The sequence below is a fragment of the Pseudomonas sp. PDM02 genome (assembly GCF_014852285.1).
Lineage (GTDB): Bacteria > Pseudomonadota > Gammaproteobacteria > Pseudomonadales > Pseudomonadaceae > Aquipseudomonas > Aquipseudomonas migulae.
The window spans coordinates 57,672-115,342 of sequence record NZ_JACVBL010000006.1; the positions used below are offsets into that span (position 1 = coordinate 57,672).

Below are 57,671 nucleotides of genomic sequence, written 5' to 3' on the forward strand. Positions count from 1 at the left end.
AATAATTGTTTGGTCAACTTGCTTGGAATACCAGTTGGAACGCTGCGTGGTCTGGATTCCGATGGACGGTGCTTTTTGAGCTCCGCCCCCCAAAACTAATCGGGGCTGAATCTATCAAGCCAATGGTCGAGCTGTTGATTGTTGCCCCTGCGCTCGCAGGTACAGGGGCTCCTAGCAAACGATACCGTCAATGATTGCTGTGTTGGCTAAGCCGACTCTCGAAGTATTGCGCAGTCTCTTTGTCGGTGCAGTACAGGTAGCAACCCTTCATTCCGCGTGTCATCAGGGTTCGGTATGTATTCTTGATGATCAGGTCTGTTTCATTCTTCGCGAGGGTAGGTTGCTCTTTCATCATTTTTTTCCAGCCGCGAATCGATTTATCGTGCTTGTCGCGCTCATCCGGGGATGTCACTACCTTACCGTCACGTACGACTAGGTCTGGCCCGATGATCACCCCGATGTAGTCGACTTCCAAACCTTGGCAGGTATGAATGCAGCCAACCTGCTCGATGGAGTTCTCAGCGATGATCCATAGGCTGCCATCCTGATCCAGGTTCCATTGGCGTTTGTAGTCACCAATGACGATATCAGCAGCGGTGGGGTCTTTCTTGCTCAACCAAGGCCAACAATAGCCCGCGACCAGAGTCGGTCGTACTTTTTGCTGTTGCTTCTGGCTTTATCCACGGGGTACTTCTGGCCATTGCAGGCGAGCTTCCGTGTCACCGCGTCGTTGAGGTCAATGCCGAGTACGCTGCTCAGGCGAACCAGGTACATCAATACGTCCGCCAATTCGTCTTTAACTGCTTGGCCGATTTCGGGATCTGTTGCGGCGGAAATCGAATCGGCATCACTCATCCATTGGAAAATCTCGCACAGCTCTCCTACCTCGCCAGTGAGAGCCAGGATGAGATTTTTGGGGGAGTGGAACTGCTGCCAGTCGCGATCATCTGCAAACCGCTGGAGGGATGCGGCAAGCTTCACTACGTCAACCATTGGCGCGGATGAGTTGTCTGAGTCGCTCACGGGGTTATCTCTTGGGCATCGGTGGTGAAAATGTGTAGGAAATCCGGCCTTGGATTGTAAGAGTTTTTGCTGTGTCCGCAGATTTTTTTGTTTTTTTTTTACCTGTTGGCTGCCGGCCGGATTGCTCACCAGTGTTCGCTATCTGCATTGAGCGTGGGAGCGATTAGTGCTTGCAAGATAGGTGGGCGGTCCAATTATGTTGATCGACAACAAACGACCCAACACTATGGTTAGTAGAGGGCTTCTTTCGACCCGACGCTACCCCCTCACGAATGGCAGAAACCGGCCAATAGCAGGCGGTCAAGAAGGTCAGATATAGACCTAAAGCGGCCCCTCGCGTTGGTCGGTCGATTCCGTCCAGGGGATCGGCTCACATCCTTGGAGGCCATCACAAATCTCACTCGGGAACAGAATATGTGGGGCTATGAGACCTGAAAATTACAATTGACAATGCTGGCGTTCTGCCCTAGAAAGGAGGTCTCTTTACGCGTTTAAAGCCAGATACTAGTCGTTGAAGGCTTAGTCAGGCGTTTCGCCAGACTCAATTGTATTGCGTTGTTTTATTCCGCAGACAAGATCTGCGGCCCTACGCTCCTTCGTCGCTCCGGTCCACAGATCTTGTCTGCGGCTGAACCTTGGTAAAGAGCCCTTTTTCGCATGGATCCGCGACATATTCTTGCTGATGTAGACTTGGATGAGAGTAAAATTTACTTCTCCAAGAATCCGATTGTTCTACTCTGCGGGGGCTATGTCCCTGAAAAAGAACATGCAGATGCAAAGGATCCTCCCGTCCGTTCTCTTCGTGATGCTTTGAAGCGCAAAGCGCTCAGTATGATGAAGGCACCCCATATTTTTCGACCAGAAGAGATTAAGTCGTGGCATGAAGATGGGGTCTATCGAAACCTGATGGATTTCGAAGCAGATCTTGCGAGCATCTGCTCACTCATTGCAATCGCCGTTGAGAGCGACGGCTCCATTGCTGAGCTAGGTGCTTTTTCGCAATTACCAGATTTTCAAAAAAAACTCATAGTATTTGTACCTGAAGAATATGCGGACGATAAATCTTTTATCAACCTTGGAATTCTTAGGCATATAAACGAAAGGCACGGAAGCGGCGTTAAGGTTTATCCTTGGAATCCAAACTATCCGCTTGAGATTCCAGAGCATGTTGTTACAGGCGTTATGGATGACATTGTAGAAGAACTTAATGCTCTGAAAAAAACACAAAGCCTGTCTCTTGGCAATAATATTCATATTGTCGTTCTAATATACGAGTTGATTAGGCTTTTTGTTGCTCTTAAGGAAAGCGAGATTGTCGAGGCAATTAAGGGACTAGGCAAAGATATACATCGTGATGATGTGCGGCGAAAAATATTCTTATTGCAAGAGTTTGAGTTTATTAAGAAGATCGGTGGGTATGGTGATTCAAAATTTTACGCCTGTGGTAACGAATCTTTTCATACGCTCCGCTTCGCTCTTAAAACGGGAGGTACGGTTGATACATTAAGGTTGAAAGTAGAATGCGTCGATTATTACAAAGCAGCGACATCCGAACGAAATCGCAACAGGGCTATTGAACAAGCAAAGTTAGGGGTTGCGAAATGAGCGAATATAATTTTCGTGAACACCTTTCAGATGAGTTTATGATTTCTGAACACGAAGTCGTTCGATTGCTGGTCAGGGCTCCATATGCTTACAAGCGCTATACTATCCCGAAGAAAAACGGTGGTGTTAGGCCGATCGCTCAGCCTGCTAAAGAAACTAAAATCATCCAAAATTTTATGATGAATTTTTGGTTTTGCAAGTTACCGGTGCATGAGTGCGCAGCGGCGTATAAGCACGGAGCAAGCATTAAAAATAACGCTGAGCGGCATGTTGGCTGCTCATATATATCAAAATTTGATTTTGTTAATTTTTTCGGGTCAATAACTGAAGTCGATGTACAGACTTTGTTGTCCAGAGTATTTCAGGGGCAATTGTCTGAAAGAAGCATTGCCGATATGGCTAGGATGAGCTGCATTCGCGATAAAGTAACAGGGCGTTTGGCGCTTAGTATTGGTGCTCCATCTTCGCCAGTGTTGTCTAATGCAGTCATGTTTAACTTTGACTCGGTCGTAAGTCAGTGGTGCTTTGAGCGTGACATTACCTACTCACGATATGCAGATGATCTAACATTTTCCTCCAATGAAAAGGGCAAAACTTTTCTTGTAGAAGAGTTTCTTCGGGGTACTCTCAAGGAGCTACCTGAGCCTGGGCTATTGCTCAATGCAGATAAAACGGTTCACGCCTCTAAAAAGAACCAGCGACGAGTCACCGGACTAGTGCTGAGCAACGACGGTAATGTGACTATCGGTCGTGATAGAAAGCGGTTGATTAGCGCAATGATTCATCATTTTATACTAGGCCAACTTGACCGTAAGTCGATTGCACATTTGCAAGGTCTCATAGGTTTTGCCCAAGATGTCGAGCCATTGTTTGTCGCTAAGCTTAGAGGCAAGTACACTTCAAAAGTTATTACTGAACTTATGAGGTTGCGGGATGAAAAGCGTAATTGAGCCTGCTGCGTAATTGCACGGACTTACCCACCCATTTGCATTCGACGTAACGAGCCGTTTGCATCGGATTAGCAAAGTCACCCTCATGGTCGAATGTCTGCTCTTGGCCGATTTTTGCCTGTCGCCACCGTCAACTATGGGTCGACTTTTGTCTGTCGCGACCGGCGACACCCGACCCAAAGCGGCCGATCGCTGGTAGCAGCTTTGATGCTTAGTCACCGTATGCAGCAGCGAGTCCCTTGCGCGATCCAGCACCCAAGGCAGTCAAAAACGAGCCGTCGATGGTCACGCCTAGCGCATTCAAGGTTCCGGCCTGGATAGACTATGCTGAGTAGGCTTATACGTCGACGCTCATGATAAGACGGAAACGATTAGGATAACTCGCTTTAACTAAGAAAGACTGCGCATAGCTTTCAGGGATAAATTATGAAAAGCAATGGACCATGTAGCCGAACGAGAACTTTTAGCGTTAGCGGATGCTCACCATTCTGCTACAGGCAGATCGTAAAAAAACTTGATTGAACTTGTTAATTAAACTCTCTTAGTCACCGATAGGTTGAGCAGATCACCAATTATCACTCATTCGAACAATTAAGGCAGCGTTCGATACTAGACATGTCTGTCACGGCCTGGAATCCCTCGCACGCTAGACAGTTATAAACAAATTGCTTATTTTCGCAATACCCACACTTTCCAAAATGAAAGCCAGCGGTCAAATTTAATGAGTCGAAATAGACACCATCGCGATGTCCGCAATGTGCGCATTTCGTGAATCCGACAGAGTCGCTATTAATTGAAAACCCGCAACAAAAGCAGTAATAGTTTTCAGAGTCGAAATATCCTAGCGTTTCATTTTCACAGTGCCAGCACCGAAAAATGTCACTATAGTCGAGCTTGCCACTCGCAAAGTCATAGGCCTCGGCTCGATAATCTTCTGAAAAGATAAGCCTCGAATAATTATCTTCAGTAAGAAAGCGCCTGTAATCGCTCATCTCACCAGAATTCCAATGGTGTCTATCAGCGAAGAGAGTTAGAGCGCGAACTAGCAATGTCAAACAGTTTAAATTGGCCTTCTGAGGTGTAGTCTCAATAGAAAAATGGACCAGCTTATTACGAAGTTCTTGAACCTCTCTTATGATATCAAGATCATCCTCATCAAAAATCTCTACATCTTCCAATTTTTCAATGACTTTTCCGAATCCTAAAGAACGAAAAGATCCACTTTGAAAATCCGAGTACGTTGTATTGCCTAAGACAAAGGCTTCGAGTCCGCACTCAGAAACCAAGCGAAATTTGGCGAACAACTCAACAGCTGTTTGAATTGCAACGACCGCTATCTTCCATGTGTTTTTAGAGGTATTAGAAGCAAATAACAGATTCAGTCCTTCATTGAGAAAAGCCTGAGCATTATCGAACAAAGAAGCGCTAGCTTGCCCACGTACTGCTTCTTTCCAAGTTGGAGGCCCCACCATATCGAAACCGCGTTCAGTCATATTTACCCCACCATGATGTAAATTTACCCACCAATCAAGGCTGTCAGAGCAGCAAGAACTCTGTCCTGTGCCAATCCACATAAAGCACCAATTAACAATGCACTGCGCCAACTTATCGATACATCCAATCCCTTACCGATAGATGTGTGCTCATAGATATTGAAAAACACTAGAGCTACGATTGGGCCGATCATGATTTGACCAGTTGAAGCAAGGTTTGCGATTTGCGCAAATTTATCCGATGAGTCTCCGAGCGATCCACGCAAGATAGCGCCAAGCACCGCAGAAAGGATTGCCACAATGGATAAGCTCAGCGGTGATGGACTTATCTGTATGTTTGTGGCTGCTGATCCCGAACGTGGAGACTCAGACCCGGAGAGTTTATAGCGTACATTAAAACTCATCTGGTACTTTTTAGGCTCGAGTAAAGCCCTCTCAAACTTCAACACGTAAGTTGCTGAAAATGATGATTCGGGCTCTATCGTTGTCATGCTGGACCCGGCCGCTTCACTTTCTGCTAGCCTACTCTCTACGCCCTCCAACTGCCTTAGCTTAGCTTGAAAAAGAACATCTATACCTTTGTGATCGATTGCGCCATTACTAAGCCAAGTTCTCTGAGCTAAGTGCGCATCTTCACCGGAGTTTATTTTATATTGAAAGCTTTTAATTCTACTTCGAATTTGGTTTTCAAAAAATTTCCGGCGCAAAAATATCGGTGTATATAGCTTTAGCAGGTTTGACGTACTGAACAGCTCTTTAAATGCCTCCTGCTGAACTGCAATTAAATTCTCTCTAAATGACTCTGATTTAACCCAAAGATAGCTACCCAAAAGATTATTCAATTCACTAATAAGTTCAGATTTTTTTGAAAAATCTTCCGCGAATTCGTTATCCGTGATTTCCAGTAACTGAGCGCCCACTGGAACCTTTGGCTCGAGCCCTAATAATATTATTGGTTCGGCACCTAAGTTTTCGATTGTAAGCTTGTATGCTATTTGATTGGATCTTAAGTCACTAAGCTGCTCTTCCAGCTTGATAATCGGCGCAGCCATTTTTTCATCCAAAGAATTTTACGATATTGATGGCAATATGCCTTGCCTCCCGACATCTGTCCAGTATCAGTACCACGCTATGACGGTGGTTTTGGTCATCACAAGATCCTAGCCGGCTACGTGGTAATCCGGCCAGTAAATTAGGCGCTGGAGAAAACTTCCGGGATTCGTACCACAAGTTCTTGGGCGCTCAGAACTTTAGACCGGGCGCCAGTTCTAGAGCCTAAATTTACGTTGCCCTCCTAGGCAGGCGGCTTGAGGCAACCAAAAGAGGGGGGGGGCTTAGCCGCAAACTGCGCGCGATCTTTCGGAACATTTTGTTAACGAAGCCATTTCGCAAGCCGCTTTTGGCCGTTTGCTGCCCGTGGTGAGAGGCAGAAATCGGCCAAAGGCGGCCGCTGACTCTCTAATAAGTTCGGGGCGATTCAGATCGCTGTCTCGACCAGCCCTTTGTGACTGGATATTACAATGTCTGAGCCGAGGCCTTTGAAGTTATTGGGTGAGCGAGTGGCCAAGTTCAAATTCTTCGAACATCAGGGTCAGCGATAGAATCATTACCTCGGCCTGCACGAGAGGTCCACCTGCTCTCGGCGAGAGCCTTCAGCTTGCGGGACAAATCCAACGCATGCCGTAAATTAAATATCACGCCCTCTACACGGAAAAATCATCTGACAACACGCCAGACATTTGCTCTTTAATTTTCAGTCCGTACCAACCATTCTCCACCAGAGCTTGTAATGACAAAACAACTAAGTTGAAGCCGAATTGCGATATTTCAAGAAGCTTTTTGAAATCCTCGTTTAAGCTTTGATCCATGATTTCATTTTTCATAGGATGGTGCACTCTGTACCCACCGTGCACAAAAGAACTTCGGTAGTCGTACATTTCACGCAAGCGTTTCTTCAACATTCCTTTGCCCTGAGCATCTAGTTCTAAGAGTGTTGAGATCCGTTCAACTAGATTGGTGAACCCTTCTCCTACCTTTGTACCATAAATGGCCTCTAGTGCATGAAATGCCCAAATAACCCAAACTACATCTGCATCTGCCCCGCAGCAAATATGCAAAACTGAAAAAATTGCTTTCTCTACGCCAGACTCGGCTCTTTGCCTGACCCCCATATTGAGTTTCTTGTACCAATAAACAACTGATGAAAGAGGCAATATTCGAGGCGCGAAGATTGAATTCCCTGCCAGCAAACTTCTAAATCCTGACTCAAAACAATCCGCTGAAAGTCGCAATTCAGTAATTAGCCCTCTTCCAGCATCGATACGTAGACCAAGAAAATCGCATACACCTGGGCGAGCAATGTTTAGGATAAAAAAAACATCGTACAGGAACTGCTCAACAAAATAGCTGGTATACCATTGTTGTCGACCAAGATCCCCATCAATTTCCAAAGTTACCTTTACCACAAATTCCAATTCTGGAAACAAAGCAGATTCGATTTGCTCCACGGATAACGTACGACTTAGCTCCGCGACATTGAGCGATTCAGTATTGATTTTGTATGCTTCAACAAAAGGGGAAAAATCGCACTCAATATTAACTTTTACGTCGCCATGCATATAGTGCCAAGGGCCAATTACGCTGATGGCTTGCTTCAATAATTCCATATCTCCAAACTTAATCTCCTCCCGCCGCTCATGCTCATCTAAGCGTCCCCATCCCCTCCTGCGAACCGTCACCAATGAAACTGTCACGCTACCTCCCATCAAGCCAGTTATAATATCAGAAGATATAGCATCAGCTCCTGGGGAATCAATCGTGCAGAATGAGTGCGTGACTGCAAGAGAGCACTTTTCCCCTCGGTCATTTCATAGAAATGGGAAATTTGGGGCAGTCGATGACGAGTATCAGTCGTGAAAGGCATCATTCGACGTCTCCATGAGAGCTAGGGACCATTAAAAGAAAAGCTAGCGGAGAAATGAAGAAGCCCGAATTTAAAGCTTTGCTTGTGTGCGTCGGAATCGCAGCAATTGGCTCCTACGCATCAATCTACGCCTGTAGAGCATCGATAAGAGCCTAATCTTAGCTACTTAATCGCCCTGCAAAAGTTTCCGCATGCGAAACCTTTTACGGGGCTCGATCATAGAACCTTACCTTCCGCGCGGGTGTGAATCTAGCCATGGAAGACAGCTTTAGCGTGGATTGGACCCATGGATTCGCAGAGTGCTGAGACGATTTGCTGTGGACATGAATCATTCGCCCCCCCAGGCTAGAGGAGCCAACGCGCATACTTGATGGTCACATCCGTGGTAGCAGTCATTACGAGAGGCGGTTATCGGCCAGGAGCTGTCACTCTGCGCCCCCTAAACTCGCATTCACGTAATAAGCTATGCAATGTATGACTTTCAGAAAATATTTTAGGCGTCTTCTTCGCAAGGTTTCCTCTTGCGGACATACACAGTGGCAGCCTCATTGATTGTCAGGGCAGGTCCAAGGTGAAGCTGGATCATGTTCATTCTGAGTATTTTAAACTCGAAGGAAGCGAGGTCTACTTCTAACTCTTCCGTGAAACACTTTTCGTAGGTTTTTGCGTCGTATCCTTTAAACTCTATCCCCAGAAATTTGAGGGCTTTGAACACCCTGCATACGCCGGAGATAAAAATAGGCATGATATCTAGATATACTTGTTTTTCTGGATATCGTTCGGCCTGAGCTTCTGCCAAAACCTTTTTAAATTTAAGGCCTTCTGCTATAAGATTGAACCGCTTTTGGATGTCAGATGGTTTCCCGAGTCGCAGGAGTTCTGATGAATTCTTGCTAGGATCTAGGCGCGAATATATATCTTCAAGTTTGACGAAGTGATGCATACATGATCTTGCACCACCTTTGGATTTATGACCCGCCAGCAGAAATGCCGCACCCTCTAACCGCTCGGCGCCTTCGTTGAGCCACAATTCAGGAAGCAAACTGGAAAATAACGAGTGATCGCGGTGATGCAGCGCATTGCGTAAAGCAATTAGCAATGATGTATCTGGTTGCGCAAAGTAATCGAAATCATCCTTAGAAACGTCATATAATGTATGAAAAGCTTCTAGCGTCGCCTCCCACGCTCTATCCAAATTTTCTATGGCTTCCTCTTTGTCAATTGCAACCAATCCTTTGTAGCGAATATGTTCCTCTCCGTAGATACGCATAGTATTGGCAAGTCGACTGACTGCCCTCTGTACGATTTCCTTTTCCATGAGCCATTCTTCCTAGGAGTTCATTTTGAGCCAATTACCTTAGCGGTGACGGATCGTAGCGGCAATCCTCGCAAGGGTAACCTCACACCGAAGGCACTGACCGTACCACCACCGCGGCCTACCCACTGCAAACGATGTCCATATCACACCCAATCGTTTCCTTGAGATATGCCACAGCGGCGGCCAGCACGAGGTTTTGATCAGCGGTACGATTACCAGCAGATAGACCCGGCTGAACAATCAGAATTTCGGCTTCAATGGGTTTGAAGCGCGCTGTCTTGATCAACTCATTGAGCCTCAACCCATTTCCAGCAAGGTAGCGCGTTGGACGATGTAGGGAGCGCAGCCGATCCTCACGCCTTTGCATGTGCTTGCTGAGTTCAGAAAAGCGCCATTTCCACTTGGCCGACCTGACCGCTTGAGAGCAGACCTCCACGACATCCTTCACGCGTTCGCCGGGGGTATCTCCTCCGGCATATTTGCAGTGGATCAGCGCAAGTCGTATACGATTATCTTCCTCCTTGAGACAGACAAGATCCGCCGCCTCACCGGCGCCGTCGTCGTCGAAAACGATGTCAAAATCACCTTGGATGAAATGTTGGGCGGCTTTCCACTGAACAGCGTCAGCACGTGCAATGCCGTCTTTCCAGTAGGATTCTTTTGTGATGTCGACCCCTGCCCAGTCCCAAGCCTCGAAGCGCTCTTCTCCGATTTCAAGATGCCTGGGATCTTTAGGCTCGATAAGCATGTTGCCGTCCAGTTCACTCAGGTCGACGAACCGTACCAGCGGTGGGTATGAACTCAGATATTGGCTGAGCGCTCCTGACGCTCTCCCGATGGTGAGTTCGACTGCCTCACCGCTTGTCTGTGCGACGACGAAGCCGGCCTCTCCACCTACCGTTAAGGTGAACTCCGCGAACTGGCCGGCCTCGTCACAGCTTAGGGCAAACCTCACGCTGTTATCTCGCACATCAAGGTATTTCAGATCGATGAACGTGATAGGAAGGCCGTTTGGAAACGCCCGCGTGGTGAGCACGACCCTGTCCTCTGCAATACCCATGATTTCAGCCGGCCACTCGACAGCAAGCACATTCCTGTCGCTTGGAAATCCTGCCACATTCTTAGGAATGAGGACATTTGCAATGATGTCATCGACAACGATACTGTCATCGAGAAGTTTGGCGCCAGCCGCCGCGCACCAGCGAACGAACTCCGGTGTGGAGCCTTGCTCTCGCGACCAGACCCTCCCTTTGTACGAGCAGCCAACAGAAACGCGCTCTCCATTTTCCCAACCGGTACCACTGACATTGTTCTTAACGGAGCCGCTGCGCTCGGCCACACCGAGTGCTACCGCAACGTCGGCGCCCGTGTACATGGCGTAGCTCAGATTACGTCGACCGTGTTTCTTGACTCCCATGTTCTGAAACACCAAGCGGTTTATATGACCGAGTCTTTCTTGAGCTCGAACCAAGCCGTAGCCACATTCTCGAAGGTGTGTGCCGTTTCCGCACGCTTGGCTTCATTCAGCGTGTTGCGCTGCACCTTCGGATCAATACCCTGGGCGAGCAGCTCGCGTGCATCGACTGCCATCTTTCGTGCGTTCGCCAGTGACAGTTCGGGGTAGGTCCCGAAGCCGATGTTGATGCGCTTCTTGGTTACCGGCTCGCGGTAGTTGAAATTCCACAGCAACGAGCCGTTGCTGCGTACGCGGAGCTGCAAACCGTCACCGTCAGTGAGGACGTAATCCTTGGACGCGGGTTTGACTCCCTTGAGCTGTCGATCGGAGAGGCGGAGGTTTTGGGCAGGCATGAGATTGTCCTCAGGCACTGATTCGGTATTCCAAAGATTAGCACCGGATGGACTGGAATACCGTCTGGAATACCCGAATGGCTGGAACTCAAAAAATCTCAGAAGACCGCAAAAGCGCTGAAGGCCGCGTATTTACTGGATCGCCGGCACAAAAAAAGACGTCCGTGGACGTCTTTAGATGATGAAGTGGTGGAGCCGGGGGGATTTGAACCCCCGTCCGCCAGTACTCCGCTGTCGGTACTACATGCGTAGCCGTGTCTATTAAGTTAACCCGCAGCGACCCGACGGGCAGGGTGCTTTGGGCGAGTTGTGTAAGTTTTAGCCGCTTCGTCCACAACGTACTGCACGGCGATTCTGTTCTATATGACAATCACTTTGGGTTTACAGACATCCCCTGATGATTGCTGGACCCGAAGGTACCAGGAGGGAAGGGCTAAGGCTGCTTACGCAGCGAGAGCGTATTCCCCGTAGGTTTCGTCATTGGCAACTATAAGAAGTTGCAACAGTGGATTTACGAGTTCTGTTACCAACTCGGCATGCACCTAAAGTTTCGCGACCGGCGTCGAATCCTAAACGGCCCCGTGCCTGTTGCTCTGTGAATCAAAGTGAGCAGCAAGCCTGCGCAGTGTACGCCAACGTGGCTCAGAAGGCCACCCGATGCTTGGCGCGAGTGATCATGGGTTGGGATCTTTGCTCAGTTTGCCAGCGACAATCCCTGGGTGGCCTCGGTGACGCATTTTTTGTCGTCCCCGGCAGCTTTGGAAGCTTCGGCGCTGGCCAGCAGTCTTTTGATCTCCATTGTGGTGTTGTCAGGGCTCGCCGGCAGTGCATTCACTTTGGCTTTGAGCTGTTGCAGCTTGCTCGTACACAGGTCGTTGTCCGCTGCAAATACGGGAGAAGCCAACAGTGCAGCAGACATGAGCAAACCAGCGATCGCGGTACGTTTCATGGGTATTTCCTTGTACGGGTAGTCTCGGTGCTGCCATAGGGACGGGGGCTCGGCCGAGGTCGAAAAACAAGCCACGATTGATCGGCCCTACTTAAAAGACTACGACGCTGCGCAGGAATTCGCTTTTCACCCAAAGGCTATGGAAAAAAAGGTCCATGCATGCCCAAACCCCAGAAGCAACAAAACCCGCAGTTAGCGGGTTTTGGTTTGTTTCGCATTGGGTGGAGCCATCCTGAGCGCTCCCTGGCCTGTTGCTCTGTGAATCTTGATGAGCAACAAGCCTGCGAGTTGAACGCCAGGAAAGCCCACCCGAAGGTTGGCATTGTGCCGGGTTACTTCCCGCCTTTGTTCGCGTCCTTGATTTGCTTGATCGTTTGTTCTGTCTCGGCGATGCAATCGTCAGTCCCTTCCTTGGTGCCTTTTGCCTGATCGGCTTTGGCTTGCTTGACGCTGTCCATTACCTGATCAGACATTTCTGGAGGAGTCTGTGCCCTGGCATTTTCGATGGTTTTAATGTTGACCGCACAGAGGTCTTCAGCGGCAAACGAGGGGGACGCCATCAGCGAGACAGTAACGAACAGACCTAACAGTACAGAACGTTTCATGAGTATCTCCTTGAACTGAGGGTCCAGGCATTTGCTGGCCATCAGAACGGGCTGCCGAGGTTGGGTAAGGCCCGGCAATGTCCGGGCTTAACCAGTGGACTACGACGTTTCGTCAGGGTTCTATTTTTCTTCAGATGCCCCTCGGCTGTGTGACCCGATCCACCAGATAGACCAGCCCGTGGTAGTCGATTCCGCCATGTTGCGTCAGACCGATCTCACAGGTGCGGCTGGTCGAAATCCCCTCGCTGCACTGTTGCACCGCGTCCTTGAGCGTACGCAGCGAATGGGCATTCAGCTCCGGCGTGGTGAAGCCCTTGTCGCCGGCAAATCCACAGCAGTGAATGCCTTCGGGAATGACCACGTTTTTGCTGCACTTGCGCGCCAGATCAATCAGCGCCTGGCTTTCCCCGAGGTGCTGAGTGCTGCACGTGACATGCACGGCGATGGGCGCTTCCTGCGGTGTGAAGTCGAGACGATCCATCAAATGCGTACGGATGAAACGCACCGGGTCGTACAGGTCCAGTCGAACCTCTCCCAGGTCCTGAACCAGTCGCAAGGTGCAGGGGCTGGTGTCGCAGTAGATCGGATCGAGCCCGCCACGGCTGGCGTGCAGTAGTGCGCCAATCAGTTCCTGGCGCTTGTGTTCGGCCTGTTCGGCGTAGCCCTTGGAGGCAAACGGCTGGCCGCAGCAGAGACTGTCCTGATTGTCCGGAAAGACGACCTGGTAACCGGCTTTTTCCAGCAGGCCACGGGTTTTGTCGTACAGCGACATTTGCTCTTTATCACCGGCCGCAGGCCCCATGACCCGCGAGACGCAAGCCGCCAGGTACACCACGCGAGGGCGCTCGTCCGACACGATCGGGCTGAAGCGAATGGCTTTTTCCGGCTGCGGCATGGCGTTGGTCCATTGTGGGACCTGACCTTTGGACAACTTCGTCAGCGTTGCCGAAAGCTTCGCCAGACGTGGTGCCCCCAACAGCATCCGCGCGCCATTGGCCACATGCAGGGTGAAACGGGCGCCTTGCAGCGCGGTGGCGAAATTGCCTTCCAGCCAGTTGGCGGTTTTCGTATGCGTCGCCTTACGGCTGCGAAGCTTTTTCACCAGCTCGCCAGTGTTGATTCCTACAGGGCAACGCTGTGCGCACAACCCGGTGGCGGCGCAGGTGTCGATGCCCTGGTATTCGTAAGCGGCTTCGAGTTCAGTGGTGTCCACGCCGGCGCGTTTTTTTGCCTGAATGTCTCGCCAGATCACGATGCGCTGGCGCGGGCTCAGGGTCAGGCCTTTCGACGGGCAGACCGGCTCACAAAAACCGCACTCGATGCACTTATCCACAATCTCGTCGGCGGCCGGCAACGGCTTCAGGTGTTTGAGGTGAATCTGCGGATCGTCACTGAGCACCACGTCCGGGTTGAGAATGCCGTTGGGGTCGAGCAGGCGCTTGAGCTGCCACATCAACTGGTAGGCATCGCTGCCCCATTCCAGCTCCACGAACGGCGCCATGTTGCGACCGGTGCCGTGCTCGGCTTTCAGCGAACCGCCGAACTCCACCGCGACCAACTGCGCCACGTCGTCCATGAACGCCTGATAGCGTGCGACTTCTTCCGGGTTGTTGAAGCCCTGGGTGAAGACGAAGTGCAGATTACCTTCCAGCGCGTGTCCGAAAAGGATCGCTTCGTCGTAGTGATGCTTGTCGAACAACTCGATCAAGCGATTCACGCCGATGGCCAGTTGTTCTACCGGGAAGGTCACGTCTTCGATGATCACCGTGGTGCCGGTTTTGCGCACCGCGCCGACGGCGGGGAAGGTGTCCTTGCGAATGGCCCAGAGGCGGGCGTTCTCGATTGGGTCTTCGGTGAAGTCGACCTGTTTTTCCACTGGGAACGAAGTCAGCGACGCCATGATTTGCGCCAGTTGCTCGTGCAGCAAAGTCGACGACGCGGCGCGGGATTCGATCAGCAGCGCGCAGGCGTTATTCGACAGGTGCTGTACGAAATCCGGCATGCCGGGTTTGTTCTGCACTGAACGCAGACTGCGACGGTCGAGCAGTTCCACGGCCGACACCGGTTGGCTTTTCAGCACGGTGACGGCGTTGCAGCAGGTCTCCACATCCGGGAACACGATCAGCGCCGACGCCTTGTTCGGGTGGTCGATCACTGTGTCGTAGGTCACGGCACTGATGAACCCCAGCGTGCCTTCGGAACCCACCAGCAAGTGGCTCAAGATATCCACAGGCTCGTCGTAATCCACCAGGGCGTTGAGTGACAGGCCGGTGGTATTTTTCAGACGGTATTTGTGGCGGATTTTTGCAGCCAGTTCGGAATTGGCGCGGGTCTCGCGGCCCAGTGTCGCTAAACGTTCAAGCAGCGCTGCGTGGCTCTCACGAAACGCCGCGACACTCGCCGTATCTTCGGTGTCGAGGCGGCTGCCGTCGGCGAGCACCAGGCGAATACCGGCCAGCGTGTGATAGGTATTTTGCGCCGTGCCGCAGCACATGCCGCTGGCGTTATTGGCGACGATACCGCCGATTTTGCAGGCGTTGATCGAGGCCGGGTCGGGACCGATCTTGCGTCCGAACGGCGCCAGCCACGCGTTGGCCTGCGCGCCGATGACGCCCGGCTGCAGACGGATTTGCGTGCCGTGGCCGCGGATCTCGCGTCCGTTCCAGTTATCCCCAAGCACGATCAGCACCGAATCGCTGATGGCCTGGCCGGACAGGCTGGTGCCGGCGGCGCGGAAGGTCACCGAAACCTGATCCCGTTGCGCCAGTTTCAGCAGCGCCACCACTTCATCTTCAGACTCGACGCGAATCACCAGTTGCGGAATCAACCGGTAGAAACTGGCATCGGTGCCGAACGCCAATGTCGACAGCGGGTCGTCGAACCGTCGCTCTTGAGGTATCAGTTGCTGCGCATCTCGCAGGAAAGTCGCCGGTAGAGTCATTGGTCCTCCAGGATCAAAACCACCAGGTCTTTCGGGCCGTGGGCACCGTAAGCCAGGACTTGTTCGATGTCGGCCGTTTTCGATGGGCCGGACACTAACAGCGCGTTGGTCGGCATGCCGTGAGCCCAGTTGAACTCCTGCTGCACCTGATAGAAGTTGTCACGGATTTCACTGGCCTTGAGCAGGGCGAAATGTACGGGTGGCACCAGGCTCATCAAGCGTGGTTCTTCCCGCGTCGGCCAGAGAATCAGACTACCTGTGGCGGCGATTGCGCCGAGGGTGGTGGTGAGGCTGGCCGGCGTGTCGTTGAACAGCTCGGCTTTCCATTCTTCCACCGGACGCTCGTAGGCCTTGAGCGTCGGCAAGCCGGGATTTTTCGCCCAGTGCTGAGTGACACGTTGACCGTGCGGCGTCGTCGGCGCGATCAACAGACTCGGCAACTGACGATCCTGCAGTAACTGAGCAAGCAACGAAGGCCAGGCTTCGCCGGACGTCAGATGGATTTCCGTGTGCACCGCTTCCATCAGTTTGCGCAGCTGCGGAATGCGTTGTTCGGGTGCGTAGGTGTACGGCGCTGTCACCAGTTCGACGTCGAACTCGTCAGGCACGGGCGTGGTGCCGGTCAGACTTTTCCGTAACTTGGCGAGGATGTTTTGCTTGGCGCTCATCAGCGGTCTCCCTGTTTGGCCAGATGCTCGCGGGCCATATCGTGCAGTGAGCGGGCAGCCGGTTTCGGGGCGCTGTGGTTTTGCGTCCAGGGGCCGACGTTGCTCGGTGCGAGGGCGCGCAGACGCGTGGCGACAAAGCCGAACAGTCGATACAGCGTCGGCGAGCTGTTGAGTTTCGCCCAGGCATTCCAGATAAAACGCTCCTTGCGCGAATACTTGCTGCCCTGGCCGCGCATCACTTGATGCGGGCTGTCCGGGGCTTTGACGTTCTCTTCCCGCAGGCGACGCAGTAGGGAAGGGATAGGAATTTTTACCGGACAGACTTCGCCGCAAGCACCACACAGCGACGAAGCACTCGGATGATCCGGGACATTCGCCAGGCCGACCATGTGCGGCGTGATGATTTTTCCGATAGGCCCAGGGTAAACCTCCCCATAGGCGTGGCCGCCGATTCGAGTGTAGACCGGGCAATGATTCATACAGGCGCCGCAGCGAATGCAGTTCAGGGTCTGGCGTAATTCACTGTCGGCAAAGGCCTGGCTGCGACCGTTGTCCAGCAGCACAAGGTGCACTTCCTGCGGGCCATCGAGTTCATCGGCCTTGCGTGGGCCGGAGATCATATTGACGTAGGTAGTGATCGGCTGGCCGAGGGCCGAGCGGGTCAACAGTGACACCAGCGGCACCACGTCACGCAGGTTTTCCACGACTTTTTCGATGCCGGTAACGGCGATGTGTACCGGTGGCACCGTGGTGGTCATGCGGCCGTTGCCTTCGTTCTCCACCAGCAGCAAGGTGCCGGTTTCGGCCACGGCGAAGTTGACGCCGGAGACGCCGATGTCCGCTTCGAAGAATTTCTGCCGCAAGACTTTGCGACCGATCTGAATGAGTTGGTCAACGTCCTTGGTGTATTCCACGCCAAGTTTGTCATGGAACAAGGACGCGACCTGACCGGCATTCTTGTGGATCGCCGGCATAATAATGTGTGAAGGCTTCTCGTGGTCGAGCTGGACGATGTATTCGCCCATGTCCGATTCCAGGCATTCAATGCCCCGTTCAGCGAGGAAATGGTTCATCTCCATTTCTTCGCTGACCATCGATTTGCCCTTGATCACTTGCCGCCCCTCGTGAGCGCGGATGATCGAGAGGACGATGCCATTGGCTTCGTCCACCGTTTCCGCCCAGTGCACTGTCACACCGTTGCGGGTCAGGTTCTGTTCAAGTTGCTCGAGCAGGTCGGGCAGCTTCGATAACGCACGGGCGCGGACAGCATTGCCCAGCGCTCGCAAATGTTCTCTTTCATGGGCATCGCTGAAGGACGCTGCCCGTTTTGTCATCAGAGAATCCATCGCAGTGCGAAAGTTGTTTCGCAGTTGCTTGTCACCCAAAGCAGTGTGAGCACGGGTGCGGAAATCTTCTTCTACGGCAACCGTAGGAATAATCGCGGAAGCGTTCATTGAACACCTCCGGTGCGCTGCCAAAGGAAACTGGCCAGGTGTTGGCCGCGCAACGCTTCCTTCTGTTTCTCCAGCGAGCCGTTGATGTTCATCAGGCAACCGCAATCGGCACTGAGTACCTTGTGCGCACCGGATTCCTTCAACGCCCGGGTCTTGTCAGCCACCATCGCGCCGGAAATGTCTGGCATACGGACGCTGAAAGTCCCACCGAAGCCACAGCATTCACTTTCATGGCTGTGCTCGACTCGCTCCACATTCCCCAACTGCGCCAACAACTCGCGGCCGTGCAAGTGGGTGTTCATCTCTCGACGTGCCGAACACGATGTGTGCAATGCCACTTTGACCGGTTCGCCGCTGTCCTTGAGCTGCACCTTGCAGACAAACAACAGAAACTCGGCCAGCTCATACGTCCGGGCCGCCAGGGCCTGAACCTGTTTCAACGTTTGCGGCTCGTCCTTGAACAAGTCGGCATAGTGCTCGCGCAACATGCCGGCGCACGATCCCGACGGCACCACCACCGGATAATCTCCAGCGAACAGCGCCAGTTGCGCGCGCGCCACGGTCCGGGCCTGGTCGGTGTAACCGGAGGTGTAGGCCGGTTGCCCGCAGCAGCTTTGCCCTTGCGGGTACTCGACACGAATGCCTTCGCGTTCCAGCAGGTGAATCGCATCCATCCCGGCTTCCGGGTAGAACAGATCAACCACGCAGGTCCCGAACAGGTAGACCCGTGCCGGTTTTTCGCTGGGATATTGCCGAGGCTTGGGCAGTGGCGGGGCGACGCGGGTCGCGTTCGGCACGGCGTTGTAAAAAAGCTCGCTCATCAGGCGTGTCTCCGGGTGGTCCCGGTTATCCGTCCGCTGAGGCTGCTGAATATAGAGAGAGATTCTTTCAGCAGCCTTACAGACCGGGTTGTGAATAGCTGACGCCGGAATCGTGGTCCGGCGTCGATTTTTGCGTTTTTTCTTGTAGTACTTAGTGCACCAGCATGCCGGTGAACCAGTAGGCCTGAGCCAAGGTGATCAGGCCGACGATGGTTGCGAAGAACAGGCTGTGCTTGAGGGTGAAACGGAACAGGTCCGATTCCTTGCCGACCAGACCGGTCGCGGCGCAGGCCACGGCGATCGATTGTGGCGAGATCATCTTGCCGGTCACGCCGCCGCTGGTGTTTGCCGCCACCAACAAGGTGTCGTTGACGCCGATCTGGTGCGCGGTGGTGGCTTGCAACGAGCTGAACAGTGCGTTGGACGAGGTGTCGGAACCGGTCAGGAACACACCCAGCCAGCCGAGGAACGGCGAGAAGAACGGGAACGCCGCGCCGGTGCCTGCCAATACCAGCGCCATGGTCGACGACATGCCCGAGTAGTTGGTGACGAAGGCAAACGCCAACACCATGCCAATGGACAGGATCGGCCAACGCAGCTCGTAGAATGTCTCTCTAAAAGTGGTCAGACCAGTTTTTACGTTGATCTTCAACACCAGCATCGAGATCAGCGCGGAGAAGAAAATCGCCGTGCCGGTCGCGGAGATCGGATCGAGTTTGAACACGGCCGGGATGGCGGTCGGAGCGGTCACGATCGGGGCGACCTTGATCACCATTTGGTCCAGGTGCGGAATGGCGAAGTTGAACACCCAGCCGTACATCGAGCCGCCGGCGGCGAACATCGCCTTGAACGGCTTCAGGGTCCAGATGGTGACCAGCACGGTGAGGATCAGGAACGGCGACCAGGCTTTGAAAATTTCACCGAGGCTGTAAGGCGAGGCCACGGTTGTGCGCGGCTGACCGAAGCCGCCGGCGCTGGCGGTCACAACGGAGGCCGAAACGGCGCCGACGATGTGTTGGCCTGCGGCGCGTTTCGGCTGCCAGACTTTCAGGAACAGCGTCAGGGAGATCAGGCTGGCCAGGGCCGAGGTGATGTCCGGCAGTTCCGGGCCGATGAAGTTCGACGTGAAGTATTGGGTGATGGCGAAGCTCAAACCGGCCACCAGTGCTGCTGGCCAGGTTTCCCGCACGCCGCGCAGGCCGTCCATCATGAACACCAGCCAGAACGGCACGAACAGCGACAGCAGCGGCAGTTGGCGACCGGTCATGGCGCCGATCTTGAACGCGTCGATACCGGTCACTTGCCCGGCCACGATGATCGGAATCCCCAAGGCGCCGAAGGCCACTGGCGCGGTGTTGGCGATCAGGCACAGGCCTGCGGCGTACAGCGGGTTGAAGCCGAGTCCTACCAGGAGGGCGGCGGTAATCGCTACCGGTGCGCCGAAACCGGCTGCACCTTCAAGGAATGCACCGAAGCAGAAGCCGATCAGCAGCACCTGCAAACGCTGGTCGTCGGTGATCGACAGGACGGAGCTGCGAATCACCTCGAACTGACCACTCTTGACCGTCAGTTTGTAGAGGAACACGGCGGCGACAATGATCCACGCAATCGGCCACAGGCCGTAGGCGAAGCCATACCCGGCGGCGGCGAATGCCATATCGACCGGCATCTGGAACGCGAAGATGGCCACCGCAATGGACAAGGCCAGCGTGATGCTGCCGGCCACGTGCCCTTTGAGTCGGAACACGGCCAACGCCAGGAAGAAAAACACGATGGGGATAACGGCTGCGAGCGCGGAAAAGCCGAGGCTGCCGAGCGGGGTATAGAGCTGTTGCCAGGTTTGCATATGGGGTGGCCCCTAATTGTTGTTGGTCAGGCACTGATCAGCGTTCTTGGATAATTGGTAATACCAATTTACAATCGCTGTTCGCTAGGGTAAAAGCCTTGTAGGCGGCGTGTCAATTTGCCGCCCTAAAACTTTTGTCGAACAAACGCTGTGGCGCCTGTTTGAGCCGGTCGTACAAATGCCGTCTGGTAGGTGCTGGCAAAGCGCCGATAGGCCAGAATAGAGAGCCCGGCGAGCCGTCGGGATCGTGGAGAATTGAGTTATGGGGTTTGATCAAATTCGTCAGCGCCGTTTGTCTGACGATATTGTCGAGCAGCTCGAGGGGATGATCCTCGAGGGCACGCTGAAGGCAGGTGAGCGCTTGCCGGCCGAGCGCGCATTGGCCGAGCAGTTCGGCGTGTCACGCCCTTCGTTGCGCGAAGCGATTCAGAAGCTGGCGGCCAAGGGCTTGCTGGTCAGCCGCCAGGGTGGCGGCAACTATGTGGTGGAGTCACTGGGCACGACCTTTAGTGATCCGCTGCTTCATCTGCTTGAAAGCAACCCCGAGGCCCAGCGCGATCTGCTGGAGTTTCGCCATACCCTGGAAGCGTCCTGCGCCTATTACGCAGCAATGCGGGCGACAGATGTCGATCGCGAGCGGTTGACCGCGGCCTTCAATGAATTGCAGGACTGCTACACCCGTCACGATGAAGTGAGTCGGGCGGAAGAGGGGGCGGCGGATGCGAAGTTTCACCTGGCAATCGCCGAAGCCAGTCACAACGCGGTGTTGCTGCACACCATTCGCGGGCTGTTCGATCTGCTCAAACGCAACGTGGTGACCAACATTGGCGGCATGTACAAACAGCGCACGGAAACCCGCGACATGCTGATCACGCAGCATCGGGAGTTGTACATGGCGATTATCGAGGGACGGGCGGAACAGGCGCGGGAAGTTTCCAGTCGACACATTCTGTATGTACAGGAAGTGCTGGAAGAGGTGCGACAGGAAGTGCAGCGCATGGCCCGGGCGGAGCGGCGCAAGGGGATGTAGTCAGTTGGTTTTGTATCGTTCGTGCGATTGCATTCGCGGGCAAGCCTCGCTCCTACAGGGTAACGTGTAGGAGCGAGGCTTGCCCGCGAAGAGGGCCTCAAGGCGAAAAATTACTCTTCCTTGCCCTTGTTGCGCACCGCTCGCTGCAACTCGCGACCGGCGTCGCGTTCGCGTTCGGTATCACGCTTGTCGTATTCCTTCTTGCCCTTGCCCAGAGCGATCTCGCACTTGACCATGTGCTTGCTCCAGTACCAGGACAGGCACACGCAGGCGTAACCCTTTTGCTGCACGGCGGCGGCCAGCTTTTCCAGCTCGCGGCGGTTGAGCAGCAATTTGCGGGTGCGCGTCGGATCGGCGATGACGTGCGTGCTGGCGGTCGTCAGGGGCGTAATGTGGCTGCCGAGCAGCCAGGCTTCGCCATCCTTGAGCAGCACGTAACTGTCGACCAGTTGCAGCTTGCTTGCCCGCAGACTTTTTACTTCCCAGCCGGCCAGGACCAGACCAGCCTCGAACCGATGTTCGATGAAGTAATCGTGTCGCGCCTTTTTATTCTGCGCGATGGTCCCTGTTGGGTGTTTCTTCTGTTTAGCCATAGGGGCGGCATTATAGGGAGTTGCACGCGAGTCGGCTACGGTGATGCTGCGTGCTTGAGCAGGTTGATTGAATCCCGGACAATGCGCCCTCTTTTTTCAATGCTTGGACGTGGTAACGATGTCGACAGACAAGGTTTCTGTCCACGGCAGTTGGGCTAGCCGCTGGGTCTTCATACTCGCCGCGACCGGTTCGGCCGTGGGCCTGGGTAGCATCTGGAAGTTCCCGTACATGGTCGGGGTCTACGGCGGCGGTGCCTTTGTATTGATGTTCCTGGCCTGTATCGCACTGATCGGCGTACCGGTCATGCTGGCTGAAACCCTGATCGGTCGTCGCGCCCGGCAAAGTCCGGCCAATGCCTTGAAGGTGTTGGCGCTGGAGGCGGGGCATTCGGGCAAGTGGTCCTGGGGCGCATTCGCCGGGATGATCACGGCGTTGCTGATCCTGTCTTTCTATAGTGTCGTCGGCGGTTGGTCGCTGGATTACATCATCGACATGGGGCGCGGCGACTTTCAGGGGGTAACGCCGGATCAGGTCGGTGCGTACTTTGGCAAGGTGATCGCCGATCCATGGCGCCTGACACTTTGGCATACGATTTTTATGCTGTTGTCCGCTGTCGTCATCGCCAGGGGCGTAGTCGCCGGCCTTGAGCGCAGCTTGCGCATCATGATGCCGCTGCTCTTCGTGATGGTTCTGGTGCTGCTGGGTTACAGCATGACCACCGGCCATTTTATGGAGGGCGTGCATTTCATGTTCGACTTCCATCCGGAAAAAGTCCTCGACGGCTTGTTGCCGGCCATGGGGCACGCGTTCTTTTCCCTGAGCGTGGGCGTTGGTTCGATCATGATTTATGGCGCCTACATGCCGAAACACTCGTCGATCTCCGGCACCGTGGTCGGTGTCGCGCTGCTCGATACCTTTGTTTCGCTGGTTGCGGGTCTGGCATTGTTTCCGATTGTGTTCGCCGCCGGCCTGAACCCGAGCGAAGGCCCTGGCCTGATGTTCGTCAGCCTGCCATTTGCCTTTGGCAACGTAGCGTTTGGCCAGTTGATGGGGGTAGTGTTCTTCGTCCTGGTCGCGATTGCAGCCTGGAGTTCGGCGATTTCATTGCTCGAACCGATGGTGGCTTACCTGGTTGAACGCACTAAAGTCAGCCGCGCGTGGGTGACTTTCTGGCTGGCGTTCACCTGCTGGTTCGTCGGTCTGGGCACGGTGTTTTCCTTCAATATCTGGAAGGAAGCCAAGTTTTTCGTGAACGAAGGCGGGATGTTCCATCTCTATCAATGGGGTGCGGCCGGCGGTCTGGATTTCTTTGGCGTGATCGATTTCTTTACCTCGCGGATCATGTTGCCACTCGGTGGTTTGTGTTTCGTGGTGTTTGCAGGATGGGTGATGGGGCGTGAAGCGGTGCGCGACGAGTTGTCGATCCGCAACCCCATGCTGTTCAATCTGTCCCTGTTTTTGATGCGCTATGTGGCGCCCATCGGCATTCTTGTAGTGTTTGCCGCCCAGCTGTGGAAGTGACGCTGACATGACGACACACATTCAACGTTCGGCTCTGCTGCCGTACCCGGCACAAGCGCTGTATGACCTGGTCAATGACGTGGCACGCTACCCGGAGTTTTTGCCGTGGTGCTCGTCGGCCGAAGTCCTGGAAAACTCTCCCGAGTACATGCGCGCGAGCGTTGGCGTGGCCAAGGGTGGCCTCAGTCAGCATTTCGTGACGCGTAACACCTTGGTCCCCGGGCAATCGATCGAGATGAATCTCGAGGAAGGCCCATTCACGCAGTTGCATGGCATATGGGTGTTCAAGGCGTTGACCGACAAGGCCTGCAAGATCAGCCTGGACCTGTCGTTCGATTACGCCGGGCCGATTGTTCGCGCGACCCTGGGGCCATTGTTCAATCAGGCGGCCAATACGCTGGTCGATGCGTTCTGCCAGCGCGCCAAACAGATACATGGTTAAGCCCGTGATCGAAATCGAGGTGGTGTATGCCGCCGTTGATCGTCAGGTGCTTCGCTGTGTGACGGTGCCCGCAGGCACTACCGTGCGCGCAGCGCTGCTTGATTCGGGAATAGGCGAAGCGTTTCCAGAGCTGGATCTGGGCGAATGCCCTGTCGGGATTTTCGGCAAGGTGATCGCCGATCCGGACGCACACCAGGTTCGGGCGGGGGATCGTATCGAGATCTATCGGCCTTTGCTGGCCGATCCGAAAGAGGTTCGCCGGTTGCGCGCGGCCAAGGCCGTCGAGGCAAAAGCCCGAAATCAGTGACCTGATTAAATGCCAGACAATAAAAAACCCGGACATTCCGGGTTTTTTATTGCGTCGCAAATTATTGCGGCGAGGTTTCCAGCGGTTCTGGCGTCGGGACTGGAACGGTTTCTACGCCGTCCACGTCCTTCTGGATCTGATCCAGCAACGAACCTGGCTTGACCGGTTTTTCCGGTTTCGGCTTCTCGGCGTTTTCAACAGGAGCGGTCACGTTAGTGCCACTGTCCTTGCCGAGAATGGCTTCGTCCCGGCTCACGCCTGGCATGAAATCACCAGAGAGGCTGACAAGTTGGTCATTTGGGTTGAAGATAACGCTAATGCGTTCCTGTTGGCGTTCACCGCCACCGGGTTGCAGGCTGTACAGATAATCCCAGCGATCGGCATGGAACGTGTCGGTCAACAGGGGGTTGCCCATGATAAACCGTACTTGCTTACGGGTCATTCCCGGGCGTAACTGGTTTATCATGTCCTGCGTGACGACATTGCCCTGCTGGATGTCGATTTTGTAAACCCCGGGGAATGAACAACCGGCGAGTGCGAGCAGTCCCACAAAGGTGAAACTGGTTAGCAAGAGCTTGGTGTTTTGCATCGGTGGGCGACTTCCACTATCTTGGCTGGGACAACGTAAACGCCGATCATACCCGCATTAAGAGAAGCTGCGAAGCAGCATCGCGAGAAAGCTGACCATGGTTGAAAATAGCGAACTACGCAAAGCCGGTCTCAAAGTGACCCTTCCACGGGTCAAAATTCTGCAAATGCTCGATTCCGCCGAGCAACGCCACATGAGTGCCGAGGATGTTTACAAGGCGCTGATGGAGGCTGGTGAGGACGTCGGTCTGGCCACGGTTTACCGTGTACTGACTCAGTTCGAGGCAGCTGGCCTTGTGGTGCGGCACAACTTCGACGGAGGCCATGCGGTCTTCGAGCTGGATGACGGCAAGCATCACGACCATATGGTCAACGTCGAAACCAGCGAAGTGATCGAATTCTTCGACGAAGAAATCGAGCGCCTGCAGAAAGCCATCGTCGACAAGTACGGTTTCGAGATGGTCGATCACAATCTGGTGCTGTACGTGCGCAAGAAAAAGTAAGCATGTCGCGCGAATTTCACATTCGCGAAACGAACGAAGGCGACCCCAGGGTCGCCTTCGTGCTGTCTGCCGTTCTTAAATCTTTGCGGTAACGACCATTTTTTTCGCGTGCGCCAGGGATTCCTTGGTGAGGTCGATGCCGCCGAGCATCCGCGCGACTTCTTCAACGCGATCATTCTTGCTCAGCTTGGAGACGGCTGTGTGGGTCGCCTCTTCGCCACGCACCTTGTGCACAAATAGATGCTGATGCCCTTGCGCCGCCACTTGCGGCAAGTGAGTCACTGTCAGCACCTGTCCGCGCTCACCGAGGCGACGCAGTAACTGGCCGACAATCTCCGCCGTCGGGCCGCCGATGCCTACGTCCACTTCGTCGAATACCAGGGTGGGTACGCGCGAGGTCTGTGCGGTGATCACCTGAATCGCCAGGCTGATCCGCGACAGCTCACCACCCGAGGCTACTTTGGCCAAAGCTTTCAAGGGCTGGCCGGGGTTGGCGCTGACCAGCAGTTCTACCTGTTCGAGCCCGTTAGGCAGCAACTCATCGCTGCTGTTGGGGCGCAACTCGATGGTGAAGCGGCCGCCGGGCATGCCCAGTCGCTGGATTTCCTGCTCCACGGCGCTGGCCAGGCTGCTGGAGGCTTGGTGGCGCAGATCGCTCAGTTCGCGAGCCTTCTCCTGATAATGGCGGGCATAAGAGGCCAGCTCATCGCTCAGGCGCTCGATGGATTCATCATTGGCATTGAGGGTTTCAATTTCATCCAGCAAGCGCTGCTGCATCTCGGCGACCTCGGTCGGCTGGATGCGGTGCTTGCGCGCCATGGTGTAGATCGCATCGAGGCGTTCTTCCAGGTACTGCAGGCGCGCCGGGTCGGCATCGAAGTTATCGAGGAAGCGATTCAGTTCGCCCACAGCCTCTTCAACCTGGATCTGCGCACTGGTCAGCAAACTGCTGGCTTCACCCAGCGCGCCGATCGAGTTGTTCACGCTCGACAGGCGGTTGAGGCTGGCGGTCAGGGCGTTCAGGACATTGCCTGAATCACTTTCGCTGCATTGTTCGACCACTTGCCGGCAGATGCCCAGCAGGGTTTCGGCGTTGGTCAGGTTCTTGTGTTCCTGCTCCAACTGCTCCAGCTCGTTGTCACCGAGGCCGAGATTTTCCAGCTCTTCGAGTTGATAGCTGAGCAGTTGATGGCGGGCGCGTTGTTCATCGCCGGAGTTGGAGAGGCGCTCCAGTTCCTGGCGAGTCTGGCGCCAGCGCTGGGCGGCCAATTGCACCTGGCGGGCAAGGTCGGTGGCGCCGGCGTATTCGTCGAGCAGGCGGCGGTGAGTATCGGTCTTGAGCAGGGATTGGTGCTCGTGCTGGCTGTGGATATCGATCAGCAACTCGCCCAGGGCCTTGAGATCACCAAGCGGGCAGGGCGTGCCATTGATATAGCCGCGGGAGCGCCCTTCGGCGGTGATCACCCGGCGCAGAATGCACGGGCCGTCGCTTTCAAGGTCGCGCTCGGCCAGCCAGGCACTGGCTTCGGGAATATCGACCAGGTCGAAGGTGGCCAGGATGTCGGCCTTGTCGGCGCCCGGGCGGACCACGCCACTGTCGGCGCGATCGCCCAGGGTCAGGCCGAGGGCGTCGAGCATGATCGACTTGCCGGCGCCGGTTTCCCCTGTGATCACACTCATCCCGCGATCGAGTTCGAGATCGAGATGTTCAACGATGGCGTAATTGTGTACGGACAGGTGCACCAGCATAAAGGCCGCTCCCAGGCTTTAGGTCTGGTTATTTATACAGTGTTTTATTTGCGGCTGACAATGCCCTCTCTTAGCTCGATTTGATTGATCCGACGAAATCGTTAGCGCATCGGGAAATGACAATGCAGCTGTTTTTTGTAGGGTTAATCACAACAAACCCCTTGAAGCTGATTTTTGCGGCCCCATATAGCTGGGCAGAAGCGCGAGTTGAGCTCGCGGACGATATTGAAAGGAGAAATCTATGGCTGACGAACAGACAGTGGATACGCAAAATCAAGAAGCCAACCAGGGCTCCGCGGCTTCGGGTGAAGACCTCGCGGCTCGTGTACAAGTGCTCGAAGAGCAACTGGCAGGCGCGCAGGATCAGGCTTTGCGTGTTGCCGCCGATCTGCAGAACGTCCGCCGTCGCGCCGAGCAGGATGTCGAAAAGGCTCACAAATTCGCTCTGGAAAAATTTGCCGGTGATCTGCTGCCGATCATCGACAGCCTTGAGCGTGGTCTGGAGTTGTCCAACCCGGACGATGAAAGCATCCGCCCAATGCGCGAAGGCATCGAGCTGACCCTGAAAATGTTCCAGGACACCCTGAAGCGTTATCAGCTGGAAGCGATCGACCCGCATGGCGAACCGTTCAACGCCGTTCTTCATCAGGCAATGGCCATGCAGGAAAGCGCTGACGTCGAGCCGAACAGCGTGCTCAAGGTGTTCCAGAAGGGCTACCAGCTCAATGGTCGTCTGCTGCGCCCGGCCATGGTCGTGGTCAGCAAGGCACCGGCACCGGTTTCGCCTTCGATTGACGAGCAGGCTTGAAATTAGCCGCAAGGCCCCCATTTAGAAGTCAAGCGTTTAAGTGCTACCGCAGTTAGCCACCACTGCTGCGGCAACCAAATCCAAAGTTTCGGGAGAGTGAACATGGGCAAAATTATCGGTATCGACCTGGGGACTACCAACTCCTGCGTCTCCGTGCTTGAAAACGGCGTAGCCAAAGTTATTGAAAACGCTGAAGGCGCGCGTACCACGCCGTCGATCATCGCTTACGCCAACGACGGCGAAATCCTCGTTGGTCAGTCGGCCAAGCGTCAGGCTGTGACCAATCCGCACAACACCCTGTATGCGGTGAAGCGTCTGATCGGTCGTCGTTTCGACGAAGAGGTCGTACAGAAAGACATTCAGATGGTCCCTTACAAGATCGTCAAGGCTGACAACAGCGACGCATGGGTTCAGGTGAACGACCAGAAAATGTCGCCGCCACAGATCTCGGCTGAAATTCTGAAGAAAATGAAGAAGACCGCCGAAGACTACCTCGGCGAGCCAGTGACCGAAGCGGTGATCACCGTTCCGGCCTACTTCAACGACAGCCAGCGCCAGGCGACCAAAGACGCCGGCCGCATCGCGGGCCTGGACGTTAAACGTATTATCAACGAACCAACCGCAGCCGCTCTGGCTTACGGTATGGACAAGGCGAAAGGCGATCACACCGTGATCGTTTACGACTTGGGCGGCGGTACTTTCGACGTTTCCGTGATCGAAATCGCTGAAGTCGATGGCGAGCACCAGTTCGAAGTATTGGCCACCAACGGTGACACGTTCCTGGGCGGTGAAGACTTTGACATTCGTCTGATCGACTACCTCGTCGACGAATTCAAGAAAGAAAGCGGCATGAACCTCAAAGGTGACCCGCTGGCCATGCAGCGCCTGAAAGAAGCCGCTGAAAAAGCCAAGATCGAACTGTCTTCGAGCATGTCGACCGACGTGAACCTGCCGTACATCACTGCAGACGCCACCGGTCCTAAGCACTTGAACGTGAAAATCTCCCGCGCCAAGCTGGAAGCGCTGGTTGAAGACCTGGTTCAACGCACCATCGAACCTTGCCGTATCGCTCTGAAAGACTCCGGCATCGAAGTTGGCTCGATCAACGACGTGATCCTGGTAGGCGGTCAGACCCGTATGCCACTGGTTCAGAAGCTGGTGACCGAGTTCTTCGGCAAAGAAGCACGTAAAGACGTGAACCCGGACGAAGCTGTTGCCATGGGTGCTGCTATCCAGGGCGCCGTATTGGCCGGTGACGTGAAAGACGTTCTGCTGCTGGACGTCAGCCCGCTGACCCTGGGTATCGAAACCATGGGTGGCGTGATGACCGCGCTGATCGAGAAAAACACCACGATTCCTACCAAGAAATCGCAAGTGTTCTCGACTGCCGACGACAACCAGGGCGCCGTGACCATCCACGTGCTGCAAGGCGAGCGTAAGCAAGCCGCCCAGAACAAGTCCCTGGGCAAGTTCGACCTGGCCGAGATTCCACCAGCACCACGTGGCGTGCCACAAATCGAAGTGACCTTCGACATCGACGCCAACGGCATCCTGCACGTAGGCGCCAAAGACAAGGCCACCGGCAAGGCTCAATCGATCGTGATCAAGGCAAACTCCGGTTTGTCCGATGAAGAGATCGAGAAAATGATTCGCGATGCTGAAGCGAACTCCGAGGAAGACCGCAAGTTCGAAGAGCTGGCCACTGCCCGCAACCAGGGCGATGCACTGGTTCACTCGACTCGCAAAATGGTCACTGAAGCAGGCGACAAAGTGACTGCTGAAGAGAAGACTGCAATCGAAGCTGCTGTTGTTGCTCTGGAAGCCGCTGTTAAAGGCGACGACAAAGCTGCAATCGAAGCCAAGGTTGAAGAGCTGTCGAAAGTCTCCGCTCCAGTGGCGCAGAAGATGTACGCCGAACAGGCTCAGCCTGCTGAAGGCGCAGCACCGCACGACGAAAAAGCTGAAAAAGCCGACGACGTTGTCGATGCCGAGTTCGAAGAAGTCAAAGACCACAAGTAAGTTGTTGGTCGCCCGGTTGACTGCCTTTAGGCGGTGACTGGTAGGATGTCGCCGCGCGGGAGCCTGCTCCCGCGTTGGCGTGTCTGGAGTACACGAATTTTTACAGCATGCGACAAGTTCGTGTGCTGGTGGTATGGCCGGGAATGCTCCTGCTTTTCGAGCCGAAAGTACCGCAATGAATCAAAGACCAGGATCGTTGAATTGACGTGAGTTGGGTCCGGGCCTGTATTGGGGCTCAACGAGTTCGGCAGGGCTCAGGAGAGGTTTGCCGAACGTCCTTAAGAGTGCAAAGACTTATGGCAAAGCGTGACTATTACGAAGTATTGGGTGTTGAGCGTGGCACAAGCGAAGCGGACCTGAAAAAGGCCTACCGTCGCTTGGCGATGAAGCACCACCCGGACCGTAATCCCGATGACAAAGCGTCGGAAGAGATGTTCAAGGAGGCCAACGAGGCCTACGAAGTGCTGTCCGATTCCAGCAAGCGCGCGGCGTACGACCAATACGGTCATGCCGGTGTCGACCCAAGCATGGGTGGCGGCGGTGCCGGGTTTGGCGGTCAGAATTTCTCCGACATCTTTGGCGATGTCTTCAGTGACTTCTTCGGTGGCGGTCGCGGCGGTGCTCGTGGCGGCGCTCAACGCGGCAGCGACCTGCGTTACACCCTGGAACTGAATCTGGAAGAAGCGGTACGCGGTACCACCGTGAATATCCGCGTTCCGACACTGGTCAATTGCAAGCCGTGCGATGGTTCGGGTGCCAAGAAAGGCTCTTCGCCAGTCACTTGCCCGACGTGCGGCGGTATCGGTCAGGTCCGTATGCAGCAAGGTTTCTTCTCGGTGCAGCAGACCTGCCCGCGCTGCCATGGCCAGGGCAAGATCATTTCCGACCCGTGCAACTCCTGCAACGGTGACGGTCGCGTTGAAGAGTACAAAACCCTTTCCGTGAAAGTACCGGCCGGTGTCGACACCGGTGACCGCATTCGTCTGTCCGGCGAAGGCGAGGCGGGCGCTCAGGGTGGTCCGACGGGCGATCTGTATGTGGTGATCAACGTGCGCGAGCACGCGATCTTCCAGCGTGACGGCAAGCACTTGTTCTGCGAAGTGCCGATCAGTTTCGTCGATGCAGCGTTGGGTGGCGAGCTGGAGATTCCGACCCTTGATGGTCGGGTCAAACTGAAAATCCCTGAGGGGACTCAGACCGGCAAGCAGTTCCGTGTTCGCGGCAAAGGCGTTGCGCCTGTGCGTGGCGGCGGTGCCGGTGACCTGATGTGCCGTGTGGCGGTGGAAACCCCGGTCAATCTGGGCCGTCGTCAGCGCGAATTGCTGGAAGAGTTCCGCAGCTCCCTGGCAGACGACAACAGCCATTCGCCGAAAACCACCGGTTGGTTCGAAGGCGTGAAGCGCTTCTTCGGCGATCTGTAAGGAGTGAGCATGCGACGTATAGCTGTGATGGGCGCCGCTGGCCGCATGGGCAAGATCCTGGTCGAAGCGGTGCAGCAACGCGCACCGCTGACGGGTCTGACAGCCGCCATCGTGCGCCCTGGCAGCACGCTGATTGGCGTGGATGCTGGCGAGCTGGCTTCGCTGGGGCGTATCGGTGTGCCGTTGTCCGGTAATCTGGATGCGGTCGCGGATGAATTCGATGTGTTGATCGATTTCACGCTGCCGGAAGTCATGCTGAAAAACCTGGCGTTCTGCCGCAAGGCGGGCAAAGCCATGGTCATCGGCACGACGGGGCTCGATGCTGCGCAGAAGCAGTTGCTGGCCGAGGCGGGCAAGGACATTCCTATCGTGTTCGCGGCCAACTTCAGTGTTGGTGTGAACCTGTCGCTGAAGCTGCTCGACATGGCTGCGCGCGTGCTGGGTGATGATGCAGACATCGAAATCATCGAAGCTCATCATCGGCACAAGATCGATGCGCCTTCCGGCACCGCCCTGCGTATGGGTGAGGTAATTGCCAGTGCGCTGGATCGTGACCTGCAGAAGGTCGCGGTCTACGGGCGTGAAGGCCACACCGGTGTGCGCGAGCGTGAAACGATCGGTTTTGCCACTGTGCGCGGCGGTGATGTGGTCGGTGATCACACCGTGCTGTTCGCCTGTGAGGGCGAGCGCCTGGAAATCACGCATAAAGCGTCCAGTCGCATGACCTTCGCCAAGGGCGCTGTGCGTGCGGCGTTGTGGCTGGACAGTCGTGAGCCTGGCCTCTACGACATGCAAGACGTGCTCGACCTGCGTTAAGATGCAGCCGAAACCGGGTTCCAACATTGCGTTTGGGCCCGGTTTTATTACGCCAAGCGACGTCCTGTCGCATTCTCCGGCCTTTAGGGCTCATTGGCGGTAGACCAAAAAAGCCTTTTTCTGTAAGCTACAGCTTTAGTGTGTCCACTAAAAGCGCGCAGAATAATTCAGTGAAGAAGCGGGGTGACGTGTCCATACGTCACTCCGCTTTTTTACAACCTGCGATCGCCCTTTCAGGCTTTATTTACGGGAGGTCTTCTTGACTAAGCCAGCCATACTCGCCCTTGCTGATGGCAGCATTTTTCGCGGCGAAGCCATTGGAGCCGACGGTCAAACCGTTGGTGAGGTGGTGTTTAACACCGCAATGACCGGCTATCAGGAAATCCTTACCGATCCTTCCTACGCCCAACAGATCGTTACCCTGACTTACCCGCACATCGGCAACACCGGCACCACGCCGGAAGACGCCGAGTCCGATCGCGTCTGGTCCGCTGGCCTGGTCATCCGTGACCTGCCGCTGGTTGCGAGCAACTGGCGTAACACGATGTCCCTGTCCGACTACCTGAAAGCCAACAACGTTGTGGCAATCGCCGGTATCGACACCCGCCGCCTGACGCGCATCCTGCGTGAGAAAGGCGCGCAGAACGGCTGCATCATGGCCGGTGACAACATTTCCGAAGAAGCGGCCATCGCCGCGGCTCAAGGCTTCCCGGGCCTCAAAGGCATGGACCTGGCGAAAGTCGTCAGCACCAAGGAAACCTACGAGTGGCGCTCGACTGTCTGGGAGTTGAAAACCGACAGCCACGCGACCATCGACGCTTCCGAGCTGCCGTACCACGTGGTTGCCTACGACTACGGCGTCAAGCTCAACATCCTGCGCATGCTGGTCGAGCGCGGTTGCCGTGTGACCGTGGTGCCGGCGCAAACGCCTGCCGCTGACGTGCTGGCGATGAAGCCGGACGGCGTGTTCCTGTCCAACGGCCCTGGCGACCCGGAGCCTTGCGACTACGCGATCCAGGCGATCAAGGATGTGCTGGAAACCGAGATTCCGGTATTCGGCATCTGCCTCGGTCACCAACTGCTGGCCCTGGCCTCCGGCGCCAAGACCCTGAAAATGGGCCACGGCCACCACGGTGCCAACCACCCGGTCCAGGATCTGGACAGCGGCGTGGTGATGATCACCAGCCAGAACCACGGTTTTGCCGTAGACGAAGCGACCCTGCCAGCCAACGTTCGTGCGATTCACAAATCGCTGTTCGACGGCACCCTGCAAGGCATCGAGCGTACCGACAAGAGCGCCTTCAGCTTCCAGGGTCACCCGGAAGCCAGCCCTGGCCCGAACGACGTAGCGCCATTGTTCGATCGCTTCATCAACGAAATGGCCAAGCGACGCTGATCGCTCGCCTTGATGCAGCAAAGCTTGAGGGCGGTCCCGACATCGGCGGCCCCCTCAAGGCTTCAAGGATTGAACAAGACGGCTTGCCGACTGACCTGCGGATTTGAGTGACAAACCCATGCCAAAACGTACAGACATTAAAAGCATCCTGATTCTCGGCGCTGGCCCGATCGTTATCGGCCAGGCCTGCGAATTCGACTACTCCGGCGCCCAGGCCTGCAAAGCCCTGCGCGAAGAGGGTTACCGCGTCATCCTGGTGAACTCCAACCCAGCGACCATCATGACCGACCCGGACATGGCCGACGCCACCTACATCGAACCGATCAAATGGCAGACCGTTGCCAAGATCATCGAGAAAGAGCGTCCGGACGCGCTGCTGCCAACCATGGGCGGCCAGACCGCTCTGAACTGCGCACTGGACCTGGAGCGCGAAGGCGTTCTGGAGAAGTTCGGCGTAGAGATGATCGGCGCCAACGCTGACACCATCGACAAGGCTGAAGACCGTTCGCGTTTCGACAAGGCGATGAAATCCATCGGCCTGGACTGCCCGCGTTCGGGTATCGCCCACAGCATGGAAGAGGCCAACGCCGTTCTTGAGCGCCTGGGCTTCCCGTGCATCATCCGTCCGTCCTTCACCATGGGCGGCACCGGCGGCGGTATCGCTTACAACCGTGAAGAGTTCGAAGAAATCTGCGCCCGTGGTCTGGACCTGTCGCCGACCAAAGAGCTGCTGATCGACGAATCCCTGATCGGCTGGAAAGAATACGAGATGGAGGTTGTCCGCGATAAGAAGGACAACTGCATCATCGTCTGCTCCATTGAAAACTTTGACCCGATGGGCGTGCACACCGGTGACTCGATCACTGTTGCGCCGGCACAGACCCTGACGGACAAGGAATACCAGATCATGCGTAACGCCTCCCTGGCGGTACTGCGCGAGATCGGCGTGGAAACCGGCGGTTCCAACGTTCAGTTCGGCATCTGCCCGGACACTGGTCGTATGGTCGTTATCGAGATGAACCCGCGGGTATCCCGTTCCTCGGCCCTGGCCTCGAAAGCCACCGGTTTCCCGATTGCGCGTATCGCTGCCAAGCTGGCGATCGGCTATACCCTGGACGAGCTGCAGAACGAAATCACCGGGGGCGCTACTCCGGCGTCGTTCGAGCCGTCGATCGACTACGTCGTCACCAAGCTGCCACGTTTCGCTTTCGAGAAATTCCCGAAAGCCGACGCACGCCTGACCACTCAAATGAAGTCGGTCGGTGAAGTCATGGCCATCGGCCGGACCTTCCAGGAATCCCTGCAGAAAGCCCTGCGCGGCCTGGAAGTGGGCGTTTGCGGCCTGGACGAGAAGCTCGACCTGGGCAACCCGGAAAGCATGAGCATCCTCAAGCGCGAACTGACCGTGCCGGGCGCCGAGCGCATCTGGTACGTGGCTGACGCCTTCCGCGCCGGCCTGTCGGTCGAAGACATCTTCGGCATGAACATGATCGACCCGTGGTTCCTGGTACAGATCGAAGATCTGATCAAGGAAGAAGAGAAGGTCAAGACCCTGGGTCTGGCCAGCATCGACCGCGACCTGATGTTCAAGCTCAAGCGCAAAGGCTTCTCGGACATGCGTCTGGCCAAGCTGCTGGGCGTGACCGAAAAAGCGTTGCGTCGCCACCGTCACAAGCTGGAGATCTTCCCGGTCTACAAGCGCGTTGACACCTGCGCTGCCGAGTTCGCCACCGACACCGCCTACATGTACTCGACTTACGAGGAAGAGTGCGAAGCCGCGCCGTCGGGCCGCGACAAGATCATGATCCTCGGCGGCGGTCCAAACCGTATCGGCCAGGGCATCGAGTTCGACTACTGCTGCGTACACGCGGCACTGGCCCTGCGCGAAGACGGTTACGAGACCATCATGGTCAACTGCAACCCGGAAACGGTTTCCACCGACTACGACACCTCCGATCGCCTGTACTTCGAACCAGTAACCCTGGAAGACGTGCTGGAAATCTGCCGGGTCGAGAAGCCAAAAGGTGTGATCGTCCAGTACGGCGGCCAGACTCCACTGAAACTGGCTCGTGCCCTGGAAGAAGCCGGCGTGCCGATCATCGGCACCAGCCCTGACGCCATCGACCGTGCCGAAGACCGTGAGCGCTTCCAGCAAATGGTTGAGCGTCTGAACCTGCGTCAGCCGCCAAACGCCACCGTGCGCAGCGAAGACGAAGCGATTCGTGCCGCGGCCAAGATCGGCTACCCGCTGGTGGTTCGTCCGTCCTACGTACTGGGCGGCCGTGCGATGGAAATCGTCTACGAAGAAGAAGAACTCAAGCGCTACCTGCGTGACGCAGTGAAAGTGTCCAACGACAGCCCGGTGCTGCTCGACCACTTCCTCAACTGCGCCATCGAAATGGACGTGGATGCGGTCTGCGACGGCACCGACGTGGTGATCGGCGCGATCATGCAGCACATCGAGCAGGCCGGTGTTCACTCCGGTGACTCCGCATGCTCCCTGCCGCCGTACTCGCTGCCTGCGCACATCCAGGACGAGATGCGCGAACAGGTCAAGAAAATGGCCCTGGAGCTGGGCGTTGTCGGCCTGATGAACGTTCAGTTGGCGCTGCAAGGCGAAGACATCTACGTCATCGAAGTCAACCCGCGCGCTTCCCGTACCGTACCGTTCGTGTCCAAGTGCATCGGTGTTTCCCTGGCAATGATCGCGGCACGCGTCATGGCCGGTAAAACCCTGAAAGAAATCGGCTTCACCAAAGAAATCATCCCGAACTTCTACAGTGTGAAAGAGGCGGTCTTCCCGTTCGCCAAATTCCCTGGCGTGGACCCGATCCTGGGCCCAGAGATGAAGTCCACCGGTGAAGTGATGGGCGTGGGCGACACCTTCGGCGAAGCGTTCGCCAAGGCTCAGATGGGCGCCAGCGAAGTGCTGCCGACCGGCGGTACCGCGTTCATCAGCGTGCGTGACGACGACAAGCCACTGGTTGCAGGCGTGGCCCGTGATCTGATCAACTTGGGCTTCGAAGTGGTTGCCACTGCCGGTACTGCCAAGCTGATCGAAGCCGCAGGCCTGAAAGTGCGCCGTGTGAACAAGGTGACTGAAGGTCGTCCGCACGTGGTCGACATGATCAAGAACGACGAAGTCACCCTGATCATCAACACCACCGAAGGTCGCCAGTCGATTGCTGACTCGTACTCCATTCGTCGTAATGCCTTGCAGCACAAAATCTACTGCACCACCACCATTGCTGCTGGCGAAGCCATCTGCGAAGCGCTGAAGTTCGGTCCCGAGAAGACCGTACGCCGCTTGCAGGATCTACACGCAGGATTGAAGGCATGATCAAGTACCCAATGACCGTCCAGGGCGCGAAAGCCCTGGAAGAAGAACACGCCCACCTGACCAAGGTCGTCCGTCCGAAGCTCAGCCAGGACATCGGTACGGCCCGGGAATTGGGTGACTTGAAGGAAAACGCCGAATACCACGCTGCTCGCGAGCAGCAAGGTATGGTCGAGGCGCGGATTCGTGACATCGAAGGCCGGATTCAGAATCAGGTCATCATCGACGTCACGAGCATTCCTCACACCGGTAAAGTGATTTTCGGCACCACCGTTGAAATCGCCAACGTCGAGACCGATGAGCGCGTCACTTACCACATCGTGGGTGAGGACGAGGCTGACTTCAAACTCGGCAAGATTTCGGTAGGTTCGCCATTGGCCCGTGCCTTGATTGCCAAGGAAGAGGGTGATGTGGTTGCTGTGAAAACGCCGGGTGGCGTTATCGAGTACGAGATTGTCGAAGTCCGCCACATCTGAAAGAAGGCGCCCGCTGCGTGCGGGCGCCATGCTTTGGCAGCTGACTCAGATGTTGTGGGTCGGCGGCTTGTGGCTGTTACACATCGGTCTGCTGCCGGTGCTGGGCCAAATTGGCCTGGCGCCGCTGCTGATCGAAGAAATTGCAGGCATGCTGAATGCGCTGATGGTGGGTTTCGCCTCGGCGTGTGTAATTTTTCAGGCTTTGGTGCTGGTTCAGGCCGAGGGCCTTGCCAGTCTATGGCGCGATATTCGCGGGCAACTGCTGATGATGGCGCTGTATGCGTGCGCGATGTTTTTCGCGGTGCGTGTCGGCTGGCCGGATGCAGTGCGTTGGCAGGTGTTCAGCTACCTTGTTCTGGGCTTTTCCGGGCTGGTGCTGGTCTTGCAGCCGGTACCGGGATGGAGCGGCAGGGTGCGCGAAGCACACCCTTGACCCTTGCCATCACTTGAAGCGATGGACGTTCGACAGCTGCTTGTTGACGCTGAAGTTCTTGCGGTAAATCAGTGCCATCTTGCCGATGACTTGAACCAGATCCGCTTTGCCGACCTTGCAGAGTTCTGCAATGGACGCCAGGCGCGATTCGCGATCGAGGATGTTGAGCTTGATCTTGATCAGCTCGTGATCCGCCAAAGCGCGTTCAAGTTCGGCTAGCACACCTTCAGTCAGACCGTTGTCAGCCACAATCAAAACTGGTTTCAGATGGTGGCCAATGGATTTGTACTGTTTCTTCTGCTCTTGAGTGAGCGGCATAATCTGACCCTTTCGTCTGGATTCTGTAAAATGGCGGCCATTTTACCCGAGGGTTCGTGGATCCGCCCAACTAATCACGACCCTTATCATCGAGGTGCCCAATGGCGCGTTCCAAGACAAGCCTTGGTTGGCTGAAAAGACATGTCAACGATCCCTATGTGAAGCAGGCGCAGAAGGATGGTTACCGCTCGCGTGCGAGTTACAAGCTTCTGGAGGTCCAGGAGAAATACAAGCTGATCCGTCCGGGTATGAGCGTTGTCGACCTGGGGGCGGCGCCCGGCGGCTGGTCGCAGGTCACCAGTCGGCTGATCGGTGGTCAGGGGCGTCTGATCGCCTCGGACATCCTGGAAATGGACAGCATTCCGGACGTGACTTTCATCCAGGGTGACTTCACCGAGGACAAAGTGCTCGCTCAGATCCTTGAGGCCGTCGGTAATTCGCAGGTGGACCTTGTGATTTCCGATATGGCCCCCAATATGAGTGGTACGCCTGAAGTGGACATGCCAAAAGCCATGTTTCTATGTGAGCTGGCTCTTGATCTGGCTGCCCGGATACTCAAGCCGGGTGGTAATTTCGTGATCAAGGTGTTTCAGGGCGAAGGGTTTGATGCTTACGTGAAGGACGCTCGTCAGAAATTCGACAAGGTCCAGATGATCAAGCCGGACTCTTCCCGTGGCAGTTCCCGCGAGCAATACATGCTGGCTTGGGGCTACCGCGGTCGTAGTGAGTAAATCGAGGTTTTTTTGCAGGGCGATAGGTTTTTCGTATTTCGCCTTGTGGGAATTAGCGAATATTGTGTAGGAAGTGTTTCACAAAGGGTTACAGACGGCGCCTGCCAGTGTTGTAGGTAATGTAGTAAGTTAGGCCGGTGAATATCATGCGAAGCGCGCGCCATTAGCGGCGCTTGCTTCAGAGGGTAGTTAATTGAACGATATGGCAAAGAATCTGATCCTGTGGTTGATCATCGCGGCTGTCCTGGTGACAGTGATGAACAACTTCTCCAGCCCTAACGAGCCGCAGACCCTCAACTATTCCGACTTCATCCAGCAGGTCAAGGATGGCAAGGTCGAGCGCGTAGCCGTTGATGGCTATGTGATTACCGGTAAGCGCAACGATGGCGACAGCTTCAAGACCATTCGTCCTGCGATCCAGGACAACGGTCTGATCGGCGATCTCGTGGACAACCACGTGGTAGTCGAAGGCAAGCAGCCTGAGCAGCAAAGCATCTGGACTCAACTGCTGGTCGCGAGCTTCCCGATCCTGGTGATCATCGCCGTGTTCATGTTCTTCATGCGGCAGATGCAGGGCGGTGCCGGAGGCAAGGGCGGGCCGATGAGCTTCGGCAAGAGCAAGGCGCGCCTGCTCTCCGAAGACCAGGTGAAAACTACCCTGGCTGACGTTGCCGGTTGCGACGAAGCCAAGGAAGAAGTCGGCGAGCTGGTCGAATTCCTCCGCGATCCGGGCAAGTTCCAGCGTCTGGGCGGCCGCATTCCTCGCGGCGTGCTGATGGTCGGTCCTCCGGGTACCGGTAAAACCTTGCTGGCCAAGGCAATTGCCGGTGAAGCCAAGGTGCCGTTCTTCACCATTTCCGGTTCCGACTTTGTCGAAATGTTCGTCGGTGTCGGTGCCAGCCGTGTTCGCGACATGTTCGAGCAAGCCAAAAAACACGCGCCATGCATCATCTTCATCGATGAAATCGACGCCGTCGGTCGCCACCGTGGCGCCGGCATGGGCGGTGGTCACGATGAGCGCGAGCAGACTCTCAACCAGTTGCTGGTAGAGATGGACGGCTTCGAAATGAATGACGGCATCATCGTCATCGCTGCAACCAACCGTCCGGACGTACTGGACCCTGCGTTGCTGCGTCCGGGCCGTTTCGACCGTCAGGTTGTGGTCGGGCTGCCGGATATCCGCGGTCGCGAGCAAATTCTCAAGGTCCACATGCGCAAAGTGCCAATGGGTGACGACGTCGCTCCGGCCGTGATCGCTCGTGGTACTCCTGGTTTCTCCGGTGCCGACCTCGCCAACCTGGTGAACGAGGCGTCGCTGTTCGCCGCCCGTACCGGCAAGCGCATTGTCGAGATGAAAGAATTCGAACTGGCGAAAGACAAGATCATGATGGGCGCCGAGCGCAAATCCATGGTCATGTCCGAGAAAGAGAAGCAGAACACCGCCTATCACGAAGCAGGCCATGCCATTGTTGGTCGCGTCGTGCCTGAGCATGACCCGGTCTACAAAGTGTCGATCATCCCGCGCGGTCGTGCGCTGGGTGTGACCATGTTCCTGCCGGAAGAAGATCGCTACAGCCTGTCCAAGCGTGCGTTGATAAGCCAGATCTGCTCGCTGTACGGCGGCCGTATCGCTGAAGAGATGACTTTGGGCTTTGACGGTGTCACCACCGGTGCATCCAACGACATCATGCGTGCCAGTCAGATTGCACGGAACATGGTGACCAAGTGGGGTCTGTCGGAGAAACTCGGTCCGTTGATGTACGCCGAAGAAGAGGGCGAAGTGTTCCTCGGTCGCGGCGGCGGTGGTCAGAGTGCAAGCTTCTCCGGTGAGACAGCCAAACTGATCGACTCCGAAGTGCGCAGCATCATTGATCAGTGCTACGGCACGGCCAAACAGATCCTCACGGATAACCGTGACAAGCTCGACGCCATGGCTGATGCCCTGATGAAGTACGAAACGATCGATGCCGATCAGATCGACGACATCATGGCGGGTCGTACGCCTCGCGAACCTCGCGACTGGTCGGGCGGCACCGGTACCTCCGGAACGCCTCCGGTGGTGCAGGATGAGCGCCCGGAAACTCCGATCGGCGGTCCGGCTGCTGACGTTTAAGGTTTGAAATGACTTCTGTTCAGTCCTCGACCCGGTTGCCTTGCGGCAACCGGGTTCTTGATTTGGCCCAGACGCATGTCATGGGCATTCTCAATGTCACCCCTGATTCCTTTTCCGATGGCGGCCAATACAGCCAGCTCGATGCGGCCTTGCGCCACGCCGAAGCCATGGTGCTGGCCGGTGCGACGCTGATTGATGTCGGTGGTGAGTCGACCCGGCCCGGTGCCAGGGCGGTTTCGCCGCTCGAAGAACTGGAGCGCGTAGCGCCAATCGTCGAGCGCATCAACCGCGAGCTGGATGTGATTATCTCGGTCGATACTTCCACGCCAGCGGTCATGCGTGAAGCGGCGCGGCTGGGTGCGGGTTTGATCAATGACGTCCGCTCGTTGCGTCGAGAGGGCGCTCTGGATGCGGCGGCCGCCACTGGCCTGCCGGTCTGTCTGATGCATATGCTCGGTGAGCCGGGCGACATGCAGGACAATCCGCATTATCAGGATGTCACCCGAGAGGTCGGCGAGTTTCTTGTCGAGCGCATGGCGCAGTGTGCGTCAGTCGGAATTCCGGCTGAGCGGATCATCCTGGATCCGGGTTTCGGCTTCGCCAAAACCTTGCAGCACAACCTGAGCTTGTTCAAACATATGGAAGTCCTGCATGCCTTGGGGCGGCCCCTGTTGGTCGGGGTTTCGCGAAAGAGCATGATAGGTCAGGCCTTGAATCGCCCGGTCGGTGAGCGACTGCATGGCGGTTTGGCACTCGCGGCGCTGGCTTCATTCAAGGGGGCGCGTATATTGCGCGTCCATGATGTGGCCGAAACCGTCGATGTGGTGCGGATGATTGCCGCAGTGGAATCAGCCGAATAAGAATGATGGAGCACTTATGACTAAGAAATATTTTGGCACCGACGGTATTCGTGGTCGGGTCGGCGTGTACCCGATTACCCCTGAATTCATGCTCAAGCTCGGCTGGGCTGCGGGCATGGCGTTCCGCAAAATGGGCGCCTGCAAAGTGTTGGTAGGCAAGGACACCCGGATCTCGGGATACATGTTCGAATCGGCGCTCGAGGCCGGGCTGACTTCGGCGGGTGCCGACGTGATGCTCCTGGGCCCGATGCCGACGCCGGCCATCGCCTACCTGACACGTACGTTCCATGCCGAAGCAGGCATCGTGATCAGTGCCTCGCACAATCCTCACGATGACAACGGCATCAAGTTTTTCTCCGGCAAGGGCACCAAGCTGCCGGATGAAGTCGAGCATATGATCGAAGAGTTGCTCGACACCCCGATGACCGTGGTTGAGTCGAGCAAGATCGGCAAAGTGTCGCGAATCAACGATGCTTCGGGCCGTTATATTGAATTCTGCAAGAGCAGCGTGCCGACCGGCACCAGCTTTACGGGCCTGAAGATCGTGATCGATTGCGCTCACGGTGCGACCTACAAAGTGGCACCGAGTGTGTTCCGCGAGTTGGGCGCCGAGGTTGTTGTGCTTTCAGCGCAGCCAAACGGCCTGAACATCAATGACAACTGCGGTTCGACCCATATGGGTCAGTTGCAGGCTGCCGTTCTTGCCGAACATGCTGATCTCGGTATTGCGTTCGATGGTGATGGCGACCGGGTCCTGATGGTCGATCACACGGGTGCTGTTGTCGATGGTGACGAGCTGCTGTTCATCATCGCCCGCGACTTGCATGAGCGTGATCTGCTGAAAGGCGGTGTGGTCGGAACATTGATGAGTAACCTGGGGCTGGAGCTGGCCCTGGCAGATCTGTCGATTCCGTTTGTGCGCGCCAACGTCGGTGACCGTTATGTGATCGCGGATCTGCTGGAACGCAATTGGCTGGTCGGTGGCGAGAACTCGGGTCATATCGTCTGCTTCAATCACACCACCACCGGTGATGCGATCATTGCCGCATTGCAGGTGCTGATGGCATTGCAGACTCGCTCCGAAGGGCTGGCTCAAGCCCGTCAGTCGCTGCGCAAGTGTCCTCAGGTGCTGATCAACGTGCGTTTCAGTGGCGGTGCGAGCCCGCTGGATCATCCGTCGGTCAAAGAGGCCAGCGAGCGCGTTACCAAGGCCATGGCCGGGCGTGGGCGCGTGCTGTTGCGCAAGTCCGGCACCGAGCCGTTGGTGCGTGTCATGGTCGAAGGCGAGGACGAAACACAGGTTCGCGGCTACGCCGAAGAGCTGGCAAAACTGGTTACTGAAGTTTCTGCCTGAATTCGGCTTGCCAGCCATGATTGTGTTGGGTAACATCTGCGCCCACTTTGACCGACGAGGTACAGCATGCGTCGCCCTATGGTAGCTGGTAACTGGAAGATGCACGGTACCCGCGCCAGCGTCGCTGAGCTGATCAACGGCCTGAGTCATTTGGCCTTGCCGAGCGGTGTTGATGTCGCGGTATTCCCGCCTTTCCTGCATATCAATCAAGTGATTGAAGGTTTGAAAGGCAAGTCGATTTCGGTCGGCGCGCAGAACTCTGCAGTGGAATCCATGCAAGGCGCTTTGACCGGCGAAGTTGCACCGAGTCAGTTGGTGGATGCAGGTTGTACCTTTGTACTTGTCGGGCATTCCGAGCGCCGCCAAATGGGCGAGCAGGACGGAATGCTGATTCGCAAGTTCGCAGCGGCACAGGCATGTGGCTTGATTCCAGTGTTGTGTATAGGGGAGACCCTGGAGCAACGCGAAGCTGGGAAAACTCTTGAGGTTGTCGGGCGTCAGCTTGGCAGTATCATTGAGGAGCTGGGTGTTGGTGCTTTTGCAAATGCAGTCATTGCTTACGAACCGGTCTGGGCCATTGGTACCGGGCTGACTGCTTCGCCACAACAGGCGCAGGATGTGCACGCAGCCATTCGCGCTCAGTTGGCGGCAGAGAATTCTGAGGTCGCACAAGGTGTGCGGCTTCTATACGGCGGCAGCGTGAAGGCGGCCAATGCGGTCGAACTGTTCGGCATGCCGGATATCGATGGGGGGCTCATTGGTGGAGCTTCCCTGAATGCAGATGAGTTCGGTGCGATTATTCGCGCCGCGGGAAACTGAAAAAATGCTGGAAACAGTCGTAGTCGTTTTTCATCTGCTGGGTGCATTGGGCGTAGTTGCTCTGGTATTGCTGCAGCAGGGTAAGGGTGCGGATGCTGGCGCGTCTTTCGGAGCAGGTGCTTCAAATACTGTGTTCGGAAGCCAAGGTTCCTCTACCTTTCTTAGTAAGTTTACTGCTATACTTGCCGCCGGTTTCTTCATAACCAGCTTAGGGTTAGGTTACTTTGCTAAAGAGAAGGCTCACCAGCTGACTCAAGTAGGTTTGCCAAATCCAGCAGTGTTGGAAGTTCCAAAGCAACAACCGGCTTCTGATGATGTACCGGTGCTTCAAGAGCAAAAGTCGGCTACTCCAGCGACTGACGTACCTCCAGCTCAAGAGCAAAAGTAAGAAGGGTTTCAAACGTAGTATTGCCGAGGTGGTGGAATTGGTAGACACGCAACCTTGAGGTGGTTGTGCCCATAGGGTGTAGGGGTTCGAGTCCCCTTCTCGGTACCAATTATCAGGAGAGCCCGCTGTTGCGGGCTTTCTTGTAGGTGGAAGGTTACATTGACCCTGTCAGGGATCGGTCGTATACTTCCGCCCCAGCTTTGTCGCGGGGTGGAGCAGTCTGGTAGCTCGTCGGGCTCATAACCCGAAGGTCGTCGGTTCAAATCCGGCCCCCGCAACCAGTTTAAGGAGCCCCTTTTAAGGGGCTTTTTGTTAGCTGGACACTTTCTACGCCGCTGTTCGACGGCGTTTCAAGGATGGGCGTTTCGCCCATTTTTTTATTTTGCATAGCATGCACATACATGCACGAGGGGGTTCAGGTGTCGAGCAAGCTAGAAGAGTTGCAGGCCTTGTTGGCCCCGGTGGTCGTGGCCCTAGGCTATGAATGCTGGGGTATTGAGTTTTCGGCTCAAGGTCGCCACTCAATGTTGCGCGTTTATATTGATAAAGAAGGCGGCGTGCTGGTGGACGATTGCGCCATCGTCAGCCGTCAGATCAGCGGTGTCCTGGATGTTGAAGATCCAATCGCCGTTGAGTACACCCTTGAAGTTTCCTCGCCTGGCATGGAACGCCCGCTGTTCACTATTGAGCAGTTTGCAAAATTTGCCGGTGAACAAGTGAAGATCAGGCTGCGCTCGCCTTTTGAAGGGCGACGCAACTTTCAGGGCCTTCTGCGCGGTGTAGAAGAGCAGGATGTCGTGGTGCAGGTAGAAGACCACGAGTTCCTGTTGCCGATCGATATGATCGACAAGGCCAACATTATTCCCAGTTTTGACTGAGACGCGGATCCCGCGGATCCAATGGCTTGCGAAAGGCGAGGCGTACGATGAGCAAAGAAGTACTGCTGGTTGTTGAGTCGGTATCCAATGAAAAGGGCGTACCGGCAAACGTAATTTTTGAAGCGCTGGAGCTGGCTCTGGCCACTGCTACCAAAAAGCGTTTCGAGGACGAAGTCGATCTGCGTGTGGAAATCAATCGCCACACCGGTGCTTACGAGACCTTCCGTCGCTGGACGGTTGTCGAAGAAGCAGATCTGGACGATCCGGCCATCGAAACCTGGCCGAGCAAGGTTGCCGAAACGCATCCTGGTGCCCAGGTTGGTGATGTAGTCGAAGAAAAAATCGAATCCATCGAGTTCGGCCGCATTGCTGCACAGACTGCCAAGCAAGTCATCGTGCAGAAAGTTCGCGAAGCCGAGCGCGCTCAAGTCGTTGACGCCTATCGCGAGCGCCTGGGGGAAATCATCTCCGGCACCGTGAAGAAAGTGACCCGCGACAATGTGATCGTCGACCTGGGCAACAACGCTGAAGCGTTGCTGGCTCGTGAAGACATCATCTCTCGCGAAACCTTCCGGGTTGGCGTGCGTCTGCGTGCGCTGCTCAAGGAAATCCGCACCGAGAACCGCGGCCCGCAGCTGATCCTGTCGCGTACCGCGCCGGAAATGCTGATCGAGTTGTTCCGCATCGAAGTGCCGGAAATCGCTGAAGGCCTGATCGAAGTAATGGCTGCCTCCCGTGACCCGGGTTCGCGCGCCAAGATCGCGGTCCGCTCCAAGGACAAACGCATCGACCCGCAGGGCGCTTGCATCGGTATGCGCGGTTCGCGCGTCCAGGCAGTGTCGGGTGAGTTGGGCGGTGAGCGTGTTGATATCGTCCTGTGGGACGACAACCCGGCTCAGTTCGTAATCAACGCCATGTCCCCGGCTGAGGTTGCGGCAATTATCGTTGACGAAGATGCCCATGCAATGGACATCGCCGTTGGCGCAGACAATCTGGCTCAGGCCATCGGTCGCGGTGGTCAGAACGTGCGTCTGGCTAGCCAGTTGACTGGCTGGACCCTGAACGTGATGACCGAATCGGACATCCAGGCTAAGCAGCAAGCAGAAACCGGCGACATCCTGCGCAACTTCATCGACGAGCTGGAAGTCGACGAAGACCTGGCACAGGTGCTGGTAGATGAAGGCTTCACCAGCCTGGAAGAGATTGCCTACGTACCGTTGGAAGAAATGCTCAACATCGACGGCTTTGACGAAGAAACCGTCAACGAGCTTCGCGCTCGTGCCAAGGATCGTTTGTTGACCAAAGCCATCGCTACTGAGGAAAAGCTGGCAGACGCCCATCCGGCCGAAGACCTGCTCTCGCTTGAGGGTATGGACAAGGATTTGGCGATGGAACTGGCGGTGCGCGGCGTAATTACCCGCGAAGACCTGGCCGAGCAGTCTATTGACGACCTGCTCGACATCGACGGCATTGACGATGATCGTGCCGGCAAGTTGATCATGGCCGCCCGAGCCCACTGGTTCGAGTAATTAGGCGCGGCCTGAGGAGAGAAGTGCATGACGCAAGTCACGGTGAAACAACTGGCCGATGAGGTCAAAACACCGGTAGAGCGCCTGTTGCAGCAGATGCGTGAGGCAGGTCTGCCGCACACCGCCGCCGAAGAACATGTGACTGACAGTGAGAAGCAATCTTTGCTGACTCACTTGAAAAGCAGCCACAAGGCGAAAGTGGAAGAACCACGCAAGATCACACTGCAGCGTAAAACCACCAGCACCCTGCGTGTTGCTGGCAGCAAAAGCATCAGTGTTGAAGTCCGTAAAAAGAAAGTTTTCGTACAACGCAGCCCGGAAGAAATCGAAGCCGAGCGCAAACGCGAACTGGATGAACGTCGCGCAGTAGAAAATGCTGCTCGTCAGAAGGCTGAAGAAGAAGCCAAGCGTCGCGCCGAAGAAGAAGCGCGTCGCCAGCCTGCTGCTGCGCAAACCGCTACCAACGACGCTGTTGCGGCGCCGGTTGCCGTTGCCGAGCCAGTGCGTGAAAGCGCTCCGGTGGTTGCAGCTGCTCCAGCTCCGTCTGCTGACGTTCGCAACAAGCAGAACGAACAGCGCCGTCCGGACAAACCACGTGCCGACGATAACAATCGTCGTGGCAGTGGCGATGGCGAGCGCAAAAACGCTCCGCATCGTGCTTCGGTTAAAGAGAAAGCGCCTGCTCCACGTGTTGCGCCACGTACTACCGACGAAGAAAGCGATGGCTTCCGTCGTGGTGGTCGCGGCAAGGCCAAGCTGAAGAAACGCAACGCTCACGGTTTCCAGAGCCCAACCGGCCCTGTAGTGCGCGAAGTGAAGATCGGCGAGACCATCACTGTTGGCGATCTTGCCCAGCAGATGTCGGTCAAGGCAGCTGAAATCATCAAGTTCATGTTCAAACTGGGTACCCCAGCGACCATCAACCAGGTACTGGATCAGGAAACTGCCCAACTGGTTGCCGAAGAGCTGGGCCACAAAGTGACCCTGGTCAGCGACACCGCCCTGGAAGATTCCCTGGCCGAGTCCCTGAAGTTTGAAGGTGAAGCGTTCTCCCGTGCTCCGGTCGTGACCGTAATGGGCCACGTTGACCACGGTAAGACCTCGCTGCTCGACTACATCCGTCGTGCCAAGGTTGCTGCTGGCGAAGCCGGCGGTATCACCCAGCACATCGGCGCGTACCACGTTGAAACCGAACGCGGCATGGTCACCTTCCTCGACACCCCAGGTCACGCCGCGTTTACCGCCATGCGTGCTCGTGGTGCCAAGGCGACCGACATCGTGATCCTGGTGGTTGCAGCGGACGACGGCGTGATGCCGCAGACCGTTGAAGCCGTTCAGCACGCCAAGGCTGCCGGTGTTCCGCTGGTTGTAGCTGTGAACAAAATCGACAAGCCGGGCGCCGATCTCGATCGCATCCGTAGCGAACTGTCGGTTCACGGCGTGACTTCGGAAGAGTGGGGCGGCGACACCCCGTTCGTATCGGTTTCGGCGAAAGTCGGTACTGGCGTGGACGAGTTGCTCGAAGCTGTTCTGCTGCAAGCTGAAGTTCTCGAACTGAAAGCAACTCCGTCGGCTCCGGGTCGTGGCGTTGTGGTTGAATCGCGTCTCGACAAAGGTCGTGGCCCGGTTGCTACCGTTCTGGTTCAAGACGGTACCCTGCGCCAAGGCGACATGGTCCTGGTCGGTTCGAACTATGGCCGTGTACGTGCCATGCTCGACGAGAACGGCAAGCCAATCAAAGAAGCCGGTCCTTCCATCCCTGTCGAGATCCTCGGCCTGGACGGTACGCCGGATGCTGGCGACGAGATGAGCGTGGTTGCCGACGAGAAGAAAGCCCGTGAAGTGGCTCTGTTCCGTCAAGGCAAGTTCCGCGAAGTCAAGCTGGCCCGTGCTCACGCCGGCAAGCTTGAAAACATCTTCGAGAACATGGGTCAGGAAGAGAAGAAGACGCTCAACATCGTCCTCAAATCCGACGTCCGTGGTTCGCTGGAAGCGTTGAACGGTGCCTTGAATGGCCTGGGTAACGACGAAGTGCAAGTGCGTGTTGTCGGTGGCGGTGTCGGTGGTATCACCGAGTCCGACGCTAACCTGGCACTGGCCTCCAACGCTGTACTGTTCGGCTTCAACGTGCGTGCCGATGCCGGCGCTCGCAAGATCGTCGAGCAGGAAGGTCTGGATATGCGTTACTACAACGTGATCTACGACATCATCGAAGACGTCAAGAAAGCCCTGACCGGTATGCTCGGCAGTGATGTTCGCGAGAACATCCTGGGTGTGGCCGAAGTGCGTGACGTGTTCCGTTCGCCGAAGTTTGGCGCGATCGCCGGTTGCATGGTTATCGAAGGTGTTGTTCACCGTAACCGTCCAATCCGTGTACTGCGTGAAGACATCGTTATCTTCGAAGGCGAGCTGGAATCCCTGCGCCGCTTCAAGGATGACGCTTCCGAAGTACGTGCCGGCATGGAATGCGGTATCGGCGTGAAGAGCTACAACGACGTCAAAGTCGGTGACAAGATCGAAGTCTTCGAGAAGGTTCAGGTTGCTCGCAGCCTCTAACTCGCGCACTTCAAGGGCCACGATGGGCCGCTGCATGCAAATGCGCGGCACAGCGTCAGGACTCTAAACGCAACGCCCGGTCTGGCTTTTGTCAGGCCGGGCGTTTGCCGCTTTCAGACCCCACGGGTTTCACCGTGAGGCAGTAACAGGTAACAAGACATGGCAAAAGAATATAGCCGTACCCAGCGTATCGGCGATCAGATGCAGCGTGAGCTGGCACAACTGATCCGTCGTGAAGTCAAAGACCCGCGCGTAGGCCTGGTCACCATTACCGCTGTTGAAGTCAGTCGTGACGTCGGTCACGCCAAGATTTTCATCACCGTGATGGGTCAGGACAGCGCCGAAGATATCGCGCAAAGCATCAAGGTGCTCAACTCCGCCGCCGGTTTCCTGCGCATGCAGTTGGCCCGCGAAATGAAGTTGCGCAGCGTTCCGCAGTTGCACTTCCACTACGACGAAAGCGTCGTGCGTGGTGCGCACCTGTCGGCCCTGATCGAGCGTGCGGTGGCTGAAGACAATCAGCACCCGGTTGCGGCAGAAGTCGAAGACACCAAGGAGTAATCGGTGGCTCAGGTCAAACGTATCCGTCGTAACGTCAGCGGCATTATCCTGCTCGACAAACCGCTGGGGTTCACTTCCAACGCGGCGTTGCAGAAGGTTCGCTGGTTGCTGAACGCAGAGAAGGCCGGGCACACCGGCAGTCTTGATCCGCTGGCCACCGGCGTGTTGCCGTTGTGCTTCGGTGAGGCGACCAAGTTCTCGCAATACCTGCTCGATTCCGACAAGGGTTATGAAACCCTGGCGCAACTGGGCAAAACCACCACCACGGCGGATGCCGAAGGTGAAGTTTTGCTGGAGCGCCCGGTGACCGTTGGTCGATCCGATGTCGAAGCGGTACTGCCGAAATTTCGTGGGCAAATCAGTCAGATACCGCCGATGTACTCGGCGCTCAAGCGTGATGGCCAGCCGCTGTACAAGCTGGCACGTGCAGGCGAAGTAGTGGAGCGCGAACCGCGTTCTGTTACTATTGCGCGCTTGGAATTGCTGGCCTTTGAAGGTGATACTGCGCGGCTTGCGGTGGATTGCAGCAAAGGCACCTATATCCGCACCCTGGTGGAGGATATCGGTGAGCAACTCGGTTGTGGCGCTTACGTTGCTGAATTGCGACGTACCCAGGCCGGGCCTTTCACGCTGGCGCAGACTGTCACGCTTGAAGAGCTGGAAGCGGTACATGCCGAAGGCGGCAACGAAGCGGTCGACCGCTTCCTGATGCCATCGGACAGCGGCCTGCTGGATTGGCCACTGCTGCAGTTCTCGGAAGCGAGCGCGTTCTACTGGCTCAACGGCCAGCCGGTTCGCGCCCCGGATGCTCCGAAGTTCGGCATGGTACGGGTACAGGATCACAATGGTCGCTTCATCGGTATCGGTGAAGTGAGCGAAGACGGGCGCATCGCGCCGCGTCGATTGATTCGGTCAGAATGACCGGACGAGGGTGGCTGTTAACAGGCACGGTCACTACTCATTTTTAGATACAGGGATTTGTCCCTGGCCTGTTGAAACTGTTTCTTTGAAACAGTTTCCTGATAAAAGGATTGCCTCATGGCTCTCGACGTTCAAGAAAAAGCTCAAATCGTAGCTGACTACCAGCAAGCTGTTGGTGACACTGGTTCGCCAGAAGTGCAAGTTGCACTGCTGACCCACAACATCAACAAGCTGCAAGGTCACTTCAAGGCCAACGGTAAAGATCACCACTCCCGTCGTGGTCTGATCCGCATGGTAAACCAGCGTCGTAAGCTGCTGGACTACCTGAAAGGCAAGGATCTGGGTCGTTATCAGACTCTGATCGGTCGCCTGGGTCTGCGTCGCTAATAAGCGATTGCGCTAGAGGTTGGTTGTCTGCCGTGCATCAGTGGGTTTCCCGCTGGTGCATGGCAGGCTCCCAGCCTCAAGTTTTATCTGGATACACCGTTTTACCCTGGACAGGCGTTGGGCCGATTCCCGACATTGCCCAAGAATTTCGCAAGAAGACAAGTTCCCCAAGAGCCACAAAAGAAGGTAGGACACCGTGAACCCGGTAATCAAAAAATTCCAGTTCGGTCAGTCGACCGTTACCCTCGAGACTGGCCGTATCGCCCGTCAGGCCTCCGGCGCAGTATTGGTCACCGTTGACGACGACGTCAGCGTATTGGTGACCGTAGTCGGTGCCAAGCAAGCCGATCCAGGCAAGGGCTTCTTCCCTCTGTCCGTTCACTACCAGGAAAAGACTTACGCTGCCGGTAAGATCCCTGGCGGTTTCTTCAAGCGCGAAGGCCGTCCTTCCGAGAAAGAAACCCTGACTTCCCGACTGATCGACCGTCCGATCCGTCCGCTGTTCCCGGAAGGCTTCATGAACGAAGTGCAGGTAGTCTGCACCGTCGTTTCCACCAGCAAAAAGACCGATCCGGACATCGCTGCGATGATCGGTACCTCGGCTGCGCTGGCCATCTCCGGCATTCCTTTCGATGGCCCGATCGGCGCTGCCCGCGTTGCGTTCCACGAAAGCACCGGCTACCTGCTGAACCCGACTTACGAACAACTGAAAGCATCGAGCCTGGACATGGTCGTTGCCGGTACTTCGGAAGCCGTTCTGATGGTTGAATCGGAAGCCAAAGAGCTGACCGAAGACCAGATGCTGGGCGCGGTACTGTTTGCTCACGACGAGTTCCAGGTGGTGATCAACGCCGTCAAGGAACTGGCCGCCGAAGCTGCCAAGCCGACCTGGACCTGGGCTCCACAGCCAGAAGCCACTGCTCTGCTGGGCGCTATCCGTGCCGAGTTCGGCGACGCGATCTCCCAGGCTTACACCATCACCATCAAGGCCGACCGTTACGCTCGCCTGGGTGAGCTGAAGGATCAGGTTGTTGCCAAGCTGTCCGGTGAAGAAGGCCAGCCTTCTTCCAGCGAAGTCAAAGCTGCTTTCGGCGAAATCGAATACCGCACCGTTCGCGAAAACATCGTAAACGGCAAGCCACGTATCGACGGCCGCGACACCAAGACCGTACGTCCTTTGAACATCGAAGTCGGTGTTCTGCCAAAGACCCACGGTTCGGCTCTGTTCACCCGTGGCGAAACCCAGGCTCTGGTCGTTGCAACACTGGGCACCGCCCGTGACGCACAACTGCTGGACACCCTGGAAGGCGAGAAAAAAGACCCGTTCATGCTGCACTACAACTTCCCTCCGTTCTCGGTAGGTGAGTGTGGTCGCATGGGTGGCGCTGGTCGTCGCGAAATCGGTCACGGCCGTCTGGCCCGTCGTTCGGTTCAGGCCATGCTGCCTGCTGCCGACGTGTTCCCGTACACCATCCGTGTTGTATCGGAAATCACCGAATCCAACGGTTCGAGCTCCATGGCTTCGGTCTGCGGCGCTTCCCTGGCCCTGATGGACGCTGGCGTTCCGATGAAGGCACCGGTTGCCGGTATCGCGATGGGTCTGGTTAAAGAAGGCGAGAAATTCGCTGTCCTGACCGACATCCTGGGTGACGAAGACCACCTCGGCGACATGGACTTCAAAGTAGCTGGTACCGCCAAAGGTGTTACCGCGCTGCAGATGGACATCAAGATCAAAGGCATCACCGAAGAAATCATGGAGATCGCTCTGGGCCAAGCCCTGGAAGCGCGCCTGAACATCCTCGGTCAGATGAACCAGATCATTGGCCAGTCGCGTACCGAGCTGTCGGAAAACGCTCCGACCATGATCGCGATGAAAATCGACACCGACAAAATCCGTGATGTCATCGGTAAAGGCGGCGCGACCATTCGTGCGATCTGTGAAGAGACCAAAGCTTCGATCGATATCGAAGACGACGGCTCGATCAAGATCTTCGGCGAAACCAAGGAAGCGGCTGAAGCAGCACGTCAGCGCGTTCTGGGCATCACCGCAGAAGCTGAAATCGGCAAGATCTACGTCGGTAAAGTTGAGCGCATCGTCGACTTCGGCGCATTCGTCAACATCCTGCCGGGCAAGGACGGTCTGGTTCACATCTCGATGCTGAGCGATGCTCGCGTTGAGAAAGTGACCGACATCCTGAAAGAAGGCCAGGAAGTGGAAGTGCTGGTACTGGACGTGGACAACCGCGGCCGTATCAAGCTCTCCATCAAAGACGTAGCAGCAGCCAAGGCTTCGGGCGTTTAATCACTCCCCACGCCTGACCGCTTCAACGTTATAAAAAATGCCCCGCAGTGAAAACTGCGGGGCATTTTTTTGTCTGCGAAAACTGGAAACGGTTTGTGGATTTGCCCGCTTCCAATCTCGATGCTAGGTTTAGCTCACCGCCCGTGTAGCTCAGCCGGTAGAGCAGCGCACTCGTAACGCGAAGGTCGCAGGTTCGATTCCTGTCTCGGGCACCATCCCCTGTTATTTCACCTTGCTTCTCAGATCATCCACGGCACGTTTCAGCTGATCCAGTTGGCTGTCCTGATTGCTGACGTCCCGCTTGAGGTTGGACAGGTCGCTGGAACTCGCGCTGGAGCTCGACCCGGCGCTACGCTTCAAGTCTTCCACCTGACTGGCGAGCCTTTTCAAGTCGTTGTCCTGTGCGCTGACGGTGCGCTTGAGGTCGCTCACTTCGCTGGAGCTGGAGCTGGAGCTTGAACTGGAGTTCGAGCCGCTGCTGCGCTTGAGATCGTCCATTTGGCTGGCGAGCTTTTTCAGGCTGTTGTCCTGTTCACTGACCGTGCGCTTGAGGTCGCTCACTTCGCTGGAACTGGCGCTTGAGCCGGAATTCGAGCTGCTGCTGCGCTTGAGATCGTCCACCGCTTTAGCAAGGTTTTTCAGGCCGTTGTCCTGTTCACTGACCGTGCGCTTGAGGTCGCTCACTTCGCTGGAACTGGCGCTTGAACCGGAGTTCGAGCTGCTGTTGCGCTTGAGTTCGTCCACTGCTTTGGCGAGGTTTCTCAGGCCGGTTTCCTGTTCAGTGAGCGTGCGCTTGAGGTTGGCCACTTCGCTGGAACTGGAGCTGGAACTCGAACCACTGTTGCGTTTGAACTCCTCCAATTGCTTGGTGAGTTCTTTCAGGTCCTTGTCCTGTTCGGTGGCAGTGCGTTTGAGGTTGGTTATCTCACTGGCACTCGAACTGGAGCTTGTTCCGTTGTTGCGCTTGAGTTCCTCGATGAGACGAGCCTGCGCTTCGAGGAGATTCTTGAGTTCCTTGATGTCATCCGTGTTGGTTTTAGCGGTGCGTTGCAGTGTTTCCACACCCTCGACACTGAGATTGCTCCTGACCATGACGTCTTTACCATACAGTCTGTGAAAGACGAGGAAGCTGTCGGTGGAGGAAGGGTTGTCTGAGGCGAACTCCAGACCGGCTTGGGCCGTATTGGCCATTGCCATGTTGCCAAGAAAAAGGGCGGCCATGCCTGTTGCCAACAGGGTAGACGGAAGCTTCTTGAAAATGCGCATCACCTGAGTTCCTTGTGAAGTGCCTAGATGGCACATCGCTATGACTTTGCTTTTTGAAGGTTGTTCCTGTGTGGCGAGGGAATATTTTCAGAAAAACCGCTCGGCATTTTTTTTGTAGATTTGATGTAAAAGTCCATATAAATCGTCTTCCAAACGTCCTATATTCGGATATTGCACGAGCATCACCCTGCAGTTTTCAAATGATCCACGAATGGTTCTGAAGGCCAGACAAACCGGGCTTCACACGGTTTTTTGCGTCAGAGAGATCCTTGATGATCCAGATCCATCTTCCATTCCCCCGATCAGCGAGAACGACATGACCGTTAAAGAATTGACCCAGGAAGCCAGGCACGAAGAAGCGCTGAAGAAGTACGTGCTGGACGCGCCCCAACTGCTGGAAGAGATCAAGGACTTGCCCGCCGACGATCAGAAAGACCAGATTCAATGGGCGTTCGAGGATGAAGCAGAAGCCCAGGGCCTGCAGCCATGGGAGCTGACGCTCAAGTACACCTCGAGCCCGGAAGAGTTTGAAGCGGCGCGACTGGTGCTGCACAAAGAGGCGGCCGAGGTATTGGGCGTCGAGTGGGAAGAGTACTGCGAGATGAATAATCTGGTGGTCTGACCCATGTAGGAGCCGGCTTGCTGGCGAAGGCGGCGTAACGGGTAAACCGCGTCGCCTGGATCGCCAGCAAGCCGGCTACTACAGTTTCATGTCGTTCAGGAAATTTCAGAGGCTGAGTCGCATCGACAGATCGACAGCCTTCACGTCCTTGGTCATCGCACCAATCGAAATGTAATCCACCCCGGTTTCGGCGATCGGCAGCAGCGTGCTTTCGTTGATGCCGCCGCTGGCTTCCAGTTTTGCCTTGCCGCCATTCAGGCGCACGGCCTCGCGCATGTCATCCAGGCTCAACTCGTCGAGCATGATGATGTCGGCACCCGCCGCAAGCGCTTCCTTCAGCTCCGCCAGGCTTTCCACTTCGATCTCCACCGGTTTGCCCGGGGCGATCTTGTGCGCGGCGTTGATCGCTTCAGGGATGCCGCCGCTGGCAGCAATGTGGTTTTCCTTGATCAGGAAGGCGTCGTACAGGCCGATGCGGTGGTTGTGGCAGCCGCCGCAGGTCACGGCGTACTTTTGCGCCAGGCGCAGACCCGGCAGGGTTTTGCGGGTGTCGAGCAGCTTCACCTGCGTCTCGGCGACGAAATCCGCCAGGTATTGCGCACGAGTGGCCACGCCGGAGAGCAATTGCAGGAAATTCAGCGCACTGCGCTCGCCTGTGAGCAGCGAGCGGGCAGGGCCTTCAAGGTGGAACAGCACTTGATTGGGCTTCACCCGTTCGCCATCGGCCACCTGCCAATGCACGGCAACTCGTGGGTCCAGTTGTCGGAAAACCGCGTCAACCCAAGCGGTGCCGGCGATGACCGCGGCGTCGCGCGTGATGATGGTGGCTTTGGCCAGGCGTTCGGCTGGGATCAGCTGCGCGGTGATGTCGCCGCTGCCGATGTCTTCGCGCAACGCACGGCGTACGTTGGCTTCGATTTCGGCGGTCAGATCGGCGAGACGTAGATTCGGCATAACGGACTCCACAAACAAAGTGGCTCGATTATAGGGCCATGGCGCGGGGCAACCCAAGGCGCGCGAGACCTTCCGGTCGTTCTGGAACCTGCATTTGGTCGATTCTCTTGAGCCATCGGGGTTCGGCAGCGGTCCTTTGCGGGCGTCTATATCAAAGAGAAACACAGAGTCTGCTGGCATACGGGACATCTTTTGCAAGATAATGCGCCTTGCATTTGACGTCATGACTTTGACGTGTCTTTGGTTCGCCGATTATTGAATGACAGCGGGCGGGCATTGTCTTCTGTTGCGCGCGGCTGTGAGGCTGGCGCACTCGATCTTTCCAACCGAACCGAAGCATCACCGTTTCAGGAGGCCAGGATGCACAACGACGGGAATGTAGTGCCTTTGCACAAGGCAACTACCGATCAGGCGAGTCACTCGCCGCTCGCCCGCCTGCCTGTGATTCTGCTTCAGGTTCGCGACAAGGCCGCTCAACAGCTCCGGCATGCTCTGCAGGAGCTGTTCGATAACGCGGACGACACGCTGTTCGAAATGGCTGACCGGGCCCGCAATGACGTCGAGCAGAACATCTTTTTTGAAGCCATGCGCGACTTGCGCCTCAAGCGCAAAAATATCGAGCGGGCGTTTCTTGAACAGTTCTTCGAAGCGTTTGTCGGTCTCGCAGGCAGTATTCAGACGACCTTGCCGCCGGCATTGACCCTCGATATTCAGGCGCAACAGTCCGGTGATGAGCTGGAACGTCGCGTGGCGGTCGAGGCCATGGTCAATAAAGTGCTGAGCCGCGACGGTTTTGCGCTTGATCAATTGACCGCCCGGCTCAGCACGTTGCTGGGCAAGCAGCTGGTGACTACGCGCAATCCCCTGGGCCCGGCGATGCTCTGTGAGTATTTCATGCAGGCCGGGCGTAACCTGGGGGTCGAGATCAAGGTCAAGTTGATCATCCTCAAGCTTTTCGAGCGTTATGTGCTCAGTGATGCCGATCAGCTCTACACCGAAGCCAATCAGATCTTGATCGCCACCGGCATATTGCCCGACCTGAAGCCGGCCCCGAATCGGCGTGCCATTGATCGTGCGCAGGCCAGTGTTCGTGCCGAGCCCGACGAGGCTGGCAACCGTTGGGACAGCACGCCAATCGACGACAGCGTGCAGGAAGTGTTCGCGGCATTGCAGGAATTGCTGCTCCACGTGCGTGGCAGTGTCGCGCCAACGCTGGAAACCAGTGCTCAGACGCAACCGATATCCACCCGCGACCTGCTGCGGCTGC

General features: G+C 56.1%; 49 protein-coding genes, 3 tRNA genes, 1 other RNA gene and 2 pseudogenes (1 of these 55 only partly in view). 33 read left to right on the plus strand and 22 right to left on the minus strand.

Annotation, left to right across the window (positions count from 1 at the left end):
* Positions 1-187 precede the first annotated feature (187 nt).
* Together IB245_RS12010 and IB245_RS12015 are read right to left on the minus strand one after the other, a co-directional pair.
* Positions 188-643: pseudogene (locus tag IB245_RS12010) on the minus strand (DNA/RNA helicase domain-containing protein); the annotation flags it as partial.
* Positions 613-1,023, minus strand: a complete 411-nt coding sequence (locus IB245_RS12015; protein WP_192227676.1) for a nucleotide pyrophosphohydrolase — start codon at positions 1,021-1,023, stop codon at positions 613-615. The pseudogene IB245_RS12010 and the gene IB245_RS12015, both read right to left, overlap by 31 nt.
* A gap of 657 nt (positions 1,024-1,680) precedes the next feature.
* Here IB245_RS12015 and IB245_RS12020 point away from each other — a divergent pair.
* Both IB245_RS12020 and IB245_RS12025 read left to right on the plus strand, forming a co-directional pair.
* On the plus strand, positions 1,681-2,628 hold the full coding sequence (locus tag IB245_RS12020) for a retron St85 family effector protein (protein WP_192227677.1): 948 nt from the start codon (positions 1,681-1,683) through the stop codon (positions 2,626-2,628).
* A complete protein-coding gene (locus tag IB245_RS12025) occupies positions 2,625-3,578 on the plus strand; it encodes a retron St85 family RNA-directed DNA polymerase (protein WP_192227678.1) in 954 nt (317 codons plus the stop codon). The genes IB245_RS12020 and IB245_RS12025 overlap by 4 nt, the downstream gene beginning before the upstream one ends.
* A gap of 575 nt (positions 3,579-4,153) precedes the next feature.
* Here IB245_RS12025 and IB245_RS12030 read toward each other — a convergent pair.
* From IB245_RS12030 to IB245_RS12095, 14 genes and pseudogenes are all read right to left on the minus strand, one after another.
* Entirely contained in the window at positions 4,154-5,071 is a 918-nt protein-coding gene (locus IB245_RS12030; RefSeq protein ID WP_192227679.1) for a hypothetical protein, read from the minus strand.
* 23 nt (positions 5,072-5,094) lie between these two features.
* On the minus strand, positions 5,095-6,123 hold the full coding sequence (locus IB245_RS12035; protein WP_192227680.1) for a hypothetical protein: 1,029 nt from the start codon (positions 6,121-6,123) through the stop codon (positions 5,095-5,097).
* A gap of 651 nt (positions 6,124-6,774) precedes the next feature.
* Entirely contained in the window at positions 6,775-7,824 is a 1,050-nt protein-coding gene (locus tag IB245_RS12040) for a hypothetical protein (protein ID WP_192227681.1), read from the minus strand.
* Positions 7,825-8,487: 663 nt separating this feature from the next.
* Positions 8,488-9,312 carry a hypothetical protein gene (locus tag IB245_RS12045; RefSeq protein WP_192227682.1) on the minus strand — a complete coding sequence of 275 codons (825 nt, stop codon included), beginning with the start codon at positions 9,310-9,312 and terminating at the stop codon, positions 8,488-8,490.
* A gap of 118 nt (positions 9,313-9,430) precedes the next feature.
* The gene (locus tag IB245_RS12050; RefSeq protein ID WP_225609870.1) at positions 9,431-10,729 is read right to left on the minus strand and encodes a hypothetical protein; all 1,299 of its coding nucleotides are present in this window, start codon (positions 10,727-10,729) and stop codon (positions 9,431-9,433) included.
* Positions 10,730-10,755: 26 nt separating this feature from the next.
* A pseudogene (locus tag IB245_RS12055) lies at positions 10,756-11,121 on the minus strand (integrase arm-type DNA-binding domain-containing protein); the annotation flags it as partial.
* A gap of 187 nt (positions 11,122-11,308) precedes the next feature.
* Positions 11,309-11,702: a transfer-messenger RNA gene (gene ssrA, locus IB245_RS12060) on the minus strand.
* 113 nt (positions 11,703-11,815) lie between these two features.
* Positions 11,816-12,070, minus strand: coding sequence for a hypothetical protein (locus IB245_RS12065; protein WP_192227683.1), 255 nt, complete (start codon positions 12,068-12,070; stop codon positions 11,816-11,818).
* Positions 12,071-12,402: 332 nt separating this feature from the next.
* Positions 12,403-12,675 carry a hypothetical protein gene (locus IB245_RS12070; protein ID WP_008036547.1) on the minus strand — a complete coding sequence of 91 codons (273 nt, stop codon included), beginning with the start codon at positions 12,673-12,675 and terminating at the stop codon, positions 12,403-12,405.
* Positions 12,676-12,805: 130 nt separating this feature from the next.
* Entirely contained in the window at positions 12,806-15,616 is a 2,811-nt protein-coding gene (locus IB245_RS12075) for an FAD-binding and (Fe-S)-binding domain-containing protein (RefSeq protein ID WP_192227684.1), read from the minus strand.
* Positions 15,613-16,284 (minus strand): LutC/YkgG family protein, encoded by a 672-nt coding sequence (locus IB245_RS12080; RefSeq protein WP_192227685.1) that lies wholly within the window; start codon positions 16,282-16,284, stop codon positions 15,613-15,615. The genes IB245_RS12075 and IB245_RS12080 overlap by 4 nt, the downstream gene beginning before the upstream one ends.
* The gene (locus tag IB245_RS12085) at positions 16,284-17,738 is read right to left on the minus strand and encodes a LutB/LldF family L-lactate oxidation iron-sulfur protein (protein ID WP_192227686.1); all 1,455 of its coding nucleotides are present in this window, start codon (positions 17,736-17,738) and stop codon (positions 16,284-16,286) included. The genes IB245_RS12080 and IB245_RS12085 overlap by 1 nt, the downstream gene beginning before the upstream one ends.
* On the minus strand, positions 17,735-18,559 hold the full coding sequence (locus IB245_RS12090) for a (Fe-S)-binding protein (protein WP_008036539.1): 825 nt from the start codon (positions 18,557-18,559) through the stop codon (positions 17,735-17,737). The genes IB245_RS12085 and IB245_RS12090 overlap by 4 nt, the downstream gene beginning before the upstream one ends.
* 151 nt (positions 18,560-18,710) lie before the next feature.
* The gene (locus IB245_RS12095; RefSeq protein ID WP_192227687.1) at positions 18,711-20,405 is read right to left on the minus strand and encodes a lactate permease LctP family transporter; all 1,695 of its coding nucleotides are present in this window, start codon (positions 20,403-20,405) and stop codon (positions 18,711-18,713) included.
* Between the two features lie 262 nt (positions 20,406-20,667).
* Here IB245_RS12095 and IB245_RS12100 point away from each other — a divergent pair, with 262 nt between their 5' ends.
* A complete protein-coding gene (locus tag IB245_RS12100; RefSeq protein ID WP_008029801.1) occupies positions 20,668-21,435 on the plus strand; it encodes a GntR family transcriptional regulator in 768 nt (255 codons plus the stop codon).
* 110 nt (positions 21,436-21,545) lie between these two features.
* Here the strand turns inward: IB245_RS12100 and smpB are convergent, their stop codons facing one another.
* Complete coding sequence (smpB, locus tag IB245_RS12105) at positions 21,546-22,028, minus strand: SsrA-binding protein SmpB (protein ID WP_008029800.1); 483 nt, start codon at positions 22,026-22,028, stop codon at positions 21,546-21,548.
* A gap of 118 nt (positions 22,029-22,146) precedes the next feature.
* On the opposite strand from smpB, the gene IB245_RS12110 reads away from it, so the two are divergent.
* The 3 genes from IB245_RS12110 to IB245_RS12120 are packed head-to-tail and all read left to right on the plus strand — an operon-like array spanning position 22,147 to position 24,299.
* Positions 22,147-23,550 carry a sodium-dependent transporter gene (locus IB245_RS12110; RefSeq protein ID WP_008029797.1) on the plus strand — a complete coding sequence of 468 codons (1,404 nt, stop codon included), beginning with the start codon at positions 22,147-22,149 and terminating at the stop codon, positions 23,548-23,550.
* Positions 23,551-23,557: 7 nt separating this feature from the next.
* Positions 23,558-23,992: a type II toxin-antitoxin system RatA family toxin gene (locus IB245_RS12115; protein WP_008029796.1), complete on the plus strand. Its 435-nt coding sequence runs from the start codon at positions 23,558-23,560 to the stop codon at positions 23,990-23,992.
* Positions 23,985-24,299, plus strand: coding sequence for an RnfH family protein (locus IB245_RS12120; RefSeq protein WP_192227688.1), 315 nt, complete (start codon positions 23,985-23,987; stop codon positions 24,297-24,299). Before IB245_RS12115 ends, IB245_RS12120 begins: the two co-directional genes overlap by 8 nt.
* Positions 24,300-24,360: 61 nt before the next feature.
* Here the strand turns inward: IB245_RS12120 and IB245_RS12125 are convergent, their stop codons facing one another.
* A complete protein-coding gene (locus IB245_RS12125) occupies positions 24,361-24,888 on the minus strand; it encodes an outer membrane protein assembly factor BamE (protein WP_008029791.1) in 528 nt (175 codons plus the stop codon).
* Between the two features lie 97 nt (positions 24,889-24,985).
* On the opposite strand from IB245_RS12125, the gene fur reads away from it, so the two are divergent.
* On the plus strand, positions 24,986-25,390 hold the full coding sequence (fur, locus tag IB245_RS12130; RefSeq protein WP_003197684.1) for a ferric iron uptake transcriptional regulator: 405 nt from the start codon (positions 24,986-24,988) through the stop codon (positions 25,388-25,390).
* A 75-nt stretch (positions 25,391-25,465) separates the two neighbouring features.
* On the opposite strand, the gene recN is transcribed toward fur, so the two are convergent.
* Complete coding sequence (gene recN / locus IB245_RS12135) at positions 25,466-27,139, minus strand: DNA repair protein RecN (protein WP_007942901.1); 1,674 nt, start codon at positions 27,137-27,139, stop codon at positions 25,466-25,468.
* Positions 27,140-27,380: 241 nt separating this feature from the next.
* On the opposite strand from recN, the gene grpE reads away from it, so the two are divergent.
* The 8 genes from grpE to IB245_RS12175 all read left to right on the plus strand — a co-directional run bounded on the left by grpE (position 27,381) and on the right by IB245_RS12175 (position 37,845).
* On the plus strand, positions 27,381-27,947 hold the full coding sequence (gene grpE / locus IB245_RS12140) for a nucleotide exchange factor GrpE (RefSeq protein WP_008029789.1): 567 nt from the start codon (positions 27,381-27,383) through the stop codon (positions 27,945-27,947).
* 102 nt (positions 27,948-28,049) lie between these two features.
* Complete coding sequence (gene dnaK / locus IB245_RS12145; protein WP_192227689.1) at positions 28,050-29,966, plus strand: molecular chaperone DnaK; 1,917 nt, start codon at positions 28,050-28,052, stop codon at positions 29,964-29,966.
* A gap of 296 nt (positions 29,967-30,262) precedes the next feature.
* Positions 30,263-31,387, plus strand: coding sequence for a molecular chaperone DnaJ (gene dnaJ / locus IB245_RS12150; RefSeq protein ID WP_008029785.1), 1,125 nt, complete (start codon positions 30,263-30,265; stop codon positions 31,385-31,387).
* Positions 31,388-31,396: 9 nt separating this feature from the next.
* The gene (gene dapB / locus IB245_RS12155; protein ID WP_008036522.1) at positions 31,397-32,203 is read left to right on the plus strand and encodes a 4-hydroxy-tetrahydrodipicolinate reductase; all 807 of its coding nucleotides are present in this window, start codon (positions 31,397-31,399) and stop codon (positions 32,201-32,203) included.
* 259 nt (positions 32,204-32,462) lie between these two features.
* Positions 32,463-33,599, plus strand: coding sequence for a glutamine-hydrolyzing carbamoyl-phosphate synthase small subunit (carA, locus tag IB245_RS12160; RefSeq protein WP_008029779.1), 1,137 nt, complete (start codon positions 32,463-32,465; stop codon positions 33,597-33,599).
* A 118-nt stretch (positions 33,600-33,717) separates the two neighbouring features.
* Positions 33,718-36,939, plus strand: coding sequence for a carbamoyl-phosphate synthase large subunit (carB, locus tag IB245_RS12165; protein WP_008029777.1), 3,222 nt, complete (start codon positions 33,718-33,720; stop codon positions 36,937-36,939).
* Positions 36,936-37,412, plus strand: coding sequence for a transcription elongation factor GreA (greA, locus tag IB245_RS12170; RefSeq protein ID WP_008029775.1), 477 nt, complete (start codon positions 36,936-36,938; stop codon positions 37,410-37,412). Before carB ends, greA begins: the two co-directional genes overlap by 4 nt.
* Positions 37,413-37,440: 28 nt before the next feature.
* Positions 37,441-37,845: an MFS transporter gene (locus tag IB245_RS12175; RefSeq protein ID WP_192227690.1), complete on the plus strand. Its 405-nt coding sequence runs from the start codon at positions 37,441-37,443 to the stop codon at positions 37,843-37,845.
* Positions 37,846-37,854: 9 nt separating this feature from the next.
* Here the strand turns inward: IB245_RS12175 and IB245_RS12180 are convergent, their stop codons facing one another.
* Positions 37,855-38,163, minus strand: a complete 309-nt coding sequence (locus IB245_RS12180; protein WP_007942889.1) for a YhbY family RNA-binding protein — start codon at positions 38,161-38,163, stop codon at positions 37,855-37,857.
* Positions 38,164-38,264: 101 nt separating this feature from the next.
* Between IB245_RS12180 and rlmE the strand changes: the two genes are divergently transcribed.
* From rlmE to IB245_RS12260, 16 genes are all read left to right on the plus strand, one after another.
* Positions 38,265-38,894 (plus strand): 23S rRNA (uridine(2552)-2'-O)-methyltransferase RlmE, encoded by a 630-nt coding sequence (rlmE, locus tag IB245_RS12185; protein ID WP_192227691.1) that lies wholly within the window; start codon positions 38,265-38,267, stop codon positions 38,892-38,894.
* Positions 38,895-39,096: 202 nt separating this feature from the next.
* Positions 39,097-41,007 (plus strand): ATP-dependent zinc metalloprotease FtsH, encoded by a 1,911-nt coding sequence (gene ftsH, locus IB245_RS12190; RefSeq protein WP_032828773.1) that lies wholly within the window; start codon positions 39,097-39,099, stop codon positions 41,005-41,007.
* Positions 41,008-41,015: 8 nt separating this feature from the next.
* Entirely contained in the window at positions 41,016-41,867 is an 852-nt protein-coding gene (gene folP / locus IB245_RS12195) for a dihydropteroate synthase (RefSeq protein ID WP_192227692.1), read from the plus strand.
* A 16-nt stretch (positions 41,868-41,883) separates the two neighbouring features.
* Positions 41,884-43,221, plus strand: coding sequence for a phosphoglucosamine mutase (gene glmM / locus IB245_RS12200; protein WP_192227693.1), 1,338 nt, complete (start codon positions 41,884-41,886; stop codon positions 43,219-43,221).
* Between the two features lie 66 nt (positions 43,222-43,287).
* A complete protein-coding gene (gene tpiA, locus IB245_RS12205) occupies positions 43,288-44,040 on the plus strand; it encodes a triose-phosphate isomerase (RefSeq protein ID WP_008024463.1) in 753 nt (250 codons plus the stop codon).
* 4 nt (positions 44,041-44,044) lie between these two features.
* Positions 44,045-44,428 carry a preprotein translocase subunit SecG gene (gene secG, locus IB245_RS12210; protein WP_017336473.1) on the plus strand — a complete coding sequence of 128 codons (384 nt, stop codon included), beginning with the start codon at positions 44,045-44,047 and terminating at the stop codon, positions 44,426-44,428.
* Positions 44,429-44,450: 22 nt separating this feature from the next.
* Positions 44,451-44,536, plus strand: a tRNA-Leu gene (locus IB245_RS12215).
* A gap of 96 nt (positions 44,537-44,632) precedes the next feature.
* Positions 44,633-44,709, plus strand: a tRNA-Met gene (locus IB245_RS12220).
* Positions 44,710-44,847: 138 nt separating this feature from the next.
* Positions 44,848-45,306 (plus strand): ribosome maturation factor RimP, encoded by a 459-nt coding sequence (gene rimP, locus IB245_RS12225; protein ID WP_032828556.1) that lies wholly within the window; start codon positions 44,848-44,850, stop codon positions 45,304-45,306.
* Positions 45,307-45,353: 47 nt separating this feature from the next.
* On the plus strand, positions 45,354-46,835 hold the full coding sequence (gene nusA, locus IB245_RS12230) for a transcription termination factor NusA (RefSeq protein WP_008024459.1): 1,482 nt from the start codon (positions 45,354-45,356) through the stop codon (positions 46,833-46,835).
* 27 nt (positions 46,836-46,862) lie between these two features.
* Positions 46,863-49,391 (plus strand): translation initiation factor IF-2, encoded by a 2,529-nt coding sequence (infB, locus tag IB245_RS12235; RefSeq protein ID WP_008024457.1) that lies wholly within the window; start codon positions 46,863-46,865, stop codon positions 49,389-49,391.
* A gap of 159 nt (positions 49,392-49,550) precedes the next feature.
* The gene (gene rbfA / locus IB245_RS12240; protein ID WP_008024456.1) at positions 49,551-49,952 is read left to right on the plus strand and encodes a 30S ribosome-binding factor RbfA; all 402 of its coding nucleotides are present in this window, start codon (positions 49,551-49,553) and stop codon (positions 49,950-49,952) included.
* Between the two features lie 3 nt (positions 49,953-49,955).
* Positions 49,956-50,873, plus strand: coding sequence for a tRNA pseudouridine(55) synthase TruB (gene truB / locus IB245_RS12245; protein WP_192227694.1), 918 nt, complete (start codon positions 49,956-49,958; stop codon positions 50,871-50,873).
* A 117-nt stretch (positions 50,874-50,990) separates the two neighbouring features.
* The gene (rpsO, locus tag IB245_RS12250) at positions 50,991-51,260 is read left to right on the plus strand and encodes a 30S ribosomal protein S15 (RefSeq protein ID WP_003177875.1); all 270 of its coding nucleotides are present in this window, start codon (positions 50,991-50,993) and stop codon (positions 51,258-51,260) included.
* Between the two features lie 196 nt (positions 51,261-51,456).
* Positions 51,457-53,562, plus strand: coding sequence for a polyribonucleotide nucleotidyltransferase (pnp, locus tag IB245_RS12255; RefSeq protein WP_008024453.1), 2,106 nt, complete (start codon positions 51,457-51,459; stop codon positions 53,560-53,562).
* Positions 53,563-53,701: 139 nt separating this feature from the next.
* Positions 53,702-53,777: transfer RNA gene (locus IB245_RS12260), tRNA-Thr, on the plus strand.
* Between the two features lie 7 nt (positions 53,778-53,784).
* On the opposite strand, the gene IB245_RS12265 is transcribed toward IB245_RS12260, so the two are convergent.
* The gene (locus tag IB245_RS12265; protein ID WP_192227695.1) at positions 53,785-54,828 is read right to left on the minus strand and encodes a hypothetical protein; all 1,044 of its coding nucleotides are present in this window, start codon (positions 54,826-54,828) and stop codon (positions 53,785-53,787) included.
* 316 nt (positions 54,829-55,144) lie between these two features.
* Between IB245_RS12265 and IB245_RS12270 the strand changes: the two genes are divergently transcribed.
* Complete coding sequence (locus IB245_RS12270) at positions 55,145-55,450, plus strand: DUF6388 family protein (protein WP_008024451.1); 306 nt, start codon at positions 55,145-55,147, stop codon at positions 55,448-55,450.
* A 105-nt stretch (positions 55,451-55,555) separates the two neighbouring features.
* On the opposite strand, the gene nadC is transcribed toward IB245_RS12270, so the two are convergent.
* A complete protein-coding gene (nadC, locus tag IB245_RS12275; RefSeq protein WP_008024450.1) occupies positions 55,556-56,404 on the minus strand; it encodes a carboxylating nicotinate-nucleotide diphosphorylase in 849 nt (282 codons plus the stop codon).
* Between the two features lie 360 nt (positions 56,405-56,764).
* Here nadC and IB245_RS12280 point away from each other — a divergent pair, with 360 nt between their 5' ends.
* Positions 56,765-57,671 carry the start of a DUF1631 domain-containing protein gene (locus tag IB245_RS12280; protein ID WP_192227696.1) on the plus strand. The gene runs 1,304 nt beyond the window's last position, so only the first 907 of its 2,211 coding nucleotides appear in the window; its start codon is at positions 56,765-56,767; its stop codon lies off the right edge, out of view.

Excerpts from the sequence above, each read along its gene's own strand:
- IB245_RS12180 (WP_007942889.1), bottom strand. The coding sequence starts at position 38,163 with ATGCCGCTCACTCAAGAGCAGAAGAAACAGTACAAATCCATTGGCCAC.
- IB245_RS12120 (WP_192227688.1), top strand. The coding sequence starts at position 23,985 with ATGGTTAAGCCCGTGATCGAAATCGAGGTGGTGTATGCCGCCGTTGAT.
- IB245_RS12025 (WP_192227678.1), top strand. The coding sequence starts at position 2,625 with ATGAGCGAATATAATTTTCGTGAACACCTTTCAGATGAGTTTATGATT.
- IB245_RS12035 (WP_192227680.1), bottom strand. The coding sequence starts at position 6,123 with ATGGCTGCGCCGATTATCAAGCTGGAAGAGCAGCTTAGTGACTTAAGA.
- ftsH (WP_032828773.1), top strand. The coding sequence starts at position 39,097 with ATGGCAAAGAATCTGATCCTGTGGTTGATCATCGCGGCTGTCCTGGTG.
- glmM (WP_192227693.1), top strand. The coding sequence starts at position 41,884 with ATGACTAAGAAATATTTTGGCACCGACGGTATTCGTGGTCGGGTCGGC.
- IB245_RS12125 (WP_008029791.1), bottom strand. The coding sequence starts at position 24,888 with ATGCAAAACACCAAGCTCTTGCTAACCAGTTTCACCTTTGTGGGACTG.
- IB245_RS12100 (WP_008029801.1), top strand. The coding sequence starts at position 20,668 with ATGGGGTTTGATCAAATTCGTCAGCGCCGTTTGTCTGACGATATTGTC.
- IB245_RS12090 (WP_008036539.1), bottom strand. The coding sequence starts at position 18,559 with ATGAGCGAGCTTTTTTACAACGCCGTGCCGAACGCGACCCGCGTCGCC.
- dnaJ (WP_008029785.1), top strand. The coding sequence starts at position 30,263 with ATGGCAAAGCGTGACTATTACGAAGTATTGGGTGTTGAGCGTGGCACA.
- dapB (WP_008036522.1), top strand. The coding sequence starts at position 31,397 with ATGCGACGTATAGCTGTGATGGGCGCCGCTGGCCGCATGGGCAAGATC.
- rlmE (WP_192227691.1), top strand. The coding sequence starts at position 38,265 with ATGGCGCGTTCCAAGACAAGCCTTGGTTGGCTGAAAAGACATGTCAAC.
- smpB (WP_008029800.1), bottom strand. The coding sequence starts at position 22,028 with ATGGCTAAACAGAAGAAACACCCAACAGGGACCATCGCGCAGAATAAA.
- infB (WP_008024457.1), top strand. The coding sequence starts at position 46,863 with ATGACGCAAGTCACGGTGAAACAACTGGCCGATGAGGTCAAAACACCG.
- IB245_RS12270 (WP_008024451.1), top strand. The coding sequence starts at position 55,145 with ATGACCGTTAAAGAATTGACCCAGGAAGCCAGGCACGAAGAAGCGCTG.
- folP (WP_192227692.1), top strand. The coding sequence starts at position 41,016 with ATGACTTCTGTTCAGTCCTCGACCCGGTTGCCTTGCGGCAACCGGGTT.
- IB245_RS12065 (WP_192227683.1), bottom strand. The coding sequence starts at position 12,070 with ATGAAACGTACCGCGATCGCTGGTTTGCTCATGTCTGCTGCACTGTTG.
- dnaK (WP_192227689.1), top strand. The coding sequence starts at position 28,050 with ATGGGCAAAATTATCGGTATCGACCTGGGGACTACCAACTCCTGCGTC.
- IB245_RS12070 (WP_008036547.1), bottom strand. The coding sequence starts at position 12,675 with ATGAAACGTTCTGTACTGTTAGGTCTGTTCGTTACTGTCTCGCTGATG.
- secG (WP_017336473.1), top strand. The coding sequence starts at position 44,045 with ATGCTGGAAACAGTCGTAGTCGTTTTTCATCTGCTGGGTGCATTGGGC.
- IB245_RS12265 (WP_192227695.1), bottom strand. The coding sequence starts at position 54,828 with ATGCGCATTTTCAAGAAGCTTCCGTCTACCCTGTTGGCAACAGGCATG.
- IB245_RS12020 (WP_192227677.1), top strand. The coding sequence starts at position 1,681 with ATGGATCCGCGACATATTCTTGCTGATGTAGACTTGGATGAGAGTAAA.
- rpsO (WP_003177875.1), top strand. The coding sequence starts at position 50,991 with ATGGCTCTCGACGTTCAAGAAAAAGCTCAAATCGTAGCTGACTACCAG.
- IB245_RS12115 (WP_008029796.1), top strand. The coding sequence starts at position 23,558 with ATGACGACACACATTCAACGTTCGGCTCTGCTGCCGTACCCGGCACAA.
- IB245_RS12110 (WP_008029797.1), top strand. The coding sequence starts at position 22,147 with ATGTCGACAGACAAGGTTTCTGTCCACGGCAGTTGGGCTAGCCGCTGG.
- greA (WP_008029775.1), top strand. The coding sequence starts at position 36,936 with ATGATCAAGTACCCAATGACCGTCCAGGGCGCGAAAGCCCTGGAAGAA.
- IB245_RS12030 (WP_192227679.1), bottom strand. The coding sequence starts at position 5,071 with ATGACTGAACGCGGTTTCGATATGGTGGGGCCTCCAACTTGGAAAGAA.
- nadC (WP_008024450.1), bottom strand. The coding sequence starts at position 56,404 with ATGCCGAATCTACGTCTCGCCGATCTGACCGCCGAAATCGAAGCCAAC.
- IB245_RS12045 (WP_192227682.1), bottom strand. The coding sequence starts at position 9,312 with ATGGAAAAGGAAATCGTACAGAGGGCAGTCAGTCGACTTGCCAATACT.
- IB245_RS12075 (WP_192227684.1), bottom strand. The coding sequence starts at position 15,616 with ATGACTCTACCGGCGACTTTCCTGCGAGATGCGCAGCAACTGATACCT.
- IB245_RS12085 (WP_192227686.1), bottom strand. The coding sequence starts at position 17,738 with ATGAACGCTTCCGCGATTATTCCTACGGTTGCCGTAGAAGAAGATTTC.
- carB (WP_008029777.1), top strand. The coding sequence starts at position 33,718 with ATGCCAAAACGTACAGACATTAAAAGCATCCTGATTCTCGGCGCTGGC.
- rbfA (WP_008024456.1), top strand. The coding sequence starts at position 49,551 with ATGGCAAAAGAATATAGCCGTACCCAGCGTATCGGCGATCAGATGCAG.
- tpiA (WP_008024463.1), top strand. The coding sequence starts at position 43,288 with ATGCGTCGCCCTATGGTAGCTGGTAACTGGAAGATGCACGGTACCCGC.
- IB245_RS12095 (WP_192227687.1), bottom strand. The coding sequence starts at position 20,405 with ATGCAAACCTGGCAACAGCTCTATACCCCGCTCGGCAGCCTCGGCTTT.
- recN (WP_007942901.1), bottom strand. The coding sequence starts at position 27,139 with ATGCTGGTGCACCTGTCCGTACACAATTACGCCATCGTTGAACATCTC.
- fur (WP_003197684.1), top strand. The coding sequence starts at position 24,986 with ATGGTTGAAAATAGCGAACTACGCAAAGCCGGTCTCAAAGTGACCCTT.
- IB245_RS12050 (WP_225609870.1), bottom strand. The coding sequence starts at position 10,729 with ATGGGAGTCAAGAAACACGGTCGACGTAATCTGAGCTACGCCATGTAC.
- IB245_RS12175 (WP_192227690.1), top strand. The coding sequence starts at position 37,441 with ATGCTTTGGCAGCTGACTCAGATGTTGTGGGTCGGCGGCTTGTGGCTG.
- nusA (WP_008024459.1), top strand. The coding sequence starts at position 45,354 with ATGAGCAAAGAAGTACTGCTGGTTGTTGAGTCGGTATCCAATGAAAAG.
- IB245_RS12080 (WP_192227685.1), bottom strand. The coding sequence starts at position 16,284 with ATGAGCGCCAAGCAAAACATCCTCGCCAAGTTACGGAAAAGTCTGACC.
- grpE (WP_008029789.1), top strand. The coding sequence starts at position 27,381 with ATGGCTGACGAACAGACAGTGGATACGCAAAATCAAGAAGCCAACCAG.